Raw genomic sequence first — 53,992 nt, forward strand, 5'->3', positions numbered from 1 at the left:
GACTTCCTCCACACCTACAACCACCACCGCTGCCACACCGCACTCGACGGCAAGCCGCCCATCAGCCGCGTTAACAACCCTGCGGGCCAATACACCTAGACCCCGGGGTCCGGCGCCCCCGGGACCGGAGCCCCTTGGAGGGGCTTGCGCAGGACCGCGCAGTCGCGGCCCCGTTCGAGGTCCTTGGCGTGGCGCAGGACGGTGTACCCCTGGGCCTGCCAGAACGCGAGGGCGCCCGGGTTGTTGTCCAGTACGGCGATCCGTACGCCGGTACGGCCCGCGGTGCGGAAGCGCTCCTCCAGGAGGGCGGCGAGGGTGCGCCCGTGTCCGCGGCGGTGGGCGGTGGCGTCGACGAGCAGCAGGCCGATCCACGGGTCCGGGTCTCCGGAGGCGGGGTCGGGGTGGTGGGCGAGGGTGGCGGCGAGTCCGACCAGCCGGCCGGCGGAGCGGGCCAGGAGCACTTCGGCGCCGTCGTGGGCGAGTTCGTCGGCGAGGGCGGCCGCGACCTGTTCGACGGTGATGCGGGCGGGGTCGGGGAAGTCGCCGCTGAGCTCGAAGAACGCGCGGTTGGTGGCGTAGAGGGCGGCGATCTCGGTGAGGACGGGGCCCGGCAGGGCGCCGTCGACCGGGGCGAGCGGCTGGAGGATCACCTGGCGCACGCTAGCGGACCGCGAGGCCGTGTACGGCCCCGCCGGCGGCCGGGACGCGGGCCGGCCCCGGCCCCGGCCCCGGCGCGGACCGACCCCGGCCCCGGCGCGCCCCGCCCCGGCGCGGGTCCTGACGGGGGCGAAGCCCCCTGGAATTCGCCACGGCCGGGAGGGGGCTTCGTGGGTGCCGGGCGGGACTCAGACGTTGACGCCGAAGTCCTGGGCGATGCCGGTGAGGCCGGAGGCGTAACCCTGGCCGACCGCGCGGAACTTCCACTCCGCGCCGTTGCGGTAGAGCTCGCCGAAGACCATGGCGGTCTCGGTGGCCGCGTCCTCGGAGAGGTCGTAGCGGGCGATCTCGGCGCCGCCGGCCTGGTTCACGACGCGGATGTACGCGTTGCGGACCTGGCCGAAGTTCTGGCTGCGGGAGTCGGCGTCGTAGATGGAGACCGGGAAGACGATCTTGTCGACGTCGGCGGGCAGGCCCGCGAGGTTGACCTTGATGGCCTCGTCGTCGCCGGCGCCCTCACCGGTGCGGTTGTCACCGGTGTGGACGATGGTCTGGTCCGGGGTGGACTTGTTGTTGAAGAAGACGAAGTGCCCGTCGGAGACGACCTTGCCCATGGCGTTGACCGCGATGGCGGAGGCGTCGAGGTCGAAGTCGACACCGGTCGTCGTCCGGACGTCCCAGCCGAGGCCGACCGTGACGGCACTGAGGCCGGGGGCCTCCTTCGTGAGCGAGACGTTGCCGCCCTTGGACAGGCTTACTGCCATTTTGACTGGTGTCCCTTCGTCGTCGCAGTCGTCGCATGGCCGCGAGGTGGGGCCAAGTTACCGCTGCTCTTCATAACGCCACGAGGGGGCCCGCAGGTTCCGCGGCGGGGAAATGCGCGTGACGGGCGGCGCGCGGGGCGGGATCATGGGGGCATGCCTGGTCCCCATGTCATCCGCGGTTCGGTCGTGCTCCCCGAGGCGGAGCTCGCCTGGCGGTTCTCGCGTTCCTCCGGACCGGGCGGCCAGCACGTGAACACCTCGGACTCCCGGGTGGAGCTGCTGTTCGACCTGGCCGCGACGAAGGCGCTGCCGCAGGTGTGGAAGGAGCGCGCGCTGGAGCGGCTCGCCGCGCGGCTGGTGGACGGGGTGGTCACCGTACGGGCGTCCGAGCACCGCTCGCAGTGGCGCAACCGGGAGATGGCGCTGGTCCGGCTGGCTTCGCTGCTCGCCGAGGCCACGGCCCCGCCGCCCAAGCCGCGGCGCGCCACGAAGATCCCGCGCGGGATCAACGAGCGGCGCCTGCGTGAGAAGAAGGCCCGCTCCGAGACGAAGCGCGGCCGCACCGGCCGCGACTGGTAACCGGCCCGGGCGGCGCGGCCTCCAGGCCCCGCCCCCGCCGCCGGAAGAGGCGGAAGAGGCGGAAGAGGCGGCCTAACCGGCCAGGTGGCGGTAGCGGCCGCGGAAGTAGGTCAGCGGTGCGCCGTCCGGGGACGGCAGGGCCGAGGTCAGGACGCGGCCGATCACCAGGGTGTGGTCGCCCGCCGCGACCCGGTCCTCCGTACGGCACTCCAGCGTGGCCAGCGCGCCCGACAGCAGCGGGGCGCCCGAGGCCTCGCCCCGTACGAAGGGCAGGTCCGCGAAGAGCAGGCGGTCGCTGATCCGGCCCTTCATCGCGAAGCGCCCCGCCACCTGCAGCTGGTGGTCGGCCAGCAGGGAGACCGCCCACAGGGGCTGCTCCGCCAGCAGGTCGTCCATCCGGGAGCCCTCGCGCAGGCTCACGAGGACCAGCGGCGGTTCCAGGGACACCGACATGAAGGCCGTCGCGGTCATGCCGACGTCCTCGCCGCGCGGGCCGTCCGCCGTCAGGGGCGCCTCGTGCGCGGTGACCAGGCACACGCCTGCCGCCAGTCGGGACATCGCGGCCCGGAACTCGTCGTTGCTCACCCCCTCAGGATGAAGGGTCGGAACGGGAGCCAGGGGAACAGGAGTCGTATTCGGCACGTCGGGAACGCTAGTCTCGCCCTCCCGCCGCGCACATCGGGCCCTGGTCCGAGCCGCGTCCCCGCCCCTCGGCCTAGGCCCGGGCGTATCGTTTGCGTGCGGGAAGGCAGGGGAGCGCTCCCAGTCCGCACCACCCCCAGAGGGCACCTTTATTCATCTCGTGTGACTTGAGTCACAGAGGGCAAGATTTGTTGACCCTGTGTACCTGCGGCACAGCTCACTGTGATTCAGTGGACGGGACACCGCAACGAAACGCCGATGACAAACCTGGAGTTGCTGTCGAGGTCTCGGGGAGAGCGAGCAATGGAGACCGAGTCGGAGCCGTACGTCCGTCTTGCGACCCTGCGGCAGCTTCACCAGGTGGTGGCCGAGCTCAACACGGCCAGGAGCCTGGCGGACACCCTGCAGACCGTCGTGGACGGCATCGTCGTGGGCCTCGGCTACGAACTCGCCTGTGTCAACCTCGTACGCCCTGACGGGGATCTCGTCGTCGCCGCCTTCGCCGGCGACCCCGCCGCCGAGGCGCTCATCACCGGTCGCGTCGGCTCCCGTTCGTCATGGGAGCGCCGCCTGACGATGGGTGAGAACTGGGACGGCCTGCGCTTCATCCCGCACACCGAGGGTTGGGTCCTCCTGGAGGACGACGTGCCCCAGTGGCACACCGAGGGCCCCGATCCCCGCTTCGAGGACGAGTGGCACCCCGAGGACCGGCTCTACGCCCCCATGTATGCGTCTGGCGGGGAACTTCTGGGTGTCATTTCGGTGGACAGACCGCGCAACGGGCGCCGCCCCGGCGCATGGGGGCGCGAGGCGCTCCAGATGTACGCCTTCCAAGCAGCGATTGCGATCAGCAACGCCAGGCTCCGCGCGAACATGCAGCGGGCCCTCGTCCGCCTCGAACGCGAGCAGCAGGCGCTGCGGGCGAGCGAGGAGTCCTTCCGGCAGGCCTTCGAGTACGCGCCGAGCGGGATGGCCATCGCCGAGATGGGCGGGGACCAGCACGGACGGCTGCTGCGGACCAACGACGCCCTGTGCCGGCTGCTGGGGCGGCCCGCCTCCGTCCTGCGCCGGTACTCCTTCTCCGACCTGGTCCATCCCGAGGACATCGGGACCCTGCTGCGGACCTCCGCCGAGGGCGGGCGCGCCGAGCTGCGCCTCGGGCGGCGCGACGGCACCTACGTGTGGGTGTCGCTGCGCAATTCGGTGGTCGCGGACGCCGCCGACGGGCCGCGGTTCCTGCTCACGCACGTCGAGGACATCGAGGAGCGCAAGCGCCACGAGCTCCAGCTCGCCCACCGGGCCAGCCACGATTCGCTGACCGGCCTGCCCAACAGCGCCGAGCTGCGCTCCCGGCTGGGGGCGCGGCTGTGCCGCAGGCCGCAGTCGGTGCGGGCGACGGCCGTCGAGGCGCTGGACGCGGCTTACGAGCGGGGCGGCGCGGCCGCGGTCGGCGCCGGGGAGCACGGGTTCCGGTCCGACGGGTTCCCCGGCCCCTACGAGTACGCCGGCGGGCCCGGCGGTGCGGGCGCGGGCCCGGGCCCGGGCGATCCGGGGTCCTGCCCGGGAGCCGCTCCCGCCGCGGGCGCCGGCCCGTACGACCACCACGTGCACACGGTGGCGCCCGCGGGCGACATCGACGACGGGACGAAGGGGCTCGCGGTGCTCTTCTGCGATCTCGACGGCTTCAAGTCGATCAACGACCGGTTCGGGCACCACACCGGTGACGCGGTGCTCATCGAGGTGGCGCGGCGCCTGACGACCGGCGTCAGGGACGGTGACACCGTCGCCCGGCTGGGTGGTGACGAATTCGTCGTTCTGGCCGACGGGCTCGGTGCGGCAGACGCCGCCGACCTGGCCGTCCGGCTGCGCAACGCGATCATCCCGCCGATCCGGGTCGACGGCCGCGCGGTGCGGGTCGGAGCCAGTTTCGGCATCGGCTGGGCCAGCTGCGGCATGTCGGCGGACGAGGTGCTGCGCTCGGCCGACCAGAGGATGTACATCGAGAAAAGGTCCCGTTCCAAGGCGCACCGGCGGGCGGGCTGAGGCGATCGGCCGCCCGTGGGTGCACGTGTTCGGGGTAGGCTCCCGTGGGTCGAAAGGAGTGACCTGCGATGACGACGCCCGCGAACAACGGCCCGAACAGCGGGGCGAACAAGCCCGAGGACGACGATCCGTTCGGCTACCTCTACGCGGACGGCCAGGCCGCCGGAGCCACCCCGCCCAGCTCGGGCGGTGGATACGGCTTCCCAGGCCCGACGGGCGGTGGTCAGCCCGGTGCCCAGCCCGGTGTCCCCCGTACCTCGTACAACCAGGTGCGTACGGTCGGCGAGCGCACGTACGGCGGCCAGCGCGGGCAGGTCCCGCAGCAGCAGCCGCCGGCCTACCAGGCCCAGTACCAGGCCCCCGAGGCGCTCCAGGCGGGCGGCTACGGCGTCCCGCCGCAGCAGCAGCACGCCACCGCGCAGGTCCCCGTGCCGGGTCACGGCGGCGGCCACGGCGGCGGCTCCAGCCGCAAGGGCCTGCTGATCGCTGCGGTCGCGGTGGTGGCGGCGGTCGTGATCGGCATCGGCGCGGCCCTGGCCTTCGGCGGCGACGGCAAGGACAAGGACGGCAAGGCGGACCTGGCCGGGCAGAACCAGTCGGCGCCCCCGCAGAACTCCGGTTCCCCCCAGCCGAGCGGCTCCCCGTCGGCCTCGGAGGCGCCGCTGCCGAAGGGCGAGGCGGCCGGCTCGGGCATGGCCCTCACCGGCAACGCCACCCTCCAGAACGCCGTACCGGGCGCGAAGAGCACCGGCGGCCAGTACGTCGGGAACTTCAACCAGCCCGGCGCGGCCCTCACCTGGACGCTGGACCTCCCCAAGGAGGGCACCTACCGGCTCTACGTCCGGTTCGGCATTCCCGGCGAGGACGCGAACGCCACGCTCGCCGTGAACGGGAAGCCGAACAGCAGCCCGCTGAACATGCGGAACTTCGCCAACTCCCCCAAGGGGGACTGGGAGAAGGGCTGGCAGACCACCTGGGGCCAGGTCACCCTCAACAAGGGCACGAACACGATCAAGCTGTCGTGTGAGGCCGGCAACAAGTGCAACGTCAACATCGACCAGCTGTGGCTCGAAAAGGGCTGACCGCCCCGCCGCCGGCCCTACGCGGCCGTGACCTTCACCGACCCCCGTACCTCCTCGTAGGTGCGGGGGTCGAAGTCTCCCGCCGTCGGCGCGTGCACCGTGGCCGCCGACAGGGCGACCGCGCGGGTCAGGCGGCCCGGCCAGTCCAGGCCCTCGGTGAGGGCGGAGAGCAGGCCCGCGACGGCGGAGTCGCCGGCTCCGGTCGGGTTGCCCGCCAGGGCGCGGGGCGGGGCCGCCTGCCAGGTGCCTTCGGCCGTGGCCGCCAGCAGGCCGTCCGGTCCGAGCGAGGTGACCACGGCGTGGGCGCCCCGGCGGCGGGCGTCGCGGGTGGCCCGGAGGGGTTCGCGGGATCCGGTCAGCTCGGCGAGTTCGGCCGCGTTCGGCTTGATCATCTCGGGGCGGGCGGCGACCCCGCGGCGCAGTGCCTCTCCGCTGGTGTCCAACAGCACCGGCGCCCCGGCGGCCCGGGCGGCCCGTACGAGGGTGGCGTACGCGCCGACGGGCACGCCCGGCGGCAGGCTGCCGCACAGGGCCACCGCGTCGGCGCCGGCCACCAGCTCCTCGTAGTGCTCCAGGAACCGGGACCATTCCGCGGAACCGATGAGCGGGCCCGGCTCGTTGAACTGCGTGGTGTCGCCCGAGGACGCGTCGACCACGGCCAGGGTGCGGCGGGTGGTGCCCGCGCAGGGCAGCAGGGCGTCCGTCACCCCGCCCGCCTCGGCGAGCAGTTCGCGTACGGTCTCGCCCGTGCGGCCGCCCGCGAAGCCGGTCGCGGTGACCTCGTGGCCGAGCGCCGCCAGCACCCGGGCGACGTTGAGGCCCTTGCCGCCGGGGCGTTCGGTCACGGTCGTGACCCGGTGCGAGGCGTGCGGGAGCAACTGCGGTACGCGGTGGGTGACGTCGAGTGCGGTGTTGAGCGTCACGGTCAGGATCATGGCAAGCCCCGGTCTCGGTGTGTGCCGGGATCATGCCAAAAAGATGCGCGGGCGGCCCAGTCCCCCCGGCCGCCCGCTTCACCGGATACCCGCTCAGACCAGCGGCGCGCCGGGCGGGCTGACGATCCATTCGCCGCGCCGCATGACGCCCTTGACGTCGAATGCGGCGTCGAGGACCACGAGGTCGGCGTACTTGCCGGGCTCCAGGGAGCCCACCTGGTCGTAGAGGCCGAGCAGTTTGGCGGGGTTGGCGGAGATCGCCTGGACCACGGACTCCACCGGCAGCCGGTCCAGGGTGACCGACCGCTTGAAGGCCGTGTCCAGGGTGAGGGTGGAGCCGGCGATCGAACCGCCCTCGACGAGGCGGGCCACGCCCTGCTTGACCTCCACCTCCAGCGCGCCCAGGTGGTAGGTCCCGTCGCCGAAGCCGGCCGCGTCCATCGCGTCGGTGATCAGCGCGACCCGGTGGGCGCCCGCGTGGTGGAAGGCCAGTTCCAGCATCGCCGGGTGCAGGTGGGTGCCGTCGTTGATCAGCTCGACGGTGACCCGTTCGTCCTCCAGCAGCGCGGCGATCGGCCCGGGGGCGCGGTGCTCCATGCCCGGCATCGCGTTGTAGAGGTGGGTGGCCACGGTCGCGCCCGCGTCGATGGCCTGGCGCGTCTGGTCGTACGTGGAGTCGGTGTGGCCGATCGCGGCGATGATCCCGTGCTCGGTCAGCAGCCGCACGGAGTCCAGGCCGCCCGGGAGTTCGGTGGCGAGGGTGACCATGCGGGCGGCGCCGTGCGCGGCGTCGACCAGCTTGCGGACCTCGGCCGGGTCGGGGTCGCGGAGCAGCTCCTCCTTGTGGGCGCCCTTGCGGCAGGGGTTGATGAAGGGGCCCTCGAAGTGGATGCCCGCGATCTCGCCCTGCTGCGTCAGCTCGGCGAGCAGGGCGGCGCGGCGGGCCAGCTCGTCCAGGTCGCCGGTGACGGTGGAGGCGACGAGGGTGGTGGTGCCGTGCTCGCGGTGGGTGCGTACGCCCCGGAGCACCTCCTCGGCGGTGCCGGAGGTGAAGGAGGCGCCGCCGCCGCCGTGGTTGTGCATGTCCACGAAGCCGGGGACGATCCAGTGCCCGGACAGGTCGAGGAGCCGCGCGCCCTCCTCGGCGCTGCCTGCGATGCGCTCGCCGGAGACGATGACGCGGCCGCCCGCCACGGTTCCGGTGGGCAGGACCACTCTGGCGCCGGAGAGAACGGTGCTCTGTGCGCTTCCGGACATCAGGCAGGTACCTCCGTGGCGAGTAGGTCCCAGGCGAGCAGCCCTGCGCCCAGGCATCCGGCGGTGTCCCCGAGGGCCGCCGGCACGATGTGGGGCAGGCGCTGGAACGTCACGCGCTCCTCGACGGCCGCCCGTAGGGGTGTGAACAAGGTTTCCCCCGCCTCGGCCAGCCCGCCACCGATGATCAGCGTGCGCGGGTCCAGCAGGGTGATCGCGGTGACCAGGCCGTCGGCGAGGGCGCCGACGGCGGTCTGCCACACCTCACGGGCCGCGGGATCGCCGGACCCGACGGCCTTGGCGCAGTCCGCGGCGTCCGCCTCCGGATTGCCGCAGGCCGCCGCCCAGGCGCGGCTGACGGCGGAGGCGGAGGCGAGGGTCTCCAGGCAGCCGTACTGCCCGCAGCCGCAGGAGGGGCCGCCGGGGCGGACCACGATGTGGCCGATCTCCCCGGCGTAGCCGTGGGCGCCCGCCTCGATGCGGCCCGCGATGCCGATGGCGCCGGCGATGCCGGTGCCGAGGGGGACGAACAGGAAGCGGTCGGCGCCGCGCCCGGCGCCGATGCGGCCCTCGGCGAGTCCGCCCGTGCGCACGTCGTGGCCCAGTGCCACCGGGAGCGAGCCGAGCCGCCTGCCGAGCAGCTCGCGCATCGGTACGTCGCGCCAGCCGAGGTTCGCCGCGTAGACGGCGATCCCGTTCTCGGCGTCGACGATGCCGGGGACGGCGACTCCGGCCGCCGAGGCGGGGCGGCCGAAGCGTTCGCGGCCGAGCGCGCCCAGCTCGGCGGCGAAGTCCAGGATCGTCTCGACGACGGCGTCGGGGCCCCGCTCGCGGCCGGTGGCGCGGCGCGCCTCGTGGAGCAGGGTGCCGTCCTCGCCGACGAGGGCGGCCTTCATCCCGGTGCCGCCCACATCGAGGGCGATGACGTGTTTCACGGGTTTCACAGGTGACAGTCTCGCGTGCTCGGCGGGGAAAGGTCTAGTCCATTGAGGGGGATTGTTGAGCTGCCATACAAATTCGGGGCCCTCCCCTGACCCGGATGTGGAAGAGCCGCCAAAGTGGTGTAGACCTTACGTTGATCGTACGGACAACAAGGGGTGGATCGAGAACCGTGAAGGGCCGTTACCTGAGCCTGGCCGCGGCAGGCGCCGCGCTGTGCCTGACCGCCGTGACGCTGACCGGCTGCGGCAGCCTGGAGAGCATCACCGGGGACAACGAGGTGACCCTGCGGGTCGTGGCGGCCGACTACGGGGACAATCCGCAGAACTCCTCGTCCGCGTACTGGAAGGACCTCGCCGCGGACTTCGAGAAGGACCACCCCGGCATCAAGGTCGAGGTCAGCGTCTACTCCTGGTCCGAGGTCGACGCCAAGGTCGCCGAGATGGTCAAGGCCGGGAAGGCGCCCGACATCGCGCAGATCGGCGCCTACGCCGACTACGCGGCCGCCGGCAAGCTCTACACCGCCGACGAACTGCTCGCCGTGAAGACCGAGGCCGACTTCCTCGCCCCGCTCGCGGACGCGGGGAAGGTCAAGCGCGTCCAGTACGGCATGCCCTTCGTCTCCAGCACCCGGCTCCTCTTCTACAACGAGAAGCTGCTGACCGACGCGGGCGTGCTCGCGAAGGACGCCAGGGGCGGCTGGCAGCCCAAGAGCTGGGCGGACCTGGAGGCGGCCGCGAAGAAGCTCAAGGCCGCCGGCGTGCCCACACCCTTCGCGCTGCCGCTGGGCCGCGAGGAGGCGCAGGCAGAGACGATGATGTGGATGCTCGCGGGCGGTGGCGGCTACACCGACAACGAGGAGGCCTACGCCATCGACTCCCCGGAGAACATCAAGACCTTCGAGTTCCTCCGGGACAAGATGGTCGGCCAGGGGCTGACCGGCGCGGCCGAGCCGGGCAAGACCGACCGGCAGGCCGCCTTCGACGCCTTCTCCCGGGGCGAGGTCGGCATGCTCAACGGCCACCCGACGCTGCTGAAGCAGGCGGCCGCGAAAGGCGTGAAGTTCGGCATGGTGGCCATGCCGACGGCCGACGGGACCGAGCACCCGACCATGGGCGTCGCGGACTGGGTGATGGCCTTCAAGAATGGGCACCGGGTGGAGTCGGGCAAGTTCCTGGACTACCTGTACACGCCCCAGAACGTGACCGCCTTCACCGCCAAGTACGACCTGCTGCCCGCGACGACGAGCGGCTACCGGGCGATGGAGGCCGGTACGGGCGCCTCGGCGCAGCAGCTGAAGGTCTTCCTCCAGGCCCTGCAGAACGCCCGGCTCTACCCGGTGGGCAAGAAGTCCTGGGCCGGGGTCAGCGAGGACGTCAAGCAGAAGATCGGCGCGAGCGTGCAGCCGGGCGGGCAGCCGGCGAAGGTGCTGGAGGAGATCGCGCTGGCCGCGCGGTCGGCCGATACGCACTGACCGGTCCCGGAGCGGGGACGGCCCCCGGGGCCTCGCCCCCGGAGCCCCGGGGGCGTGTCGGTGGGCGGCGTTAATCTGGCCGTATGACGGACGACGGGCAGCTCACGGCGACCGAGGCCGCGGTGCTCGCGTACGAGGGGCGCACCTGGCCCGGTCCCGGGGCCAAGGAGCGGGCGATACGGGAGGGCCTCGGGCTCACCCCGGTCCGGTACTACCAGCTGCTCAATGCGCTCATGGACGATCCGCGGGCGCTGGCCCACGCACCGGGCACCGTGAACCGGCTGCGCCGGCTCCGCGAGGCGCAGCGGGCCCGGCGCTGAGCGCGCCGCAGGCGCCGTAGCCGGGAGGGAGCGGGCCGGTTAGGGTCGTCCTTATGGCGAGCCATCCGCACAGCAACCTGCCGATGCCCGACACAGCCGCCGGACGCGAGGGGCTGGAAGCCCTGCTCCGGGTACCCCGCCGTTCCGTGGTCGCACTCGACTTCGACGGCACCCTCGCCGAGATCGTCCCCGACCCGGACCAGGCGCGCGCCCACCCCGGCGCCGTACCGGCCGTGGCCGCGCTCGCCCCCGAGGTCGCCTCGGTCGCCGTGATCACCGGCCGGCCGGCAGGGGTCGCCGTACGGTACGGGGGCTTCGCCGGGGTTGCCGGACTCGAACACCTGGTGGTCCTCGGCCACTACGGAGCCGAGCGGTGGGACGCCGTCACCGGCATCGTCCACGCCCCGGCCGAACACCCCGGCGTCGCGGCGGTACGGGCGGAGCTGCCCGGCTTCCTGGACGCGATCGGCGCGTGGCGCGGGACCTGGATCGAGGAGAAGGGCCGGGCGCTGGCCGTCCACACCCGGCGCGCCTCGGACCCGGCGGCCGCCTTCGCCGCGCTGCGGGAGCCCCTGGCCGAGCTGGCCGCGCGGCACGGGCTGATGGTGGAGCCGGGCCGGGCCGTCCTGGAGCTGCGCCCGCCGGGCATGGACAAGGGCGTGGCCCTCACGGAATTCCTGGAGGAGCAGGGCGCCGAGGCGGTGCTGTACGCCGGTGACGACCTGGGCGACCTCGCGGCGTACTCCGTGGTCGAGAAGCGGCGCGCCGAGGGCCTGCCGGGGCTGCTGGTGTGCAGCGGCTCCGCCGAGGTCCCGGAGCTGGCGGCCCGCGCCGACCTGGTCCTCCCCGGACCGGCGCAGGTCACGGCCTTCCTGGCCGCCCTGGCCGAAGCCATCCGCTCCCGCGGGGCCTGACCCGGGAGCATCGGAGCCCCCGCAGGCCCGGGCGAAGCCGTCCGGGCCGCCGGGGCGGCGGGAGCTGCGCCTGGACCTGCGCCTCAATCGCCGGCGGGGCCGGTGGGGGCGCGGAGGTCGGTCAGCTGGTTCGCGAACCACCGGGACGGGGGGAGGGCCGTGGCTGCCGCAGCAAGGCGCTTCGTGCGTTCCGCGCGTTCCGCGGCCGGCATCGACAGGGCCGTGTGCAGGGCCTCCGCGGTCGCCGTCACGTCGTACGGGTTCACCGTCAGCGCGTCCGCGCGGAGCTCCGCGTACGCCCCCGCCCCCGTCGACAGCACCAGCGCGCACCCCTGCTCCGACACCACCGGGATCTCCTTCGCCACCAGGTTCATCCCGTCCCGCACCGGGTTCACCAGCGCCACGTCCGCCATCCGGTACGCCGCGAGCGAGCGCGCGAAGTCGTCCTGCACCGAGACCAGGACCGGCTGCCAGCCGCCCTCCTCGCCGAACTCCGCGTTGATCTCGTCGGCGAGCTCTCGCACCGACGCCGTGTACCTGCGGTAGACCTCCAGGTCCTGCCGTGAGGGGTACGCCGAGGCCAGGTGCACCACCCGGCCGCGCCACTCGGGGTGCGCGGCCAGCAGTTCCCGGTAGGCGAGCAGACCGCGCAGGACGTTCTTCGACAGCTCGGTGCGGTCCACCCGGACGATCGTCTTCAGATCGCCCACCTCCGCCCGCAACGCCGCCAGCTTGTCGTCCACCTCGGGCCGGTGCGCCAGCGCCCGCAGCTCGTCCGCGTCGACTCCGAGGGGGTACGCGGCCACCTCGGTGAACCGGCGCTCCAGCAGCCCGCTCCCGTCCGGGGCCGCCTTGCGGTGCCACACCCCGGGTGCGCCCCCGCTCGGCCAGACCCCCTCCGCGGTCCCGCTCGCGTCGTCGATGCCCGCGCCCCGTACGAAGTCGGCGGCCCACGCCCGCGTGTGGAAGCCCAGCCGGTCCGCCCCGAGCATCCCCCACAGCAGCTGCGCGCGGATGTCGTCCGGCAGCATCCGCAGGAACTCCGGCGAGGCCCACGGCGTGTGCGTGAAGTGCGCAATCCGCAGGTCCGGCCGCAGCTCCCGGAGCAGGCCCGGCACGAGCGCCAGCTGGTAGTCCTGCACCAGGACGCATGCGCCCTCCGCCGCCTCCTGCGCGAGGGCCTGCGCGAAGGCCCGGTTGTACTCCGTGTACGCGCCCCACCGCCGCCGGAACTCCGCGTCGAAGACCGGCTCGCGCGGGATGTCGTACAGGTGGTGGTGGGTGAACCAGAGCACCGAGTTGGCGATGCCGTTGTACGCGCCGTCGTACACCTCGGGATCGATGTCCAGCATCCGGACGCCGGGCTCGGCGACGCCCCGGCGGACCGCCTCCCGGTCCCCCTCCGAGAGGGCCGCGCAGATCCAGAGCGTGTCCGGCTGCTGCGCCAGGGCCGCGGAGAGTCCGGAGACGAGTCCGCCGCCGCCGCGCCGGGCGGACAGGGCGCCCTCGGCGTCGAGGGCGTACGAGAGCGGGCCGCGGTTCGCTGCAACGAGTACCTGGGAAGCCATGCCGCCAACCTAGCCGGGGGCCGCCCCGCTCAAACCCGGATGTTCCTCACGCCACGCGGCGGCCCGCGTACTCCTTGATCTCCCTCATCGGCGGCCGCTCCTCGGTGTCCACGGGGTGGGTGCGCGGCACGAACCCGTCCGGCCCCCGCTCGAACTGGGTGAGCTCCGGCCGGACCAGGTGGGCCCGCGAGAGCCGCAGCTGCGCCGTGCGGTAGATCGCCGCGGCCATCCGGCCCAGGGCCTGCCCGTCCTGGTGGCGGTGCAGCCGTACGCCCACGTCCACCTGGGCCAGCGCGTCCAGCCCGACCGTGTGCAGCGCGTCCACCAGCAGGCCCAGCTCGACGCCGTAGCCCACGGGGAACGGCAGGCGTTCCAGCAGGGAGCGGCGTACGGCGTACTCGCCGCCCAGCGGCTGCACGAAGCCCGCCAGCTGCGGCCAGTGCAGGTTCAGCAGCGGCCGGGCCACCAGCTCCGTGACCCGGCCGCCCTGGCCGGGGGTCTTGCCGGAGGCGAGCCCCTGGAGCTCCGGGCCGAGCGGGCGCTCGTACATCGCCTTCACGAACTGCACGTCCGGTTCGGTCAGCAGCGGGCCGACGATCCCGGAGACGAAGGCGGAGGAGAAGTCCCGCAGGTCCGCGTCCACGAAGCAGACGATGTCCCCGCCGGTCACCAGCAGCGAGCGCCACAGCACCTCGCCCTTGCCGGGCAGGGCAGGTATCCGCGGCAGGATCTCGTCGCGGTGCACGACGCGGGCGCCGGCCTCGGCCGCCACCTCGGCCGTCCGGTCCGTGGAACCGGAGTCGACGACCAGCAGCTCGTCGACGAGCGGGAGCGGCAGTCCGTCGATGAGATCGCGCCGGATCACCTCGACGATGGCGCCGACCGTCTCCTCCTCGTCCAGGGCGGGCAGGACCACGCTGACCGTGGTGCCCGCCGCACGTTTGGCGGCGAGCAGCTGGTCGAGCGGTCGGTCGGCAGCGGACCAGGAGCGGTCCGTCAGCCAGCGCTCCACCTCATCCAGCACGATCGGCACTCCTGATTCCTCGGTGGGGTCCGGCCCTTTCGGCCGAAAAGTGATCCATCTCGCGGTTCGGACGGCTGTCTCACCCGCCCGGGCACTTCGGTTACAGTCTTGAACAACGCGAAGGACCACGGCATGCCGGGGGTCCTCGTGCACAAACGCCCGGGTGCGCCACAGAGCGCGCGGCCCGGTGCCATACCGCTCATCCAGAGGGGCAGAGGGACACGGCCCGTTGAAGCCCCGGCAACCCTCCAGTCGGTTCTCGCGCTGCGCTACGCACGCTGCGGGGTCCCCGGCTAGGGAAGGTGCCAATTCCGTCTCATGGCGAAGTGCGCCATGGGGAAGATGAGGAGAAAGGGCCTCGCCATCATGGCTGCACAGACTGTTGCCACCTCTGTCGATCTCGGACCTGCCACCGGCCTTTCGTGTCGTGAGTGCGGTACCCGCTTCGAGCTGGGCCCCATCTTCGCGTGCGTCGAGTGCTTCGGGCCGCTGGAGGTCGCCTACGAGCTCCCCACCGGTACCGGTTCATCCGAAGACGTCGAGGCCCTGCGCGCCGCGATCGAGGCCGGCCCGAACAACATCTGGCGCTACGCCCCCCTGCTGCCCGTCCCCGCCGACGTGGCCTCCAAGCCCAGCCTGAACCCGGGCTTCACCAAGCTCGTCGACGCGGAGAACCTGGCCAAGGAGCTGGGCGTCACCGGCAAGCTCTACGTCAAGGACGACTCCGGCAACCCGACGCACTCCTTCAAGGACCGCGTCGTGGCCATCGCCGTCGAGGCGGCCCGCGCCTTCGGCTTCACCACCCTGTCCTGCTCCTCCACCGGCAACCTGGCCGGCGCCGTCGGCGCCGCGGCCGCCCGGGCCGGCTTCCGCTCGTGCGTGTTCATCCCGCACGACCTGGAGCAGGGCAAGGTCGTCATGGCCGGCGTCTACGGCGGCGACCTGGTCGGCATCGAGGGCAACTACGACGACGTCAACCGCTTCTGCTCCGAGCTCATCGGCGACCCGCTGGGCGAGGGCTGGGGCTTCGTCAACGTCAACCTGCGCCCGTACTACGGCGAGGGCTCCAAGACGCTCGCGTACGAGATCTGCGAGCAGCTCGGCTGGCAGCTGCCCGACCAGCTCGTCATCCCGATCGCGTCCGGCTCGCAGCTGACGAAGATCGACAAGGGCCTCCAGGAGCTGATCAGGCTCGGCCTCGTCGAGGACAAGCCGTACAAGATCTTCGGCGCCCAGGCCGAGGGCTGCTCGCCCGTGTCGACCGCCTTCAAGGCCGGTCACGACGTGGTCCGCCCGCAGAAGCCGAACACCATCGCCAAGTCGCTCGCCATCGGCAACCCGGCCGACGGCCCGTACGTCCTGGACATCGCGCGCCGCACCGGCGGTTACGTGGAGGACGTCAACGACGAGCAGGTCGTCGAGGCCATCAAGATCCTCGCGCAGACCGAGGGCATCTTCGCCGAGACCGCGGGCGGCGTGACCGTCGGCGTGACGAAGAAGCTCATCGAGAACGGGCTGCTCGACCCGGCCCTGACCACCGTGGTCCTGAACACCGGTGACGGCCTCAAGACCCTGGAGGCGGTGGCCGCGGACAGCGGGCAGACCGCCACCATCCGCCCCAGCCTGGACGCGTTCCGCGCCGCCGGCCTGGCCTGACCATCCCCCGCCGTTCCCGGAAAGGCAGTAGCGCCATGAGCGTCAACGTCCGCATCCCCACCATCCTGCGCACCTACACCGCCGGCCAGGCCGAGGTCCCCGCCGAGGGCGCCACCCTGGCCGAGGTCATCGAGTCGCTGGAGAAGAACCACCCGGGCATCGGGGCGCGCATCCTGGACGACCAGGGCAAGCTGCGCCGCTTCGTGAACGTGTATGTCAACGACGACGACGTGCGCTTCGAGGGTGGTCTGCAGGCCGTCACGCCGGACGGTGCCGGGGTCTCGATCATCCCCGCCGTGGCCGGCGGCTGCTGACACGCGCAACCGTAATTACCCCCTCCGTTAATAAGCGGAGGGGGTAATTCTGCTTGATTGGGCGCGGTAGAGTTGGGGAAGTCCCCTCCGCTGTTCTTGCCCGCCGCATATGAGCGGGTCGCGTGAGGGTTGACATTGAGTCAATATGCATGCGCGGTATGGGGCTTTGGCGAGATTTGTCGGGCCCGAGTTGCCCCGGTAGATGCCAAATTTTCACTCTATTTCAATGTATCCGCGTGACCAGATTTCTCGTCGGATTGACCTGTTGCTCACAGCACCGGTGCAGATACATTCAGCCGCGGTCGAGGCGTTCCGGCGCAAGTTCTGACCCGGGACCGCGAAGTGCGGTCCTGCGCAAGGGCCAGTAATAGGGGAGTTAGGCATGGCTCAGGGCACCGTCAAGTGGTTCAACGCGGAGAAGGGCTACGGCTTCATCGCGGTCGACGGTGGTGCGGATGTGTTCGTCCACTACAGCGCCATCCAGATGGACGGGTACCGCACCCTTGAAGAGGGTCAGCGGGTCGAGTTCGAGATCTCGCAGGGCCAGAAGGGTCCGCAGGCGGACATGGTCAAGCTCGCCGTCTAGTCCCGGCGCGATCGACCACCGACGCATACGCAGGAGGGCCCGCATCCCCCGACCGGGATGCGGGCCCTTCTGCGTGCCCGCGTGCGGGTCCGCGTTGGCGTGAGCCGCTTGCACTCTCGGGGGTCGAGTGCTAATCATTGGCGTTAGCACTCTCGTGCTGAGAGTGCTACCACACAGGACCGGGTCGGTGAGGCCCGCAGGGTCCGGCGGGAAGGAACCGCCGGGCACGCAGGCCGTCCGTCGCGGGCGCGGGCGCGGTCCGGAGCAATCCAACCCTCCCCTCGCGTCTCGTGGCGCAGGGGGAACCCCAGTCCTGGAGGACCACTTCAGATGGCCAAGATCATTGCGTTCGACGAGGAGGCCCGGCGCGGTCTCGAGCGCGGGATGAACCAGCTCGCCGACGCCGTCAAGGTCACCCTTGGCCCCAAGGGTCGCAACGTCGTCCTTGAGAAGAAGTGGGGCGCCCCCACGATCACCAACGATGGTGTCTCCATCGCCAAGGAGATCGAGCTCGAGGACCCGTACGAGAAGATCGGCGCCGAGCTGGTCAAGGAAGTCGCCAAGAAGACGGACGACGTCGCCGGCGACGGTACGACCACCGCGACCGTGCTGGCCCAGGCGCTCGTCCGCGAGGGCCTGCGCAACGTCGCCGCCGGCGCCAACCCGATGGCCCTCAAGCGTGGCATCGAGAAGGCCGTCGAGGCCGTCTCCGGCGCCCTGCTGGAGCAGGCGAAGGATGTCGAGACCAAGGAGCAGATCGCTTCCACGGCCTCCATCTCCGCCGCTGACACCCAGATCGGCGAGCTCATCGCCGAGGCCATGGACAAGGTCGGCAAGGAAGGCGTCATCACCGTCGAGGAGTCCCAGACCTTCGGTCTGGAGCTGGAGCTCACCGAGGGTATGCGCTTCGACAAGGGCTACATCTCGGCGTACTTCGCCACCGACATGGAGCGTATGGAGGCGTCGCTCGACGACCCGTACATCCTGATCGTCAACTCCAAGGTCGGCAACGTGAAGGACCTCCTTCCGCTGCTGGAGAAGGTCATGCAGTCCGGCAAGCCGCTGCTGATCATCGCCGAGGACGTCGAGGGCGAGGCCCTGTCGACCCTGGTCGTCAACAAGATCCGCGGCACCTTCAAGTCCGTCGCCGTCAAGGCCCCGGGCTTCGGCGACCGCCGCAAGGCCATGCTCGGCGACATCGCCATCCTCACCGGCGGCACGGTCATCTCCGAGGAGGTCGGCCTCAAGCTGGAGAACGCGGGCCTCGACCTGCTCGGCCGCGCCCGCAAGGTCGTCATCACCAAGGACGAGACCACGATCGTCGACGGTGCCGGTGACAGCGACCAGGTCCAGGGTCGCGTCAACCAGATCCGCGCCGAGATCGAGAACTCCGACTCGGACTACGACCGCGAGAAGCTCCAGGAGCGCCTCGCGAAGCTGGCCGGCGGCGTGGCCGTCATCAAGGCCGGTGCCGCGACCGAGGTCGAGCTCAAGGAGCGCAAGCACCGCATCGAGGACGCCGTGCGCAACGCGAAGGCGGCCGTCGAGGAGGGCATCGTCGCCGGTGGTGGCGTGGCCCTGCTCCAGGCCTCCGCGGTCTTCGAGAAGCTGGAGCTGGAGGGTGACGAGGCGACCGGTGCCAACGCCGTGAAGCTCGCCCTGGAGGCCCCGCTCAAGCAGATCGCCGTCAACGGCGGTCTTGAGGGCGGCGTCGTCGTCGAGAAGGTGCGCAACCTGCCCGTCGGCCACGGCCTGAACGCCGCGACCGGCGAGTACGTCGACATGATCGCCGAGGGCATCATCGACCCGGCGAAGGTCACGCGCTCCGCGCTGCAGAACGCCGCGTCGATCGCCGCGCTGTTCCTGACCACCGAGGCCGTCATCGCCGACAAGCCGGAGAAGGCCACCGCCGCTCCGGGCGGCATGCCGGGCGGTGACATGGACTTCTGATCGGCCCCTGGCTGATCGGCTGTTCTCGACCGAGGGCGGTACTCCCCGTACAGGGGGGTGCCGCCCTCGGGCGTTTCACCGCCGCCGCGCCGGTCCGCCACGGCTTACGCCCCCAACCCGCCCGCGTCAGAAACCGGTGGTGTCGAGCACGCAGTCGAAGGGCTTCGGCAGGTGCAGGTCCTCGCCGAAGGAAACCGTCGTGCGGGAGCGGTACCCGTGCGGGGAGGGGTCCCAGAAGCACGTGATCTCGGATGCCGACATGTCGATCACCAGGTAGACCGGCACGAGTCGGCCGTACACGTCGAGCTTCTCGTTCCAGTCGGCGTCCTGCGTCGAGAGGGAGGTGAACTCGCCGACCAGTGACAGGGCGGCGCCGTCCGCGTGCCGCCCTTCCTCGTCGAAGGCGGACTCGTCCGCGACGTACAGGTCCGGTCCGTAGCCGCGCTCTGCCGCCGAGAACCGGAAAAGGAACGGGGACGTGTCCGCGAAGTGCCCCGCGGGGGCGGACGCCCGGAGCTGCTCGCGCAGTTTGCGCATGGGGCGGGAATAGCGCAGCTTGGACCACGGCGACACGATGATCTTCCCCCGGATGAGCTCGGCTTTGAAGCCGTCTGGCGTGTCCATCTCCTCGACGGTGCGCAGGAGGGTCTCGAAGGTCGGCGGTGCCGCGTGCTCTATCGGTGTGGCCCGTTCGATCATGGTCGTCACCGTCGTTCCTCCGCTGTGGCGTATTGCGCACTGGGTAGCCCGTCCCAGGCTAGCGGCGCTCGGGGGGCCGCGCCCGGGTGCCGAGACGGATCACCATCGGACGGGGGAATTTGCTTGACTGGGGGCATGAGCGAGCTCTTCGTGAAGATCTGCGGGCTGAAGACCGCGCGGGACCTCGACACCGCCGTCGAGGCGGGGGCCGACGCCGTCGGGTTCGTGTTCGCGCCCGGGAGCCCCCGGACGATCGGGGCCGACGCCGCGCGGGAGCTGGCCGCGCGGGTCCCCGCCGGGGTGCTCACCGTGGGGGTGTTCCGCGGGCAGTCCGTGGACGAGGTCCGGCGGCTGACCGAGGAGAGCGGCGTCCGCGGCGTACAGCTGCACGGCGACGAGGGCCCCGAGTACTACGAGGCGCTGCGCGCCGAGGCCCGCACCCTGCTGCGGGCCACCGCCCTGCACGTCGCCCGCTGCGGGGAGTTCGGCGAGGACCTGCTCCTGATCGACGCCCCCGACCCCGGCTCCGGCAAGCCCTGGAACTGGGCCTCGCAGGAGTTCACCGCCCCCGCGGGCCACTGGCTGCTGGCCGGCGGGCTGAACCCCGGCAACGTCCGGGAGGCCGTGCGGACCACCGGCGCCTGGGGCGTGGACGTCTCCAGCGGCGTCGAGAGCTCCCGCGGCGTGAAGTCCCCGGACCTGATCCGCGCCTTCGTCGAGGCCGCCCGCGGCTGAGCCGGCCTAGAACGTCCAGCCCTGGGAGGCGGTGCCGTCCTCCTCGATGGACTCCACGCCCGGCAGCACCTCCAGCGCCGCGACCTGGGCGGGGGAGAGCCGGGCGGCGAAGCCGTGCAGCGAGGAGCGGAACACGTGCACCGGCGTGACCCCGACCAGCCCCGCCACCTCGGCCGGGTCCAGGTCCTTCCGTACGGTGACGATGTACGTGGGGTGGTCGACGGGGAAGGCGTACGGCACGGGCCCGCGCTCGGAGGCGCTCGCCGCGGACACGGGCAGGACGGCGACGGCGGCCAGGACGGCGAGGGCCACGGGCAGGACTCGGCTCAGGGGCAGGCGCATGGGTCGAGGCCACCACGCGGCGGCGCTGCCGGTCAACGACGTCCGCAGGTGTGGCGGGGGCACGGGGAGCGCACCGGCCGTGCGCTCGCCGGTCTGGGGGCGGACCGTACGGGTGATCTTGCGGAGGCGCCCCGGGCCCTGCCGGCCAGGGGTGACGGGCCCGCGCGGCCTTGACCCGCAAGGGGCCGCCCCCTTGCGCGGCGTGTGCGACAGCGCGACGGGGGGTGGCGCGGACCGCGGACGATCGGCCGGGCGGGCGGCGGCGGGTCAAGCCGCGCCGGGGCGACACCCGATGGAAGGAAAGGCCGCACCAGGACGGACGGACACGCGCCGTCGTGGAGGCGGCTCCACCCATGCCGAGCCCCCACCTCCTTCAGGGAGTCACCTCCATGCGCCTGCTCGCACGTCTGGCCACGGCCGTCCTCCTCACCGCGGCCCCCCTCGCGGCCGGTACGGCCTCCGCCGCCGGCCCGGAGCCGACCCCGGCGCCGCTGTACACCTCGCCGAACGCCGTGCCCGGCCAGTACATCGTGACCCTGGAGAAGGGGGTGGACGGTGCGGTGGCCGCGCAGCAGCTGGGGCTGAAGCCGTCGTTCGTCTACACCTCGGCGATGAACGGCTTCGCGGTCCCGATGACGGCGGCCCAGCTGGCGACCGTCCGCAGCACTCCGGGGGTGAAGTCGGTCGAGGAGGACGCGTCGGTCCAGTCCGTGCCGGTGCCGACCAAGGCGCCCGGTGTGCGGGCTTCGGCCGCCTCGTGGGGCCTGGACCGCATCGACCAGAGCGCACTGCCGCTCGACAACAGCTTCACCCCGCTGGGCAACGGCGCCGGGGTGACCGCGTACATCCTCGACACCGGCATCGACTACACGCACACCGAGTTCGGCGGGCGTGCCGAGCCGGGCTTCGACGCGGTCGGGGACGGCCGCGACGGGCTGGACTGCCAGGGCCACGGCACGCACGTCGCGGGTACGGTCGCCGGTGCGACGTACGGGGTGGCGCGCAACGCGAAGCTGGTCAGCGTCCGTGTCCTCGGGTGCGACGGCAGCGGCACCTGGTCCAGTGTCATCGCGGGCATGGACTGGGTGGCCGAGAACGCCGTCCAGCCCGCCGTCCTGAACGGCTCCCTGGGCGGAACCAAGTCGGACGCGGTCAACACCGCCGCCACCGCCCTGTCCGACGCGGGCGTCCTGCCGGTCTTCGCGGCGGGCAACTCCGCGCAGGACGCCTGCGGCGTGTCGCCCGCCTCTGCCGAGCGCGTGGTGGCGGTCGGAGCGACCGACGAGTACGACCAGGAGACGGGCTTCTCCAACTACGGCTCGTGCCTCAGCCTCTACGCCCCCGGGCAGGACATCGTCTCCGCCAAGCTCGGCGGCGGCAGCGTGGCCCTCGACGGCACGTCGATGGCCGCGCCGCACGTCACCGGTGTGGCCGCCCTCTACAAGGCGACCCACCCGAACGCGGACCCGGCGGAGGTCGGCGACTTCCTGGAGCGTGAGTCCACGAAGGACGTCGTGAGCAGCATCAGCCTGGGCAGCCCGAACCGGCTGCTGTTCACCGGCGGCCTGTGACCTGGCCGGTCAGAGGGACGCGACGAACTCGGCCCAGGCCCGTGCGTGGAACACCACGTGCGGGCCTTCGGGCTGCTTGGAGTCCCGGACGGGGACCACCCCGGGCCGGCCGTCGGCCACCTCGACGCAGTCGCCGCCGGTGCCGTCGCTGTGGGTGGACTTCCGCCAGGTGGCCATCTCCAGACACTCGCCCCCGTCCCCGCCGCTGTAGCTCGACTTGTGCCAGGTGGCTTCAGACAGGTCGTACTCAGGCATGCTCGTAATCCTTTGCTGCGGACTCGATCAAGGCCAGTGATTCACGGGGTGGTAGGGCGCTGGCCGTGAGGAGATCGTAGTTCAGGGCATGACGGGCGACCGTGGCCGGATCGTCGAACAACCGGCCTGTTCCGTTGCCTTCCGTGTAGGACAACGGTGGAGCGTCGTCGAATGACATCAGTTTGAGGAGTCCCATCATGCCCGCATGCGCGCCTGCGCTGAAGGGGATCACCTGGACGATGATCCGGTGGGATCGGATCAAGGATGCGACGTGACGTAGTGCATCGGCCATCACTTCCGGACTGCCCACCTCACGGCGGAGGACGGCTTCATCAAATACACACCACAACAGTGGGGTTGTTGGGTCAGTTAGGAGAGCCGAGCGAGCGAGTCGGTTCTCCACCAGTTCGTCGATCACCCCCTCCGTTGCCGTCGGCTGGTAGGCACGGAAGATCGCCCGGGCGTAGGACTCCGTCTGGAGCAGCCCCGGGATGATCTGCGGGGCGTAGTCACGGATGACCTTGGCCAGAGCCTCGGCCTCGGCGGCCTCTGTGAAGTGGTCCGGGTACTTGGACTTGGCCGCCGCCCCGCAGTTGCGGACGAAGAAGCCGTCCGTCCCCAGGATGTCGTCTATCTGCCGCGCGAAGTCGAGGTGCATCCGGCGCGTGCCCGCTTCGAGCTGGCCGATGAACGAGCCGCTGACGAAGAGCGGTTCGCCCAACTCGGCCTGGGTGAGGCCCGCGCGTTCGCGAGCCACGCGGAGTTCCGCGCCGAGGAGGGCGCGTGGAGAGGAGGAGGGATCGAGGTGCTTACCTGCCATGGCAACTCCCTGGCCAACAGGTCCCGTTGTTTCGGGTCCGTCCTTGAAAGGCTATCCAGCCCGTCACCACTCTGTGTAGAGAAGGCGAACACTCAGAGTGGAAAGGTGACATGTCATGGTGCTCACTCCGAAGGAGCGGCTGAGGGCGGCCGAGGAGGCCGTCGGGCAGTTGCGGGACGCGCTCGGCGGGGTGGGGGTGGTGCTCCCGTCGCTCGGGGTGGACGTGGTGTCCGCGGCGGGGACGTACGGGTTGCCGCTGGTCGAGCTCGGCCGCTGCAACCTCGACACCGCGCTGCGGCTGGCCGCCGTGCTCCACGAGCGGGCGCACCCGTGAGCGGGGACGAGCGGGCCCGGTGCGAGGCCGCCCTGGAGGGGTTCTTCGAGGTGGCGCGGGGGTGGGAGTTCGAGCTGGCCTGGAAGCTGTGCTGGCTGGAGAAGGGCCTGGTCGGGGAAGGGTGGCGGCGTCCGGGCACGGGCCTCTCGGTGCGGGTGGGGCGGGACGGGCGCAGCGGTCTGTGGACCGCCGTCGGCGATGACGGGGAGCGGCGGGTGCGGGAGACGGCCGGTACGGCGGACGAGGCGACGGCCCTGGTGCAGGAGGCGCTCGGGCTGACGGCGTGGCGGCCGCAGCCGCCCCCGCCGCCGGGGTGGCACCGGTTCACGCTCATCCACTGCCCGGTGGACGGTTCGTCCGAGGAGGACGAGCCGCGCTACGAGGCGATCCGGGTGCGGCCGCCGAGGGGGTGCGTGGTCGAGGACGTCGGCGGGTGCTTCGGGCTGCGGTGCGAGCGGCCGGGGGCGCGGTTGCTGGACGCGGTGGCGGAGCTGTGCGGGGAGATCCGGGCGGGATACGGGCTGGTGATGGCCGACCTGGGAATCGAGAAGCTGTGGGAGTGGTCGCAGGACGGCACGGACGGGTGGGGCGCCGAGATCGTCGGGCAGTTGCTGCTGATGGCGGCGGAGCGGGCGCCGAAGCTCGGCTACAGCACCGACGACCTGGTGACCTTCCTGCGCACCGCGTCCGGGGCGGCCTGAGCCGGCGGTACCGGGTCCGTGCGGAGGCGGGCGTGGAGGTGCTCGTCGTGCCAGCCGTCCGCGTGGAGGAGGGCGCCGCGCATGGTGCCCTCCAAGGGGAAGCCGGCCTTGGCCGCGATCCGGCACGAGGCCGGGTTCGCCACGGAGTGGGTGATCCGCAGGCGGTGCAGGCCGAGCTCCTCGAAGGCCCAGCGGCTGATCCGGTCCACGGCCGGGACCATCGCGCCGCTGCCACGGCCGGCCGGGAGCAGCCAGTAGAGGAACTCCGCGCTGCCGCCCGGCAGATCGAAGTCGGCGAGCCCGATCAGCCCGACGGGCAGGCCCCCTCCGGCCGGCGCCACGGCCCACATAACGGCCCGCTCGGCCAGGCGGCGGTCCTCCCACGCGGCGATGCGCTCCCGCGCCTGCTCCGGGGAGAGCAGCCCGGGGCGGTTCCAGTGCCGGACGTCCGGGTCCAGGCAGGCCTGCACCAGCGCCGGGGCGTCCTGCGCGGCCCAGGGCCGCAGGGCCAGTGCGCCCGGGAGGGCGAAGGACGGCTGGGTGAGGGCGGCCAGGCGGCCCGGCGGAACCACGGGGGGTATGTCGGTCATGCGCCCATCATGCGGCGTCGTGGAAGTGGGACAGCAGCGCGTCCGGGTCTGCGCCGAGGGTCAGTTCGGGCGGGACGGCGGGACCCCAGAGCCAGGTGCGGTCGCAGCTGAAGCAGAAGACCATCTCGAACAGGAGCTCCTCCATGGCGTCGTAGACGCGCAGGCCGAAGCCGGGGGCCGGGCAGGCGCGGCGCTCGCCCGGCTCCATGGAGGAGAGCAGTGCGAGCGCCTCGGAGGCATCCTTGCCGGTCCAGGAGGCGAGCGGGCTGCCGGTGACGGGGTCGCCGAACCGTTGCGGGCGCTCGGAGAGGCGTACGACCTCGATCAGGGCGGTGGCGGCAACGGCGTCGGCGGGGAACTCCATCCGGAAAGTCTCGCTTTCCCCTTAGATTTTGGCCATAGCAGGCCCCTGTGCCGGTTGAACAGTGGCCGGATTCGTGTTTTCGGCATCGGTGTTCAGGTCGGTCAGCATCTGCCGGGTGAAGCCGAAGAAGTACGTGGCGATGAAGCCGGCGAGGTAGCCGACGGCCAGGCCGCCCGCGTAGATCGCGAGGCTCAGGCCGAGGCCCGCGGTGCCGTCGAGCAGGGGGAACAGCGCCCATCCGGACGGGCCGATGGCGGTGGAGCCGAAGGTGACGCCGAGCTGGTTGAACAGGCCGACGAACGCTCCGCCCGCCGCGCCGCCGACGCATGCGGTGACGAAGGGGCGGCCCAGCGGGAGGGAGACCCCGTAGATCAGCGGTTCACCGACGCCCAGGAAGCCCGCGGGCAGGGCCGACTTGATGGTCGTCCGCAGGGAGCGGTTCCGCGGCAGCCGGCAGTAGACGGCGAGGGCGGCCCCCACCTGGCCCGCGCCCGCCATGGCCAGGATCGGCAGCAGGACCGTGTAGCCGGACTGCTCGATCAGGGTGGTGTGGATCGGGATCAGCGCCTGGTGCAGGCCCAGCATGACCAGGGGGAGGAACAGCCCTCCCAGGACCAGGCCCGCGAGGGCGCCGCCGCGGGCGAGGAGCCAGTGGGCGGACGTACCGATGGCGGTGGAGACCTCACCGGCCAGGAACATCAGGCCGAACAGGGTGACCAGGCCCGCGACCAGGACCGTGAGGGTGGGGGTGACCAGGACGTCGACCGCCTCCGGAACCCACCTGCGGCACCACTTCTCCACGCGGACGGCCAGCAGCGCGGCCGCCAGGGCGCCGAGGACACCGCCCTGCCCGGGGGAGAGATGTTGGCCAAAAGCATCCACCTTGGCGACGCCCGGGAAGACGATGATCGCGGCGACCGCGCCGCCGAGGACGGGCGTACCGCCGAACTCCTTCGCGGTGTTGAGGCCGACGAAGACCACGATCAGCGACATGAAGCCGGAGGCGAGGGCGGCGAGCGCCGGGGCCACGGCGGGCAGCCGGCCGGTGTTCACCAGCACGCCGTTCAGCCCGGCGATGATGCCGCAGCCGATGAGCGCCGGGATCAGCGGGACGAAGATGTTCGCCACGCGACGCAGGAACAGCTTGAAGGGGGTGCTGTTGCGGGCTTTCTGCGCCGCCTTCAGCGCGGCGCCCCGCTCGGCGAGTTCCGCGGCGGTGACCGGCAGCGGCGGGGCCCCGGCCCGGCCCTCCTCGACCAGGGCCTCGAACTCCGGGGTCACGCGGGCCACGGTGCCGGGGCCCAGCACGATCTGGTAGGTGTCGGCGTCCTCCACCACGCCCAGCACGGCGGGCAGCGCCCGCAGCGCGGTCTCGTCGACCAGCGAGCGGTCGTGCAGGGCCAGGCGCAGACGGGTCATGCAGTGGGCGATGGAGCCGATGTTGCGGGGGCCGCCGACCAGGGTGAGGAGCGCGGCGGCGGTGGCGCGGTTCTTGTCAGTGCTCATGTGGGGGTCGCCTTGCCGTGAGGGAACCGGGGTTCGGGAACCGTGGGGGTCGGGAGGCGTGCGGGGTGCTGCCGGGCGGCGGGGTCAGGGGGCGTGCGGGGTGCGGGCCAGGGCCGCGCGGAGATGGCCGTCGGCGGCGGTGAGGAGTGCGGCGGCGGTCGGCCCGTCGACGCCGCCGAGGAGGACGAGGGCGGCCTGCTTGACCTCGCCGCCGGTGGCGGTGAGCGCGGCCTCGATCTCCTCGTCCGAGGCGCCGGTGGCGAGCACCAGGATGTGGCGGGAGCGGGCGCGGAGCTTCTCGTTGGTGGCGCGGAGGTCGACCATCAGGTTCCCGTACGTCTTCCCGAGCCGGATCATGGTGAGGGTCGAGACGAGGTTCAGTACGAGCTTCTGCGCGGTGCCGGCCTTCAGGCGGGTGGAGCCGGTGAGCAGCTCCGGGCCGACGACGACCTCGATGCCGTGCAGGGCGGCCTCGGCGAGCGGGGAGCCGGCGTTGCAGGCCAGGCCGATGGTGAGCGCGCCGCGCCTCCGGGCGTAGGTGACGGCGCCGACCGCGTACGGGGTGCGGCCGGAGGCCGAGATGCCGACGACGGTGTCGTCGGCGGTCAGGTCCAGGGCGGCGAGGTCGGCTTCGGCGAGCTCGGCGGAGTCCTCGGCGCCTTCGACGGCCCGGAGCATCGCGGAGGGGCCGCCCGCGATCAGGCCGACGACCTGGGCCGGGTCGGTGTTGAAGGTGGGCGGGCATTCGCTGGCGTCCAGCACGCCGATGCGGCCGGCGGTGCCGGCGCCCGCGTAGACGAGCCGCCCGCCGCGGGCCATCCGGGGCGCGATGGCGTCGATCGCGGCGGCGATCCGCGGCAGTTGGCCGGCCACCGCGGCCGGGACGGTGGCGTCCTCGGCGTTCATGAGGCGGGCGAGTTCGAGGGTGGGGAGGCGGTCGATCTCGGCCAGTTCGGGGCGGAAGGCCTCGGTGGTCAGGGCCGCGAGCTGGGCGCGGAGATCGGCGTACGCGGTCATGGGCATTGCTCCTGGCGGCTGGTGGGGCGGTGGCGGGGGGCGAGTGCCTCGTAGGAGGCGGCGAGGGCGGGTGCGGCGGTCTCGTAGGTCTGCTGCGCGACGGCGACGAACAGGCAGTCCACGACGAGGAGCTGGCTGGTGCGGCTGGACATGGCGGCCGGGCGCAGCCGGCTCTCGCGGGCGGCGGAGGTGGTCAGCACGTGATCGGCGTGCCGGGTGACCGGTGAGTGCGGGCGGCCGGTCAGCGCGATGGTGGTGGCGCCGCGCTCGAAGGCCGTACGGAGGGGGTCGATCACGTCGCCGGTGGAGCCGGAGTGGGTGATCGCGACGGCGGCGTCGCCCGGACGGAGCTGGACGGCGTTGGTGACGGCCAGGTGCGGGTCGGCGTGGGCGAGGGCGACGAGCCCGATGCGCTGGAGCTTCTGCGCCAGGTCCTGGGCGACGAGCGCCGAGGCGCCGACGCCGTAGATGTCGATCCGGCGGGCCGTCGCGAGCGCGGTGACGGCGGCGGCCAGCGCGGTGAGGTCGAGCCCTGCCGCCGTGTCGGCGAGGGTCTGGGCCTCCTCGCGGGCCAGCTTGGCGACGACGTCGGGGAGGGGGTCGTCGACGGTTATGTCGACGGTGACGGAGGGGGCGGCGCCGGATTCCTGCTGCGCGGCGAGGGCGGCGAGGGCCAGGCGCAGGTCGCGGTAGCCCGGATAGCCGAGGAGGCGGGCGGTGCGGACGACGGTGGCCTCGCTGGTTCCGGTGTGCTCGGCGAGGGCGGTGACGGTGAGCCGGGCGCAGCCGGCCGGGTCGGCCGCGACGGCCTCGGCGACGGCCAGCACGGAGGGGGTCATGGAGGGGGCGAGCGCGCGGACGCGGGCGCGCAGCGGGGTGCGGGCGGTGAACGCCTCGGTGAAACTTTCCTTCATGACCTCACTCATGTGTGAAATCTATTTTCACAAGCCGCGGAGGAGCAAGCCGCCGGGCTGTGACCGAGGGACCTTCGCCACCTGGCCGGTGCGGGTTCACAATGGCCCCATGGACCACGCGACCCCCCTGGAACAGGCGCTGCACGCCGCCCGTGCCCTGGTACTCGCCGATCTCGTCGCGGGCGAGGTCGCCGAGGCCGATGTCGTCTCCCTCGTCGAGGACTCGGTCACGCACCGCCGGTGGTGGGTGGAGCAGTGGCCGGAGGGGGTCGACTACCTCGCCGGACTCGTCGCCCAGGACGTACAGGACGCACTGCTGGAGAAGTACGGGCGCTGGCCGCTGTGCCCGGTCTGCTCGCACGGCGATCCGCACGCGCTGGACGTCGAACCTGAACTCGGACCCGATCCGCACTGGGTGTGCGGGAAGGCGGGCGTGAAGGTCGCCGCGGTGGGCGGCCTCGGCCCCGTCCTCGGCCGGTGAGCCGCCGGTGACGATCTACATCGACCCGCCCACGTGGCCGGGCCACGGCCGCATGTGGTCGCACATGGTCAGCGACCTCTCGGTGGAGGAGCTGCACGCCTTCGCGGCGAAGATCGGCTGCCCGCCGCGGGCCTTCGACGGGGACCACTACGACGTCCCCGAGCACCGCTACGCGGACGCGGTGGACGCCGGCGCCGTGGAGGTCGGCAGCAAGGAACTGGTCCGCCGCCTCACGGCAGCGGGCCTGCGCCGCCCGAAGGGCCGCCCGGCGTAGCCGCCGGGAGGCGGCCGGAGCGGTCATCTCCTCCCGCACCCGGGGCCATTCGGGTCTGGGACCGCCGGATCAGGCCGTCGGCGGGCACCGTCAGTGGTTCACATACCGGTACGGACGGTGTCCGCCGGCGCCGGGCGGGCCGGTGACGAGGCGACGATCCGGGTCGGGTCCGGCGGCGTACGACGGTCCAGGCGCAGGGCGAGCGCTCCCAGGCCGACCGCGGTGACCGTCATGGCGGCCCCCGCCCAGGCGGTGGCCGCGAAGCCGTGGCCGGCGTCGATGACCGTACCGCCGAGCCACGGGCCGCCGGTGTTGCCCAGGTTGAACGCGGCCGTCGTGGTGGCTCCGGCCAGGGTCGGGGCGGCGCCCGCCACGTTGAACATGCGGGCGTTGAGCGCGGGCGCGGTGAAGAAGGTCGAGAACCCGATCAGGAACGACAGCCCGACGGCAGCCCCCGCCGACGACGCCAGCAGGGCCAGCGCCACGAGGAAGACCGTGGAGGCGGTGATGCCCCACAGCATCACCCCGAACAGGTGCGCGTCCGCGACCCGGCCGCCCACCGTCGTACCGGCCAGCGCGCCCACCCCGAACAGCGCCAGCACCCACGGCACCCAGCCGGAGTCCAGCCCTGCGACGTCCGTGAGCAGCGGCGAAAGGTAGCTGAAGGCGCAGAACACGCCGCCCGCCGCCAGGGCCGTGACGCCGATGGAGAGCCACACCTGCCGGTCTCGGTAGATGCGCAGCTCCCGTACCGGCGACGGCCTCTCGGCGGGCAGCGGGATCCTCGGGATCAGCGCGACGATGCCGGCGAGCGCGACCGCCGAGGCGGCGCCGACCGACCAGAACGCGGAACGCCACCCCAGGTGCTCGCCGAGGAAGGCGCCCGCGGGGACGCCGAGGACGTTGGCGATGGACAGGCCGCCGATCATGACGGCCATGGCCCGGGCGCGCTGGTTCTGCTCGACCATGGCGATGGCGACGGCCGCGCCGACCGCCCAGAAGCCGGCGCAGGCGAGCGCCGAGACGATGCGGGAGGCGAAGAGGAGCGCGTACGAGGGGGCCAGCGCGCCCGCGACCTGCCCGAGGCCGAAGAGGCTGATGAGGCAGATGAGTGTGGTGCGGCGCGGGAGGCGCAGGGTGGCCACGGCGAGCAGGGGTGCGCCGACGACCATGCCGATCGCGAAGGCGGATATCAGCAGGCCTGCCTGCGGGATCGTGACGTTCATGTCCTCGGCGATGGGGGGCAGCAACCCCGAGAGCATGAACTCACTGGTGCCGAGGGCGAAGACGGACAGACCGAGTACGTAGACGGCGACGGGCATGCGGGAGCGGGCGGCGGCGGGGGGCATGTCTCTCCCGAACCGCCGCGAAAGGGATCTCATTCCCCGGGGCCGGTGAGGAGCGCGAGCTCCGCGGCCAGGTTGTGGCGGGCCGCGGCCTCCCAGTGGGCGGTGCCGTGGGGCGTGCGGAAGAGCCGGGGCAGGTCGAGGAGCTGGCGCAGGACGGCGGCGCGGCCGGCGCGGAAGGCGTCGTCGGGGACGAAGCCGTACTCGGCGCGGACGGCGGCGGTGTACGCGGCGTACGCGTCCGGGCCGCCCGCGAGGACGGCCAGGTCCGCGTCGCACAGCACCTCGCCGTTGGTGTCGCCGGGCGCGGGGTCGTGGGTGACGGTGAGCCGTACGAGGCGGGCCACCTCGGCCGTGCGGGCCCCGTCGACGCCGAGCTCGGGCAGGGCCCGCTCGGCGAGGGCGGCGCTGCGTTCCTCGTTCTCGGAGCGGTCGGGGCGGTAGACGGCGTCGTGGAACCAGGCGGCGAGTTCGACGGCTGCGGGGTCGGCGGCGTGCGGTGCGAGGACGTCGATCCGGGCGAGGACGTCCGCCAGGTGGGCGGTGGTGTGGTACCGGCGTTGGGGCTCCGCCCAGGCGGTGAGGAGCCGGTCGGCGTAGGGGGCGGGGTCCCGGCCGGGGTCGGCGCCGGCGGCGGCGGTGGTGGCGGCCCAGCGGGCGCGGAGTTCTGAGGTCGCGGTGTCCATGGGCACATTCTGCGGGCGGGTGTGGGGGGTAGGCGGGTGGCGTGATTGTGCTGGTGGTGGGTGGGTGCGGGCCCGTACCCTGGATATTGGACTAGACCTATTTTGCATACCAGCAGCTTTTCCGGAGGAGTGGGGCCCATGAGCAACCGTGCAGTCCTGGAGGTGATCGCCCTCGACGTGGAGGACGCGGTCGCGGCCCAGGCGGGTGGGGCGGACCGACTTGAACTGGTCACCGACATGGCCGCCGACGGGCTCACCCCGTCGCGCGAGACCTTCGCGGCGGTCAGGGCGGCGGTCGACATCCCGCTGCGCGTGATGCTCCGTAGGACGGACGGGTTCGCCGCCGGTCCCGTCGACCTCCTCGTCGAGCAGGCGCGGGAGCTGCGGGCGGAGGGGGCGCAGGAGTTCGTCCTCGGGTTCCTGAAGCCGGACGGCACGGCCGACCTGGCGGCGATCGAGGCGGTGGTGGGGGAGCTGGGGGGTTGCCGGTGGACGTTCCACCGGGCGATCGACCGGGCGGCGGACCGGGACCAGCTGCGGAAGTCCCTCGCGGAGCTGCCCGGGCTGGACACCTACCTGACGGCCGGATCGGCGGAGGGGGTCGAGGCGGGGCTGCCGGTGCTGGTGGCCGAGGCCGGGCGGCGGGGGGAGCCGGGGTACGGAGCGCAGCTCCTGGTGGGCGGGGGGCTGGCGCTGGCGCACCTGCCCGTGCTGCTGGGTGCGGGGGTGGACGGCTTCCACATCGGCGGCGCGGCCAGGCCCTCCGGGTGGTCCGCCCCGGTCTCCGCGCCGGCGGTGGCGAGGTGGCGCGAGGCCTTGTCCTGACGGCACCGCCGCGCGGTGGGCTCCGCCGGCTGGATGTCGTTGCGCGGGCCTCGGGTGCCGGGGCGGGCTTCGCGGACTGTGGTGTCGCTGCGGGGAGCCTCGGGTGCTGCGGCGGGCTTCGCGGGCTGTGGTGTCGTTGCGGGGGGCCTCGGGTGCCGGGGCGGGCTTTGCCGGGTGTGGTGTCGTTGCTCGGGAGCGTGTGGTGGTGGGGCGGTGCCACTCCGGAAGTTCGTCTCGGCTCGCGGATCCTGGCGGGATCGAGAACGGACTCGGCGGTGACCGCTCATCCTCGACTCACCACCGCAGTGTCCCCACCCCACCCGCCGATGCCCGACCACATCCCGCCTCCGGCCGGCCGAAATCAGCCCCGCCCCACCCTTGAGGCACCGGCCCGCAATATTCAGCCTCGCCGGCGTTTGAGGCGCGGGGGCACCGGTCGGTGTCAGGCCAGGAGGGCAGCCGGGAGAGGGGTGGTGTGGAGGGCCGTCAGGCCGGAGACGGCTCGGGTGAGGCAGACGTACAGGCGGCGCAGGCCGGTGCGTTCGTCCGGTTCGCCCGAGACGATCGCCGCCGGCTCGTCCAGCACCACGTAGTCGTACTCCAGGCCCTTCGCCAGCGACGCCGGCACCAGCGTCAACCGCGCCCGCGCCGTCGTCTCCTCGCCCGGCGCGAGGTACGGCAGCCCCGCCCCCCGCAGGGCCTCCGCCAGCTCCGGGATCCTGGCGTCGGCCGCGATCAGGCCGATCGAGCCCTCCTGGGTCAGGGACGCCCGGCAGGCCTCGATCACCGCGGGCGTCAGGTCCGACACCGGGGTGACGACCAGGGAGCCCGGCGTCTCGCGGACCGAGGAGACCGGCGCCAGGCCCGGGGAGATCGACGGCAGCAGCCGCGACGCGTACGCGATCACCTCGCGCGGCACGCGGAAGCCCGCCGTCAGCTCCTCCACCACCGCCTCCGGCTTGCCGAGGTGGGTCAGGGCCTCCGCCCAACTGCGGGTCGCCCACGGCGTGGTGCCCTGCGCCAGGTCGCCCAGGACCGTCGCCGAGCCCGTCGTGCAGCGCCGGCCCACCGCCCGGTACTGCATCGGCGAGAGGTCCTGCGCCTCGTCGAGGACGACATGGCCGAGCGAGTGCGTACGCTCCACCAGGTCCGCCGCCTCGTCGATCAGGACCAGGTCCGCCGCGGACCACTTCGCCGACTTCACGCTGCGGTACGGCTTCGGCCAGAGCAGCAGCTTCTGCTCCTCGTCCGAGAGGATCCCGTCCGCGTGGGCGGCGAGGAACTCCGCGTCCGACAGCAGCCGCAGCACCAGCTTTGCCGGTTCCACCACCGGCCAGACCGCCTTGACGACCGCCTTCACGGCAGGGTTGCGGGCCACCGTGTCCTGGACGCGGTCGTCGGGGGCCTCGCCCGCCTGTTCCATGCGGACGAGCACCGCGTGGGCGATCCGCTGCGGCAGCGCGTCACGGGCGGCGCCGTAGCGGATGTCGCGGTTCAGGAGCTCGGTGACGATCTCCTCCAGTTCGTACGCCGGCACCCGCCAGCGGCGCGATCCGCGGACCACCATCAGGGGCTCGGCGGGCAGGGTGACGTGCGAGCGGACCGCCCGGCGCAGCACCTCGGCCATCCGGGCGTCGCCCTTGACCACCGCGGTCGGGGCGAGGTCGGCGGCCCGGACCTCCAGGCCGTCGCGGGCGACCAGGTCGTCGACGGTGGCCTGCTTGACCTCCAGCTCGCCCAGGGCCGGCAGGACCTGCTCGATGTAGTGCAGGAAGGAACGGTTCGGCCCGATGACGAGCGTGCCCGTACGGGCGAGCCGCTCGCGGTGGGCGTAGAGGAGGTACGCGACGCGGTGCAGGCCCACCGCGGTCTTCCCGGTGCCGGGGCCGCCCTGGACGCAGACGGAGCCGGACAGGCCGGAGCGGACGATCTCGTCCTGCTCGGGCTGGATCGTCGCGACGATGTCGCGCATGGGGCCGACGCGCGGGCGCTCGATCTCCTGCTGGAGCAGTTTGCTGACCGCGGCCGCCTCGGCGGGGTCGCTGAGGTGCTCGTCCTCGTACGCCGTGAGCTCGCCGCCCGTGTAGCCGAAGCGGCGGCGCAGGGCGACGTCCTGGGGGTCGGCCTTCGAGGCACGGTAGAAGGGCTGGGAGACCGGCGCGCGCCAGTCGATCACCATGGGGTCGCCGTCGGCGTCGTGGACGTGGCGGCGGCCGATGTAGAACTGTTCCCCCTCGGCGCCCTCGGCGAGGTCCGCGCCGGGCGCGTGGAGGTAGTCGAGGCGGCCGAAGAAGAGCGGGGTGTGCGCGAGGTCGGCGAGGGCCTTGATCCGGTCGTCGATCTGGGCCTGGAGGACGATCGCGTTGACCCAGTTCGCGGTGACGTCGCGGATGTCGAGGGCCTCGACGTCCGCGCGCATCGCGCGGAGTGCGGCCCGCGATGCGGTGAGGTGCGCCTGTTCGCGGGCCAGGGGGTGGGAGGGGGCGAGGTCGGTGGCGTGCGCGGGCACGGGAATGCCTCCAGCTGCTGGTACGGAACGAAGCCCGCCGGTTTCCTCCCCCAGCTACCGCTGGGAGGTACCCCCAGGCGGGCGGCACTCCCCGGTACGGCGGCGGGAGGCGGCAAGAGCGGAGATTGTAGTCAGGGGCGGGGCGCCGCGCGAGCGGATTCACGCGGCGCAGGCGGGGGCCCCGTCCGGGGGTCATACCCGGGAGTGTCAGACCTCGGGTAGGGGTCCTCGGGGGCGGCATGGGACGGGAGGAGGAGGCCGGAGGGCAGGCGGCTCAACCCGCAGGGCGATGTGCCGGGGCCGGTCGCGGCGCACCATGGACTCATGAGCACCGCAACCTTCACCCCGGTCCAGGGTGGCCGCCCGCGCGGGGCCACCGCCGCCACCGACTCACCGCCCCGGCACCGCCTGGGCGACCTGCTGCGCGCCGCGAAGGTGTTCGCGGCGACCGCCGTGAGCGTCGTCGTCCTCGGCGAGTACTCCGAGGACGCCGGCGTCATACGTCGCTGACCGCGCCCCGGCAGGATCAGTCGTTCGCCAGGAGCTCGTCCGCGTCCATGATCCGGTAGGCGTAGCCCTGCTCGGCCAGGAAGCGCTGGCGGTGCGCGGCGAAGTCCTGGTCGATCGTGTCGCGCGCGACGACCGAGTAGAAGCGCGCCTCGTGCCCGTCCGCCTTCGGACGCAGCACGCGGCCCAGCCGCTGGGCCTCCTCCTGGCGGGAGCCGAAGGTGCCGGACACCTGGATGGCGACGGTGGCCTCCGGCAGGTCGATGGAGAAGTTGGCGACCTTCGACACCACCAGCACGTTGATTTCGCCCGCCCGGAAGGCGTCGAAGAGCTTCTCGCGCTGCGCGTTCGAGGTCTCGCCCTTGATGACGGGCGCGTCCAGGTGCTCGCCGAGCTCGTCGAGCTGGTCGATGTACTGCCCGATGACCAGGGTCTGGTCCCCGCGGTGCTTGCGGACCAGTGCCTCGGTCACCTTCCGCTTCGTGGCGGTGGTCGCGCAGAAGCGGTACTTCTCCTCCGTCTCGGCGGTCGCGTACGCGAGCCGTTCCGACTCGGTGAGGTTCACCCGGACCTCGACACAGTCGGCCGGTGCGATGTAGCCCTGCGCCTCGATCTCCTTCCACGGCGCGTCGAAGCGCTTCGGACCGATGAGGGAGAAGACGTCGGACTCGCGCCCGTCCTCGCGGACCAGGGTCGCGGTCAGGCCGAGCCGGCGGCGGGCCTGGAGGTCCGCGGTGAACTTGAAGACCGGCGCCGGCAGCAGGTGCACCTCGTCGTAGAGGATCAGCCCCCAGTCGCGGGAGTCGAACAGCTCCAGGTGCGGGTATACGCCCTTCCGCTTCGTGGTCAGCACCTGGTACGTGGCGATGGTGACGGGCCGGATCTCCTTGCGCGTGCCGGAGTACTCGCCGATCTCGTCCTCCGTCAGCGAGGTCCGCCGCACCAGCTCGTGCTTCCACTGGCGGGCCGAGACGGTGTTCGTGACCAGGATCAGCGTGGTCGCCTTCGCCTTCGCCATGGCACCGGCGCCGACCAGCGTCTTCCCGGCGCCGCAGGGCAGCACCACGACGCCCGAGCCGCCGTGCCAGAAACCCTCGACGGCCTGCTGCTGGTACGGCCGCAGCGCCCAGCCGTCCTCGACCAGGTCGATGGCGTGCGCCTCGCCGTCGACGTACCCGGCCAGGTCCTCGGCGGGCCAGCCCAGCTTGAGCAGGGTCTGCTTGATCTGCCCGCGCTCGGAGGGGTGCACGGCCACCGTGTCGGGGTCGAGCCGCGCCCCGACCAGGGGGGCGATCCGCTTGGACCGCAGGATCTCCTCCAGCACCGGCCGGTCGGTGCTGGTCAGCACCAGGCCGTGGACGGGGTGCTTGGACAAGGTGAGGCGCCCGTAGCGGGCCATGGTCTCGGCGACGTCGACGAGCAGGGCGTGCGGGACGGGGTAGCGGGAGTACTCGACGAGCGCGTCGACGACCTGCTCGGCGTCGTGCCCGGCGGCGCGGGCGTTCCACAGGCCGAGCGGGGTGATCCGGTACGTGTGGATGTGCTCGGGGGCCCGCTCCAGCTCGGCGAAGGGGGCGATGGCACGGCGTGCTGCGCCGGCGAGCTCGTGGTCGACTTCGAGGAGGAGTGTCTTGTCGCTCTGGACGATGAGAGGCCCGTTCACGAACGTCCCTTTCGGCGTGGCGGTGGCTGCCCGGACGCGGGCGGCCAAACCTCCAGTCTGCCGTATCCCGGGCCGCCCAGGCCGCCCGGCGGGGGCGGATATCGGGGTGACGGGCGGTGGACCGGTTCGTAGGGTCGGGGCATGAGTGATCGACTTTTGTTCGTGCCGGAGGACTTCGAGGTGCCGCTCGGGTGCGAAGGAGAGGGCTTCCGGCTGGAGCCGCTGGGCGAGGCGCACAACGAGCGGGACCTCGCCGCGTGGAGCGGGAGCATCGCGCACGTGCGGGCCACGCCCGGCTTCCAGGGCCGGGGCTGGCCGCCGCCGGAGGGGATGTCGGCGCAGGACAACCTGGCCGACCTGGCCCGGCACGCGCGGGACTTCGCCGAGCGCCGGGGGTTCACGTACACCGTCCTGGACGGCGGTGACGACGTCATCGGGTGCCTCTACATCTACCCGTCGAAGGACGCCCCCGGGCGGGTCCAGGTCAGTTCCTGGGTCCGGGCCGACCGGGCCGCGCTCGACGAGGTCCTGTACGAGCGGGTGCGGCGCTGGCTCGCCGACGTGTGGCCGTTCGAGGAGGAGCTGATCGACTACGCGGCGAGGTGAGGACCCGGCACGCCGAAGGGGCCCGGCACCTGTGCCGGGCCCCTTCGGGTGCGGAGGATCAGACGCGGGTGGCGCGGCGGCGGCGGGCGCCGAGCCACATGGCCGCCCCGCCGAGGGCGACGAGGACCGCGGCCAGGCCCGAGTACAGGCCGGTGTGGGAGTCGGCGCCGGTGTGGGCCAGGGAGCCACCCGTGGTGGTGGTGTTCGAGTTGCCGGTCACGGCAGCGGTGGTGGAGGCCGAAGCCGAGGGCGAGGGGCTCGTCGACGGCTGCGGCGTCGCGGACTTCGACGGCGAGGGGCTCGGGGTGGCCGTGGCGGCCGGGGCGATCTGGAACTTCGCCTCGTCGGCCAGGAAGGGGTGGGTGTTGCCCTCGGCCAGGCCGACCTGCGCGGTCAGCGTGGCCGTCGTCGCCTTCGGCAGCTTGGACTTCGGGCCGAGCTTGGCGCGCAGGTGCACCTTGCGCTCGCCGGACGCCTTGCCGAAGCCCTTCGCGATGTCGGGCAGGCGGCGGTTGCCGTTGGTGCCGGAGATGTCCTGCCACTTGCCGTCGACCTGGACCTGGAGCTGGAGGTCGGCCTGCTCGTCGGAGATGCCGTCGGCGATGTTCACGTCCAGGTAGGTGGCCAGCGCGGTGTTGAACGCGCCCTCGCCGTTGGCGCGGTAGCGCAGGTCCATCTCCCGGCACTGACGCTCGTCGATCTTCTCCTGGCAGGGGCTGATCTGGTCGCACCAGAGGTCGACGGTGCCGGTCTTGACCGACGGGTCCGTCTTGAAGGTCAGGGACGGGGAGCCGCCCTCCGCCACCTCGGCCTGGTAGCTGGTGGCCCGCAGCGTGAAGTCGCCGTCGTTGGTCGGGTAGCCGGCGCCGAGGCCGACCGTGACCTTCCAGGTGAGCTTGCCGCCGGCCGGGACCTCGAAGCCCTGGTTCGGCTCCTTGCCGGTCGGGTGGAACATGCCCTGCCACTCGCCGTCCTGCTGCCCGATGAAGGCGGTGGTCGCCGGGGCGTCCACCGCCTCGACCTTGAAGAGCACGTCGCTCTTCTGGAGCGGGCTCGGGCCCTCCGGGTCGCCCAGGATCCACGGGTGGAAGGAGTGGGCCTTGTCCGAGGGGTTCGTCACCGTCAGCTCGAAGGTCTCCGTCGCCCCGCCGCGGGTCAGCGGGCCGCTCGGCGCCGGGGCGCCCATCGTGATCTTCAGCGCGTGCTGGTTGGTGCCGCCCTCGGCCGGCGCGGCGTAGGCCGACAGGGGCATCAGGACGGTACCGGCGACGGCGGCGACGACAGCGGTGGCGGCCGCGGAGCGGAGGGTGCGGCGGGTGGCGGTGCGAGCGGACATGGTGGACTCCCCCCAAGGAATCACGAGGGCCGGGCGGCCGCAGGGCGGCAGCCGGCGCAGAGGCACAGGCGAGGGTGGTGAAACGATTCGGCCGGGGCAGAGCGCCTGGCCGGATGGTCTGGTCGTACGGGGTGTCGCTCTCGGGCCGGTGTTTCTTCCCCTCGGCCGCTCTTGCGATGGACTGATCTTCACATACGGTGGATCACGAATCCACCGGTCCAGTGTCACCGCTGTGCAACAGGCCGCGGTGGTCCCACGACCCCTCTGAGCTGCGATAACGGGACCCGTGCATTCCGCTCCCGGGTGCCGGTCGCGGCCTACGCGCCGAGGTGCGCCAACGAACCCGCCGGATAGGGGGTTTCCACCGGCAGCAGAGCCCGCGCCGCGGCCTCGTCGCCGGACCGCACCAGGGCGTGGATCTGCCGGGCCAGCGGGGTCACGTCCCGGATCGATACCGTCCACGCGTCGGCGTACGCCCGCGAGGCCGGCCCGGACAGGCCCAGTTGGAGCGAGCGGTGCGGCAGCGGGTTCAGGTGGAGATCGCGTTCCGGATCCCACTGCACGCGCGCCGGTGCCGCCCGCAGCGCCTGCTGCCAGGCCTCCCGGTCGGTGTGCGTACCCGACTCGAAGTGGGACAGGCAGGCGTGGCGCAGCGCGTGGTCGAAGCCCTCACGGGTGATCTCGACGGCGAGCACCGTCTCCTGGTCGGCCTTCGTCGCCCAGCCGCAGCGGTACATCATCCACAGGAACGACGGCTTGATCCACGTCATCCGCTCCCGCTTCCAGGCGGCGGGGAAGCGGCCGTCGCGCGCCGCGGGGAGCCCGAGCCGGGGCGCGTACGCCTGGTAGACCGTGACCGTGGTGGCGGTGTGGGCGGCGCGGATCTGCCGCAGCGGGGGCCCGGACCGGTTCTGCTCGTCGTGCATGGGGCCAGACTGCGGGGTGAACGGGCGCCGCCGCCAGCGGATTTGTTCCCGCCGACGGTGGCCGCCGCCATGTCACACCTGGTCCTCCGCCAGTTCCGCGACCCCCGTGATGCGGTGCAGCGGGTACGTCCGCACCTCGTCCGCCGTGTGGTCGTACCCGGTGACGAAACCGCCCTCCACCCGCACCGGGGCGATGACCCGCTGGCTCGCCGCCCCGTCCGCGTTCACGTAGCCGATCCACACCGCGGACCCCGTCAGCGCGGCCGCCTGCACCGTCGCCAGGGTCTCCGCCGCGCTGGTGCGCGGGAGTTCGCCCGGCGCCGCGGACGGCACCGTCGCGGTCTCCTTGCGCACCGCCGTCGCCGCCAGGTCGCCGGCGCGGATGGCCCGAACGGCCGCCCCCAGCAGCGTGTCGTCCGGCACCGGCGGGCCGTCCGGCACCGGCACGGGCGCCGAGCGCGCCGGAGTGCGGTGCGCGTCCGCGCGCGCCACCACCACGTCGCCGGTACGGGACTCCGCGGCCGGCGCGTAGCCCATCGCCCGCAACCCGTCGAGCAGCGCGGTCGGTTCGGCCTGCGCCGCCAGCACCGTCGGGGCGAGCCGGCGCAGACCCAGCCCGGCCGACCGCTTGTCGGCCAGGATTTCGTTCAGCATGCCGTCGTCGTCGCAGCGCACGTACGAGGACGCCGCGCCGACCCGCAGGTGCCCGTGCCGCCGGGCCACGTCGTCGATCAGGTACGCCAGCGGCTGCGGGACCGGGGTGCGGCTGTGCTCGGCCAGGAAGGCGTGCAGGTCGACGGCGGTGTGGCCGGCGTCCAGGGCGCGGCGTACGGAGCCGGGCGTAAAGCGGTAGACGGTCGCCCCGCCCTTGGACTCCACGTCCGCCAGCACCGCCAGCACGTCGGCGAGCGGCCGGCGCAGCGGCCCCGGAGCCACCGCCGTCAGGTCCGCCTGGAGCAGCACGTGGTCCACCGGTTCGGGAAGCAGCGCCGCCAGCAGCGGCACCGGATCCCGGTGCTCCAGCAGGGCGCGGCCGTGCGCGGCGAGCGCGCCCCGGCCGGTGACCCCGAGGGTCTCCGCCTCGGCCAGCGTCCAGTGCGCGAGGCGGGCCCGCAGATCGCTCGTCCCGCGTACGGGGCGCTCCCAGCCGAGCCGGTTCAGCAGCGCGTCCGGGTCGGGCGAGCCGCCCTCGGGCAGCCCCGCGAGGAGTTCGAGGACGCGCCGGCGGACCTCGGGCGCGGCGGAGCGGTCCAGGTCGGCGCCCAGCGCGGAGAGGGTGCGGCCCTTCGCGTCCTGCTCGCCGACCAGACCGGCCGTACGGGTCGCGGCCAGCCAGGCCGCGGCGAGTGCCGACCACCGCTCGGCGGGCGGCAGTTCGAGCCAGTCGTCGAAGGCGGGGGTGGGCGCGTACCGCTCGTCGGCCTCTCCGTCGCCGGCCAGCAGACCGGCCGCGTAGGCCAGTTCGATCCAGAACGCGGCCATCGGCTCGGTGGTGTCCAAAGTGGCCGCCGCGCGCTTCAGGTCACGTACGGAGAGCCCGCCGGCGCGCAGCACCGGCGGACCGGCGTGCTCCCAGGACTTCACCAGCTCCTCGACCGTGGACAGCGCGGCCAGCGCCTGCCCGGCGGCGTTCGCGTCCACAAGCTGTGGACGGTGCTCGCGGTGTGCGGTCACCGGCGGGGCGAGGGGTTCCGGGGTGCGGTGCGCGAGGCCGCCGCGCAGGTGCAGGGCCACCTCGCGGGGCAGCACCACCGTCCGGGCCGAGGTGGGCAGCAGCAGCCCCCGGTCACGCAGCCAGCGCACCGGCGGGGCCGGGTTCGCGGTGACCTCCCCGTACGGAGGGCCCCACACGAGCCGGCCCAGCACCTGGTGGGCCTCCGCCGGGGCCTCGTCCAGTAGCGCCGACATCCGCTTCTGGTCGGTGAACAGGGCGGTCAGCGCCGTCACTGCGGACACCGGGTCGTGGGTGGCGGGCAGCCCGACGGCGGCCACGATCTCCTGGACCCGGGTCGGCGACATCCCGGCGGTGGCCTCCGCGACGGTCGGGCCGAGGCCGGTGGGCGAGGGGCGGCCGGCGGAGGGGGACAGCAGCTCGCGGGCGGTCCGGACGAGGCGGAGCCGGTCGTCGTCGCCCCAGACGAGGGCCTGGTCGCGGAGGGTGGCCAGGGCGCGGGGCAGTTCGGCGCGGGTTTGCGGGGCGAGGGGCGTGTCGCTGTCGCTGTCGCTCGGGGTGGCGGTGGGTGCGCCGGTGCCGCTGTCGCTCGGGGTGGCCCTGGGGGTGTCGGTCGTCCCGGCCATGAGGCTTTCCAGGACGGGGTACGGGCACGGGTCCGGGGCCACCGCCAAGGCCTCCGCGGTCTGCAGGGCGAAGCGGTCCAGGCGGTCCAGGGCGCGTACCACGGAGGCGCGGGTCCCGGCGCGGGTGGCCAGCTGGGTCATGTCACCGGGCACCGGGCTGAGCAGGTCCGGGCGCGCGTGCAGCAGGGCGGCGAGCGCCGCGTCGTCGCGGGCGCGCAGCGCCTCGGCGAGGGAGCGCGGGGCGGTGCCCGCGGCCCCCGCGGTGGCGCGGGCCGCGGTGTCCGCGGTGCCCGCGGCGCTGCTCGTCGGCTCAGGCACGGTCGCCTCCATGGTCGCGTCGGCCGGTCCCCATCCGGCCAACGGTATCCGCTGCGCCCTCGGCCGCTCCACGGGCGCACGCGCTACCTTTCCCGGCAGGCGGTACGGGAGGAGCCGGGCATGGGGATCGAGAGCGACCATCTGGTCTACGAATATCTGAGCCGCGTCGGCGACTTGGCGCAGCAGCGGCAGCTGGCCTCCGGTGACCGGATGCGGCTGGTGGCCGGTCTGCGGGACGAGATCGACCGTCGGCGTGCCAAGTACGAGCCGGAGACGCCCGCTGCCGTGCGCCGGATCCTGGAGCGGATCGGCACGCCGGAGGAGGTCGTGGACGCGCTGGGTGCGGCGGGGCGGGGAGGGGCGGGGGCGCCGCCCGGGATGCCGTCGGTGCCGGTGCAGCGGGGGCCGGGCCGGCTGCGCAAGCCGGCTGCGCCGCCCGCGCCGCCCGCCCCGTCGGCCCCGCCGCAGACGGCGCCCGCGCCGCCGCATCTGGCCGGGTTGGACGAGCTCGGCTCCTCGGACGGCGGTGTCGAGCCGGACTGGTGGCGGGTCGTGCCCGGGTCGCAGGTCGAGGGCTTCGCGGGCGGGGTGGAGATCCCGGAGCTGTTCGAGGCGCCGAAGCAGCCGGAGCCGGAGCCGGAGCCGGAGGTCGGGCCGGGGTTCGGGTCTGCCCCCGGGGGCGGGCTCGTACGGTTCCTGCGGGAGCGGCGGCGGGCGAAGCGAGCGGGTGCGGGTGCGGGTGCGGGTGCCGCGGAGCCGGCTGCGGCGGGGCCGGCCGCCGCGGGGGCTGCGCGCCCGAGGCCGCATGCCTTTCTGCTGCTGGCCGCCGTGATGCTCGTGGCGGGGGCGGTGACCGGGTCCTGGCTGCTGCTGGTCGGGGGTTGGCTGCTGGCCTACGCCTCGCGGGTGCTGGGGCCGGCCGAGCGGAAGTGGGTCGTCTTCGGGCTGCCGGGGGTGGTGTTCGCGGGGGCGGTGGTGTGGCTGTGGGGGCGGCTGGACGGGCGGTGGGGTGCGCCGCTGACCGACGAGGGGCTGGGCGGGGTGTTCCAGGGGATGTGGCCGTGGCTGGCGAGGGCGGCGGCGGTGGCGTCGGCGTTGTACCTGGCGTGGCGGGCCCGCCGTCGCTGACCCCTGCGGGGCGGTGGCTGCGGAGGGGCCGGGGCCGGTGTTCGGCGGCCCGGAGGCCGCTTGTTCCGTTCCCGGCCGGCCGCCTCCGGCCGGTGGGCCGGGGGCAACCGGGTGTTTGCGCGGGCTCGGCACAATGGGCGCATGACGATCCCCGCGCAGTTGACCGTCGGCTTCGACCTCGACATGACCCTGATCGACTCCCGGCCCGGGATCAAGGCCGCCTACCAGGCGCTTTCGGCGGAGACGGGCACGTTCATCGATGCCGACCAGGCGGTCACGCGGCTCGGGCCGCCGCTGGCCGAGGAGCTGGCCTACTGGTTCCCCGAGGCGGAGATCGAGGCCATGGCCGACCGCTACCGGGAGATCTACCCCACCTACGCCATCGAGCCGACCCCCGCCATGCCCGGCGCCCGTGAGGCGATCGCGGCCGTCCAGGCGCTCGGGGGCCGGGCGATCGTCGTCACCGCCAAGCACGAGCCCAACGCCCGCCTCCACCTGAGCCACCTCGGGATCGAGCCGGACGCGGTCATCGGCTGGCTGTGGGCCGAGGCCAAGGCTGGTGCCCTGCGCGAGTACGGGGCGCAGGTGTACGTCGGCGACCACGTGGGTGACGTACGCGGGGCCCGTACGGCGGGTGCGCTGTCGGTGGCGGTGCCCACGGGCCCGTGCCCCGAGGGCCAGCTGCGGGAGGCCGGCGCGGACGTGGTGCTGCGGGACCTGACCGCGCTGCCCGAGTGGCTGGAGGAGTACGTGCGGTCCGGGTCCTAGGACTGCGAGGCGCGGGCGGCCTTGCGCTGGGCGGCGGCCGAGCGCAGGACGCCCGCCGCCGAGATGGCGAAGCCGACGCCCATCAGCATGCACACCGCCCACGCGTACGAGGGGAACGGGTCGGTGTGCAGGAACAGCGGGGCCATCGTCACCAGGGTGGCCACGGCGCCGGCGATGAACACGATGCCGCCGGTGCGCACCAGGGCGTCGCCGGGCCGTGCTTCGTCGGGGTCAGGAGTAACAGTCACCCGACCAGGGTAGTTCCCTGGCCGAAGCAGCCGACGGCGATCAGCCGGTGAAGGACCGGGGAACGTCTTGTCACCTGCCCAACGCCCACTAGCCTGGACTCGGCGGGTCACCCATGGCCCGCTGCGCTGTTATCCGGAGCCGCTGCGCGGCGTACCGGACCCCGACGAGCACAAGGACAGAGGACGGACGTGCCTACCGGCAAGGTCAAGTGGTTCAACAGTGAGAAGGGCTTCGGCTTTCTCTCCCGCGACGACGGCGGCGACGTCTTCGTCCACTCGTCGGTACTCCCGGCCGGCGTCGACGCGCTCAAGCCCGGCCAGCGCGTCGAGTTCGGCGTCGTCGCGGGGCAGCGCGGTGACCAGGCGCTTTCGGTGACGGTGTTGGACCCGGCGCCGTCGGTCGCCGCGGCGCAGCGCCGCAAGCCGGACGAGCTCGCCTCGATCGTGCAGGACCTCACGACGCTGCTGGAGAACATCACGCCGATGCTGGAGCGCGGCCGGTACCCCGACAAGGTGCACGGCACGAAGATCGCCGGCCTGCTGCGGGCGGTGGCCGACCAGCTCGACGTCTGAGCCGCCGACGTGCGGCGGTGCCCCGCCTCCTCCTCCTCCGGAGGGGCGGGGCACCGTTGTTCAGGCGTGCGGGAAGGCCAGGGCGTCCGGTTTGATGGCCGGGACCAGGCCCTCCGCCGCGGCCCGCGTCAACAGGCCGCGCACCGCCGCATACCCGTCGTCGCCGAGGTCGGCGGTGAACTCGTTGACGTAGAGCCCGATGTGCTGGTCGGCGACGGCCGGGTCCAGTTCCTGCGCGTGGGCGCGTACGTACGGGCGGGAGGCCTCCGGGTCGTCCCAGGCCATCCGGACCGAGGTGCGGGCGGCGGCGGCCAGCTCGCGGAGGGTCTCGGCGCCCAGCGAGCGCTTGGCGATGATCGCGCCGAGCGGGATCGGCAGGCCCGTGGTGGTCTCCCAGTGCTCGCCCATGTCGGCGAGGCAGTGCAGCCCGTAGTCCTGATAGGTGAACCGGGCCTCGTGGATGACCAGTCCGGCGTCCACCCGCCCGTCGCGCACCGCAGGCATGATCTCGTGGAACGGCAGCACGACGACCTTGCCGACCGGCTCGGGGAGCACGTCCGCCGCCCACAGCCGGAAGAGGAGGTAGGCGGTGGAGCGTTCGCTGGGGACCGCGACCGTCTTCCCGGTGAGGTCCGCGGACGGCTCGCGGGTGAGGACGAGCGGGCCGCAGCCGCGGCCCAGTGCGCCGCCGCAGGGCAGCAGCGCGTACTCGTCCAGGACCCAGGGCAGGACTGCGTACGACACCTTCAGCACGTCCAGCTCGCCGCGCTCGGCCATGCCGTTGGTGAGGTCGATGTCGGCGAAGGTGACGTCGAGGGCGGGCGCACCGGGGACGCGCCCGTGGGCCCAGGCGTCGAAGACGAAGGTGTCGTTCGGGCAGGGCGAGTAGGCGATCTTGAGTGTTTCACTCATGGCGTGCTCCCCAGGTGACGAGTACGGGCCCCAGCGCGCGGAAGCCCGCGGTGAGGGCCGCGAGCGCGTCCCCGATCCGCCAGGCGTCGCGGTCGCGGGGGCCGACGGCGTTGGACACGGCGCGGATCTCCAGGACCGGCAGCCCGTGCGCGGCGGCCGCCTCGGCGACGCCGAAGCCCTCCATGGCCTCCGCCCCGGCGAGCGGGTGGCGGGCGGCGAGCTCGGCGGTACTGGCGGCGGTGCCGGTGACGGTGGAGACGGTCAGTACGGGCGCGAGCAGCGCCCCGGTGGCCTCGGCGGCGCGGGCGGCGAGCTCGACGGGCGGCAGGTGCACGCTGTGCCCGAAGCCGAGTGCCTGGACGTCGAGGAAGCCGTCGGGGGTCTCGGCCCCGAGGTCGGCGGCGACGATCGCGTCGGCGACGACGAGGGAGCCGGGCGGGGCGGCGGGCTGGAAGCCGCCGCCGATGCCGGCCGAGACGACGAGGGAGTACTCGGCCAGGGCGAGTGCGGTGGCCGTGCCCGCGGCGGCGGCGGCCGGTCCGACGCCGGCGACGAGCACGTCGGCGGCGAGTCCGGGCAGATCGCGCCGGTGGACGGGATATCCGCCGGGCAGGGTGCGCGGCTCCGGCGTGGCCGGGTCCGGATGAGGGGTGAGACCTGCGGCGACGGAGTCTGCCTCCGCCGCCACCGCGGTCACGATGAGCGCGCGCACCGGCTGCGTGACTACTTGAGCTTGATGTTGAAGGCCCAGACGGCGAGGGGCTTGCCGTCTTCGGCGACCTGGACGATGTTCAGCTTCTTGGAGGCCGGGGCCTCGCCCTGGCCGCCGGTGGCGAAGAGGTCGGCGCCGGGGAAGCTGCGGTAGGTGTTGGAGGAGGGCTCGGTGATCGGCTGGCCGTCCAGGACCGCCTGCCAGCGCTTGCCGTCCTCGACGACGTCGGGCTCGACGCCGAGGCGCAGGGTGTCCCCGCGCCCGTACTTGAGCGTCTTGGCGTCCTTCAGATCGGTGAGGCACTCCTGGACCTTGTCCATGGAGAGCTCCTTGTTGTCGTGGCAGGCGGCCTCGCTGGAAACCGACGTGCTGCCGACCGTCACGGTCGCCAGCGGCGTCGGCTTGTCGCAGGCGGAGAGAAGGAGGAGGCCGGCGGACACGGCTCCGAGGGCCGCGACGCTGCGGCGGCCCTTACCCGAGAAAAGGCGTGCGGTCATGAGCCGAAGGCTATCGGGCCGCTTGCCTGCGCCGCAGCACGGGGTCCCGCCGACCTGCGGCGCGCCGCAGGGACGGGCTACGCCACCCGGGGGCGGGGGGAGCCCGGGTGGTGGCGTGGGGAGGCGAGCAGGCCCCGCAGCGCCATGGTCGTGCCCGCCGCGACCACGGCCGCGGCGACGGCCATGCCCAGGGCCCCGTTCAGCGGCAGCGCGATGCCGATCGCACCGCCCAGCACCCACGCCACCTGGAGCAGCGTTTCGGAGCGGGCGAACGCCGAGGTCCGCACCGCCTCCGGCACGTCCCGCTGGATCATCGCGTCCAGGGAGAGCTTCGCCAGCGCCTGGCAGAAGCCCGCGGTGGCGCCCAGTACGGCCATGAACAGCCCGCTGAAGAAGACCGCCGCCAGGATCGCCACGCCGAGGGTCAGGGCGAGGACGGACGCGATGATGCCCTCGGGGGCCCTGGCCCGCAGCCACGCCCCCACCGCCGTCCCGCCCGCGTTGCCCACGCCCGCCGCGACGCCGACGATGCCGAGCGACACCGCCGCGCTCTGCCCGGCCAGCGGGTGCTCGCGCAGCAGGAACGCCAGGAAGAAGATCAGGAAGCCGGACAGGACGCGCATCGACGCGTTGGCCAGCAGACCGCAGAGCACCGACCGGCTCACCGTGCGCAGCCCCGGCTTGCGCGAGCGCGCCTCGTGCGTGGACAGCCGGGCCCGCCGCTCGCCCTTCGCCTCGTCCACCTTGTGCGGGAGCGTGGCCGCCGCCACCGTGCCCCACAGGAAGATCGCGCATGCCCCGTACAGCGGCCACGGCGGCCCGATGGTGTGCAGGCCCGCCGCGACGGGCGCCGCCGCGCCCGTGGCCAGCAGGCCCGCCAGCGTGACCCGGGAGTTCGCCTTGACGAGTGAGAACCGCGGGGGGAGGAGGCGGGGGACCACCGCGCTGCGGACCACCCCGTACGCCTTGGACGCGACCAGCACCCCCAGCGCCGCCGGGTACAGCTCCAGTCCGCCCGTGGCCACCGCGCCCGACATCATCACCGCGAGCAGGGCCCGCGTCAGCATCGCGCCCGCCATCGCGGCCCGCCGCCCGTGCGGCAGCCGGTCCAGCAGCGGGCCGATCACCGGGGCCAGCAGGGTGAAGGGGGCCATGGTGATGGCCAGGTACAGGGCGACGCGGCCGCGTGCCTCGTCCGTGGGTACCGAGAAGAACACCGTCGACGCCAGCGCCACCGTGATCATCACATCGCCGGCGCCGTTGATGGCGTGCAGCTCGATCAGCTTGCCGAGGCCCGATTCACCGGCCCCGTGCGCATGGGTGGCCCGCCTGATCCCGCGCGCCGTCCCGGTGATCGGGAAGTGCAGGGCACGCCCCAGGGCCCGGACGGCCCGCCTGGCCGGTCCCGAGCCGTCACGGGACGACCGTACGGGTGCCACACTCGACATAGTGCCCCACGGACACGTCCGGGTCCCGTCCCCGTCCCATCCCGGGCGCGTTCCGTCCCGGTCCCGTCCCGGCGCGTCCCGCCCCGGTCGGGTCGCCGCCGGGGCGCGGGGTTGTCCGCGAATCGGACCTTGCATGTGGGCCCAGGGCGTCGAAGGAGGTAGCGTGCGTAGCGCGCCACCGGCGGTTGCTCTTGGCCGCGCGCCTCTTCGCCATCCCGCAGAATGGATAGCAGGTAGGTGCGCCCGAGGCCGATCGGGTGCGGACGTCGACGCGGCCCTCTGGTCCGCTCCGCCCGCGCCACGTACGGACAGGACCGACGGGTCGTTCAGGACGACAGTACGGACGGCGCACTCGTGAGACGGCGTAGGAGAGAACGAGACCTGTGAGTGCTGCGACGACGCGAAGCCGTACCCCCGACCGCCTGTGCGCCGAGGCGGTAGACCTCGCCCGTGCGGCGGCAGAGGAAGCCGCCGCGCCCGGTGTAGTGGGCGAGCACGTCTCCGCCGTCGCCGAGGGCGACCGGGTCGTCACGCACTTCTTCGAGTGCAAGGACCCCGCCTACCGGGGATGGCGCTGGGCCGTCACCGTGGCGCGCGCCTCCCGCGCCAAGAACGTCACCCTCGACGAAACGGTGCTCCTTCCCGGCTCCGACGCGCTCCTCGCCCCCGAGTGGGTGCCGTGGAGCGAACGGCTGCGCCCCGGGGACCTCGGCCCCGGCGACCTGCTGCCCACCGACGCCGACGATCTGCGCCTGGAGCCGGGCTGGACGGGTGAGGACGCGCCGCCGCCGAACTCGGTCGTCTCCACCGAGATGGCCGAACTGGTGGAGGCGGAGGACGCCGACGTCACCGACCGCACCGTCGTGCCCGCCCGCGGCACCATCGCCTCCGTCGCCGAGGAGCTCGGCATGCGGCGCGCCCGGGTCCTGTCCCGGTACGGGCTGCACACCGCCGCCGACCGCTGGGACGAGTCCTTCGGCGCCAAGACCCCGATGGCCCAGGCCGCGCCCGCTTCCTGCGTGAGCTGCGGCTTCCTGGTGGCGATCGGCGGCTCCCTGGGCCAGGCCTTCGGTGTCTGCGCGAACGAGTTCAGCCCGGCCGACGGCCGGCTCGTCTCCCTGTCGTACGGCTGCGGCGGCCACTCGGAGGCCGCGGTCATGCCGAAGCCGCTGCGGCCCGCGCCGCCGGTCCTCGACTCGATGGCCACGGACGAGTTCTCGCTGCGCCCGACGCCCGACACGGGCTCGGTCCCCTCGGCCGACCTCCCGTCCGCGGACCTCGGCCACTCCTGATCCCGCACGGTCGATCCCGCACGGCCGGTCCCTCCCCCGGCGCGGCGGCGTACGCTCGCCGCATGGGGGAGAGCGGCATGGTGGGGCTGGACGGCCGGGTGACCGGGACGGTGGGGCCGGGGCTCGTCGGCGAGGTGATCGTACGCATCCGGGGCGGCGCGGAGCACTTCCTCGCGTATCCGGCGCCGGGGACGGGCCGGCTGCCGGTCGGGACGGTGGTGACGGTGGTCGAACACCTGCCGCCGCGCACGGTGTACGTGATGGCGGCGTACGACGACTGAGCCGGGCCCCGCACGGCCCTGCGACGTGTACGTATCAAGATGGCGACAAGAATTCCCTGACGTCTTCTTCACGCGCCCGGGCAGGCGCAAAATCGCCCCGTCGGTGTCGAACGGCACCGCGATAAGGGGGCGTTGCCGATGTCTGTCGGCGTCGTGGCGGGAATCGTTCTCGCCGCAGTTCTTGCCTTGATCGGCCTGTTCAAGCTCATGTGGCGGGTGGCCGAACCGAACGAGGCACTGGTCATCTCCGGTTCCACGCACAAGACCGAAGGCCTCGGCGAGGGCATGGGGTTCCGGATCGTCACCGGGCGCGGGACCCTCGTACTGCCCGGGGTGCAGGCGGTGCGGAAGCTGTCGCTGGACCTCAACGAGACCCAGCTGAACGTGGATTGCGTCACCCACCAGGGCATCCCGCTGAGGGTGAAGGGCGTGGTCATCTTCAAGATCGGCGACGACCTGGTGTCGATCGCCAATGCCGCACGCCGCTTCCTGGACCAGCAGAAGATGATGCCGGAGCGGGTGCACATCGTCTTCGCCGGCCATCTGCGGTCCATCGTGGGCGGGTTGACGGTCGAGGACATGATCCGCGACCGGGAGAAGCTGACCGGGCAGACCCGGGCGGCCTGCGGTACGGAGATGGAGAAGCTCGGCCTGATCGTCGACTCGTTGCAGATCCACGAGATCGAGGACCCGACCGGCTACATCAAGAACCTGGCGATGCCGCACGCCGCGGCCGTCCAGCGGGACGCGCGCATCGCGCAGGCCGAGGCGAACCGATTGGCCACCGAGGCCGAGCAGACCGCCTTCGCCCGGATGGCGGAGGCCACCCGGGACAGCGAGATCCTCCAGGCCGGCTACCAGGCCGAACGGGACAAGGCCGCGGCGACCGCCCGGCAGGCCGGACCGCTGTCCGAGGCGGCGGCGCGGCAGGAGGTCGTCGTCCAGGAGACGCGGGTCGCGGAACTGGAGGCGCACCGGCGCGAGCAGCAGCTCCAGGCGGACGTACGCAAGCCCGCCGACGCGGCGGCGTACGAGACCCGGACCCGGGCCGAGGCCGAACGCGACGCCCGGATCTCCGCGGCGCAGGCCAAGGCGAAGGAGACGGAGCTCGCGGCGGCGGCCGAGGCGACCCGGGTGACGACGGCGGCGACCGCGGACGCCGCGGCGACGGAGGCCCGCGGGCTCGCCGCCGCGAAGGCGACCCGGGCCACCGGCGAGGCCGAGGCGGCGGCGACGCAGGCCAAGGGGCTCGCGATGGCGGCCTCCGCGAAGGCGAAGGGCCTGGCCGAGGCCGAGGCGATCAAGGCGCGGGCCGCGGCCCTGGCGGAGAACCAGGAAGCGGTGGTCGCGCAGCAGCTCGCCGAGAACTGGCCGGCGATCGTGGAGGCGGGCGCGGGCGCCTTCGGAAACGTGGAGCACATGGTGCTGCTGAACGGCGCCGAGGGCATGTCGGAGATGTTCGCGAAGGCGCTGACGATGGGCGGCACGGGCCTCGGCCTGGCCCGCCAACTGCTGGCGTCGATGTCCCGGCCCGACGCCGCGCCGCCCCGGCCCGCAGCTGCGCCCGGCGCTTCCGTGAACGGCACGAAGCCGTCCCCGCCGCCGCAGCAGATCCCGATCGCGGAGGCGTGACCGCCGGGCCCCGGCTCCCGGGGACGGCTAGGCTCCGCGGCATGAGGCTGTTTGCCGCGGTGCTGCCGCCCCCGGAGGCGCTGGACGAGCTGCGCAGGGCCGTGGAGGCCGTGCGGGGCCGGGCCGGCCGGGACGACCGGATCCGCTGGACCGCTGAAGCGGGCCGGCACTTCACGCTCGCCTTCATGGGCGAGGTGGGCGACCCGGTCCTGCCGGACCTCCGGGCCCGGCTCGCCCGGGCCGCCGAGCGGACCGACCCGTTCCCGCTGCGCCTGCACGGCTGCGGACACTTCGGCGACCGGGCCCTGTGGATCGGCGCCGCCGGCGGCATCGACACGATGCGGATGCTCGCCGAGCGGGCCGACGCCGCCGCCCGCCGGGCCGGGGTGCCGATGGAGCAGCACCGCCGGTACACCGCCCACCTCACCCTGGGCCGCAGCCACGGCGGCGCCGACCTGCGCCCGTACCTGGACGCCCTGAAGGGCTTCGAGGGCAGTCCCTGGCAGGTCGGCGAACTGAGCCTGGTCCGCAGCAACCTGCCGACCAGCGGGATCCCCGGCGAGCAGCCCCGCTACGAGGTCGTCGCCGCCTGGCCGCTCGGCCGCTGACCGCGAGCCGCCGGCCACAGGTTAGGCTCGACGGGTGGATCCCAAGACCCGAAACCGTGTGATGGCCGGTGTGCTCGTGCTGATGTTCGTCGTGGTGGCCGTGGCGGCCGCCGTCGGCCAGTAGCCGACCCGCCGCAGCCGCCGTACTGGCGACAGCCGCCGTAGCCGCCGTCCCAGCCCGCGGCCCGGCCACCGGCTACCAGGCGAACGCCTCCGGCGCCGGCCCCGGCCCCGGGAATACCCCGTCGAGGCCCGTCAGCACCTCCTGCGAGAGCTCCAGCTCGACCGCCCGCAGTGCGGAGGCGAGCTGCTCCGCCGTACGCGGCCCCACGATCGGCCCGGTGACCCCCGGCCGGCTCAGCAGCCAGGCCAGCGCCGTCTCGCCCGGGTCCAGGCCGTGCTTGTCGAGCAGGTCCTCGTAGGCCTGCACCTGCGCCCGTACCTCGCTGTTGGCCAGCGCGTCCGCCGAGCGGCCGGAGGCCCGGCGCCCGCCCTCGACCTCCTTCTTGATGACGCCGCCGAGCAGCCCGCCGTGCAGCGGGGACCACGGGATGACGCCGAGCCCGTACTCCTGGGCGGCCGGGATGACCTCCATCTCGGCGCGCCGCTCGGCCAGGTTGTAGAGGCACTGCTCGCTGACCAGCCCGAGGGAGCCGCGCCGGGCGGCCGTCTCGTTGGCCTGGGCGATCTTGTACCCGGGGAAGTTCGACGATCCGGCGTACAGCACCTTCCCCTGCTGGACCAGCACGTCGACGGCCTGCCAGACCTCCTCGAAGGGGGTGTTCCGGTCCACGTGGTGGAACTGGTACAGGTCGATGTAGTCGGTGTTCAGGCGCTTGAGGCTGGCTTCGACGGCCCGCCGGATGTTCAGCGCCGACAGGCGGTCGTAGTTGGGCCAGGACTCCCCTTCGGGGGCCATGCCGCCGTAGACCTTGGTGGCGAGGACCGTCTTGTCCCGGCGGCGGCCGCCCTGGGCGAACCAGGTGCCGATGATCTCCTCGGTCCGGCCCTTGTTCTCACCCCAGCCGTAGACATTGGCGGTGTCGAAGAAGTTGATGCCGGCGTCCAGGGCCGCGTCCATGATGGCGTGGCCCTCGGGCTCTCCCGTGAGGGGCCCGAAGTTCATGGTGCCGAGTACGAGTCGGCTGACCTTGAGACCGGTGCGTCCGAGCTGTGTGTACTTCATGGGGCACTAGCCAACTGCCTGGAGTGCACTCCAGGCAAGGCCCCCCGGTGAAGGCGGTGTTACGTGTCTACGGCGCCGGGCGGTAGGGGGCGCCGATGCCCCAGGCCTGGTGCAGGACCGCCGCGAACTCGCCCGCCAGCCGGTGCTCGCCGGAGGCGTTGGGGTGGGTGCCGTCGTAGGTGTCGTGGTGGATCTCGTACGACTGCGGCCGCGCGCCCAGCAGGATCGGGGAGGCGGGCGTGGACAGGTCGGCGACCGCCTTCGCGAGGAGCTCGTTGAACCGCGCGACCTCGGCGGCGAACGGCGCGTCGGACTCGGCCCGGACGTTGGGTATGACCGGGAGCAGCACCATCCGGATGCCCGGACGGGCAGCGCGGGCCTCC

The 53,992-nt window shown here is 73.1% G+C and carries 57 protein-coding genes, 1 pseudogene and 1 riboswitch (1 of these 59 cut by a window edge); of the genes and pseudogenes, 27 read left to right on the forward strand and 31 right to left on the reverse strand.

The annotated features are described in order from the left end of the window. Positions 1-99, forward strand: a pseudogene (locus tag AB0B01_RS08145) (IS481 family transposase); the annotation flags it as partial. On the opposite strand, the gene AB0B01_RS08150 reads toward AB0B01_RS08145, so the two are convergent. After that, complete coding sequence (locus tag AB0B01_RS08150) at positions 96-650, reverse strand: GNAT family N-acetyltransferase (protein WP_361714139.1); 555 nt, start codon at positions 648-650, stop codon at positions 96-98. The pseudogene AB0B01_RS08145 and the gene AB0B01_RS08150 sit on opposite strands and share 4 nt — an antisense overlap. A gap of 195 nt (positions 651-845) precedes the next feature. After that, positions 846-1,421, reverse strand: a complete 576-nt coding sequence (locus AB0B01_RS08155; protein ID WP_361714142.1) for a TerD family protein — start codon at positions 1,419-1,421, stop codon at positions 846-848. Positions 1,422-1,574: 153 nt separating this feature from the next. On the opposite strand from AB0B01_RS08155, the gene arfB reads away from it, so the two are divergent. Beyond that, positions 1,575-2,000, forward strand: a complete 426-nt coding sequence (arfB, locus tag AB0B01_RS08160) for an alternative ribosome rescue aminoacyl-tRNA hydrolase ArfB (protein ID WP_361714145.1) — start codon at positions 1,575-1,577, stop codon at positions 1,998-2,000. A 72-nt stretch (positions 2,001-2,072) separates the two neighbouring features. On the opposite strand, the gene AB0B01_RS08165 is transcribed toward arfB, so the two are convergent. Next, the gene (locus tag AB0B01_RS08165) at positions 2,073-2,642 is read right to left on the reverse strand and encodes a flavin reductase family protein (protein ID WP_361714148.1); all 570 of its coding nucleotides are present in this window, start codon (positions 2,640-2,642) and stop codon (positions 2,073-2,075) included. A gap of 303 nt (positions 2,643-2,945) precedes the next feature. Here AB0B01_RS08165 and cdgB point away from each other — a divergent pair, with 303 nt between their 5' ends. Both cdgB and AB0B01_RS08175 read left to right on the forward strand, forming a co-directional pair. Further along, positions 2,946-4,685, forward strand: a complete 1,740-nt coding sequence (gene cdgB / locus AB0B01_RS08170) for a diguanylate cyclase CdgB (protein ID WP_361714151.1) — start codon at positions 2,946-2,948, stop codon at positions 4,683-4,685. A 68-nt stretch (positions 4,686-4,753) separates the two neighbouring features. Continuing rightward, entirely contained in the window at positions 4,754-5,767 is a 1,014-nt protein-coding gene (locus AB0B01_RS08175) for a CBM35 domain-containing protein (RefSeq protein WP_361714154.1), read from the forward strand. 17 nt (positions 5,768-5,784) lie between these two features. Here AB0B01_RS08175 and AB0B01_RS08180 read toward each other — a convergent pair whose 3' ends face one another. The 3 genes from AB0B01_RS08180 to AB0B01_RS08190 all read right to left on the reverse strand — a co-directional run bounded on the left by AB0B01_RS08180 (position 5,785) and on the right by AB0B01_RS08190 (position 8,891). Further along, positions 5,785-6,702: a 1-phosphofructokinase family hexose kinase gene (locus AB0B01_RS08180; RefSeq protein WP_361714157.1), complete on the reverse strand. Its 918-nt coding sequence runs from the start codon at positions 6,700-6,702 to the stop codon at positions 5,785-5,787. A 93-nt stretch (positions 6,703-6,795) separates the two neighbouring features. After that, the gene (gene nagA / locus AB0B01_RS08185; protein WP_361714160.1) at positions 6,796-7,959 is read right to left on the reverse strand and encodes an N-acetylglucosamine-6-phosphate deacetylase; all 1,164 of its coding nucleotides are present in this window, start codon (positions 7,957-7,959) and stop codon (positions 6,796-6,798) included. Continuing rightward, on the reverse strand, positions 7,959-8,891 hold the full coding sequence (locus AB0B01_RS08190; protein ID WP_361714455.1) for an ROK family protein: 933 nt from the start codon (positions 8,889-8,891) through the stop codon (positions 7,959-7,961). The genes nagA and AB0B01_RS08190 overlap by 1 nt, the downstream gene beginning before the upstream one ends. Positions 8,892-9,067: 176 nt before the next feature. Between AB0B01_RS08190 and AB0B01_RS08195 the strand changes: the two genes are divergently transcribed. The 3 genes from AB0B01_RS08195 (at position 9,068) to otsB (ending at position 11,603) form a co-directional block, all read left to right on the forward strand. Continuing rightward, the gene (locus tag AB0B01_RS08195; RefSeq protein WP_361714163.1) at positions 9,068-10,369 is read left to right on the forward strand and encodes an extracellular solute-binding protein; all 1,302 of its coding nucleotides are present in this window, start codon (positions 9,068-9,070) and stop codon (positions 10,367-10,369) included. 83 nt (positions 10,370-10,452) lie between these two features. Then, entirely contained in the window at positions 10,453-10,689 is a 237-nt protein-coding gene (locus AB0B01_RS08200) for a DUF3263 domain-containing protein (protein WP_361714166.1), read from the forward strand. Between the two features lie 53 nt (positions 10,690-10,742). After that, positions 10,743-11,603, forward strand: coding sequence for a trehalose-phosphatase (otsB, locus tag AB0B01_RS08205; RefSeq protein ID WP_361714169.1), 861 nt, complete (start codon positions 10,743-10,745; stop codon positions 11,601-11,603). An 83-nt stretch (positions 11,604-11,686) separates the two neighbouring features. Here otsB and AB0B01_RS08210 read toward each other — a convergent pair whose 3' ends face one another. Together AB0B01_RS08210 and AB0B01_RS08215 are read right to left on the reverse strand one after the other, a co-directional pair. After that, complete coding sequence (locus AB0B01_RS08210; protein WP_361714172.1) at positions 11,687-13,171, reverse strand: trehalose-6-phosphate synthase; 1,485 nt, start codon at positions 13,169-13,171, stop codon at positions 11,687-11,689. A gap of 46 nt (positions 13,172-13,217) precedes the next feature. Next, positions 13,218-14,195, reverse strand: coding sequence for a glucosyl-3-phosphoglycerate synthase (locus AB0B01_RS08215; protein WP_361714175.1), 978 nt, complete (start codon positions 14,193-14,195; stop codon positions 13,218-13,220). Positions 14,196-14,391: 196 nt separating this feature from the next. Then, positions 14,392-14,544: riboswitch (SAM riboswitch) on the forward strand. Positions 14,545-14,561: 17 nt separating this feature from the next. Between AB0B01_RS08215 and thrC the strand changes: the two genes are divergently transcribed. From thrC to groL, 4 genes are all read left to right on the forward strand, one after another. After that, positions 14,562-15,851 (forward strand): threonine synthase, encoded by a 1,290-nt coding sequence (thrC, locus tag AB0B01_RS08220; RefSeq protein ID WP_361714178.1) that lies wholly within the window; start codon positions 14,562-14,564, stop codon positions 15,849-15,851. A 35-nt stretch (positions 15,852-15,886) separates the two neighbouring features. Continuing rightward, a complete protein-coding gene (locus AB0B01_RS08225) occupies positions 15,887-16,165 on the forward strand; it encodes a MoaD/ThiS family protein (RefSeq protein ID WP_361714181.1) in 279 nt (92 codons plus the stop codon). 382 nt (positions 16,166-16,547) lie between these two features. Further along, positions 16,548-16,751 (forward strand): cold-shock protein, encoded by a 204-nt coding sequence (locus AB0B01_RS08230; protein ID WP_005315736.1) that lies wholly within the window; start codon positions 16,548-16,550, stop codon positions 16,749-16,751. Between the two features lie 330 nt (positions 16,752-17,081). Beyond that, entirely contained in the window at positions 17,082-18,701 is a 1,620-nt protein-coding gene (gene groL / locus AB0B01_RS08235; protein ID WP_361714184.1) for a chaperonin GroEL, read from the forward strand. A 126-nt stretch (positions 18,702-18,827) separates the two neighbouring features. Here groL and AB0B01_RS08240 read toward each other — a convergent pair whose 3' ends face one another. Then, on the reverse strand, positions 18,828-19,400 hold the full coding sequence (locus AB0B01_RS08240; protein WP_361714458.1) for a Uma2 family endonuclease: 573 nt from the start codon (positions 19,398-19,400) through the stop codon (positions 18,828-18,830). Positions 19,401-19,535: 135 nt separating this feature from the next. Between AB0B01_RS08240 and AB0B01_RS08245 the strand changes: the two genes are divergently transcribed. Continuing rightward, entirely contained in the window at positions 19,536-20,135 is a 600-nt protein-coding gene (locus tag AB0B01_RS08245) for a phosphoribosylanthranilate isomerase (RefSeq protein ID WP_361714187.1), read from the forward strand. A 6-nt stretch (positions 20,136-20,141) separates the two neighbouring features. Here AB0B01_RS08245 and AB0B01_RS08250 read toward each other — a convergent pair whose 3' ends face one another. Continuing rightward, on the reverse strand, positions 20,142-20,477 hold the full coding sequence (locus tag AB0B01_RS08250; RefSeq protein WP_361714190.1) for a protease inhibitor I9 family protein: 336 nt from the start codon (positions 20,475-20,477) through the stop codon (positions 20,142-20,144). 389 nt (positions 20,478-20,866) lie between these two features. On the opposite strand from AB0B01_RS08250, the gene AB0B01_RS08255 reads away from it, so the two are divergent. Beyond that, on the forward strand, positions 20,867-22,048 hold the full coding sequence (locus AB0B01_RS08255; protein WP_361714193.1) for a S8 family peptidase: 1,182 nt from the start codon (positions 20,867-20,869) through the stop codon (positions 22,046-22,048). A 9-nt stretch (positions 22,049-22,057) separates the two neighbouring features. Here the strand turns inward: AB0B01_RS08255 and AB0B01_RS08260 are convergent, their stop codons facing one another. Both AB0B01_RS08260 and AB0B01_RS08265 read right to left on the reverse strand, forming a co-directional pair. Beyond that, positions 22,058-22,303 (reverse strand): DUF397 domain-containing protein, encoded by a 246-nt coding sequence (locus AB0B01_RS08260; protein ID WP_361714196.1) that lies wholly within the window; start codon positions 22,301-22,303, stop codon positions 22,058-22,060. Further along, entirely contained in the window at positions 22,296-23,123 is an 828-nt protein-coding gene (locus tag AB0B01_RS08265) for a helix-turn-helix transcriptional regulator (protein WP_361714199.1), read from the reverse strand. The genes AB0B01_RS08260 and AB0B01_RS08265 overlap by 8 nt, the downstream gene beginning before the upstream one ends. Before the next feature lie 115 nt (positions 23,124-23,238). Here AB0B01_RS08265 and AB0B01_RS08270 point away from each other — a divergent pair, with 115 nt between their 5' ends. Then, positions 23,239-23,457 (forward strand): hypothetical protein, encoded by a 219-nt coding sequence (locus AB0B01_RS08270; RefSeq protein WP_361714202.1) that lies wholly within the window; start codon positions 23,239-23,241, stop codon positions 23,455-23,457. After that, positions 23,454-24,158: a hypothetical protein gene (locus AB0B01_RS08275; RefSeq protein ID WP_361714205.1), complete on the forward strand. Its 705-nt coding sequence runs from the start codon at positions 23,454-23,456 to the stop codon at positions 24,156-24,158. The genes AB0B01_RS08270 and AB0B01_RS08275 overlap by 4 nt, the downstream gene beginning before the upstream one ends. Here AB0B01_RS08275 and AB0B01_RS08280 read toward each other — a convergent pair. The 5 genes from AB0B01_RS08280 to AB0B01_RS08300 all read right to left on the reverse strand — a co-directional run bounded on the left by AB0B01_RS08280 (position 24,104) and on the right by AB0B01_RS08300 (position 28,561). After that, a complete protein-coding gene (locus AB0B01_RS08280; protein WP_361714208.1) occupies positions 24,104-24,748 on the reverse strand; it encodes a GNAT family N-acetyltransferase in 645 nt (214 codons plus the stop codon). The genes AB0B01_RS08275 and AB0B01_RS08280 overlap by 55 nt on opposite strands. A 7-nt stretch (positions 24,749-24,755) precedes the next feature. Further along, complete coding sequence (locus AB0B01_RS08285; RefSeq protein WP_361714211.1) at positions 24,756-25,112, reverse strand: hypothetical protein; 357 nt, start codon at positions 25,110-25,112, stop codon at positions 24,756-24,758. Positions 25,113-25,133: 21 nt separating this feature from the next. After that, complete coding sequence (locus AB0B01_RS08290) at positions 25,134-26,618, reverse strand: PTS transporter subunit EIIC (protein WP_361714215.1); 1,485 nt, start codon at positions 26,616-26,618, stop codon at positions 25,134-25,136. Between the two features lie 84 nt (positions 26,619-26,702). Then, positions 26,703-27,635, reverse strand: coding sequence for an N-acetylmuramic acid 6-phosphate etherase (murQ, locus tag AB0B01_RS08295; RefSeq protein ID WP_361714218.1), 933 nt, complete (start codon positions 27,633-27,635; stop codon positions 26,703-26,705). Next, entirely contained in the window at positions 27,632-28,561 is a 930-nt protein-coding gene (locus AB0B01_RS08300) for a MurR/RpiR family transcriptional regulator (protein WP_361714221.1), read from the reverse strand. Before AB0B01_RS08300 ends, murQ begins: the two co-directional genes overlap by 4 nt. Before the next feature lie 97 nt (positions 28,562-28,658). Here AB0B01_RS08300 and AB0B01_RS08305 point away from each other — a divergent pair, with 97 nt between their 5' ends. Beyond that, a complete protein-coding gene (locus AB0B01_RS08305; protein ID WP_361714224.1) occupies positions 28,659-29,030 on the forward strand; it encodes a hypothetical protein in 372 nt (123 codons plus the stop codon). Positions 29,031-29,037: 7 nt separating this feature from the next. Next, a complete protein-coding gene (locus tag AB0B01_RS08310; RefSeq protein WP_361714227.1) occupies positions 29,038-29,304 on the forward strand; it encodes a DUF4031 domain-containing protein in 267 nt (88 codons plus the stop codon). Positions 29,305-29,402: 98 nt separating this feature from the next. On the opposite strand, the gene AB0B01_RS08315 is transcribed toward AB0B01_RS08310, so the two are convergent. After that, positions 29,403-30,626 carry a Cmx/CmrA family chloramphenicol efflux MFS transporter gene (locus AB0B01_RS08315; RefSeq protein WP_361714461.1) on the reverse strand — a complete coding sequence of 408 codons (1,224 nt, stop codon included), beginning with the start codon at positions 30,624-30,626 and terminating at the stop codon, positions 29,403-29,405. Between the two features lie 56 nt (positions 30,627-30,682). After that, positions 30,683-31,336: a hypothetical protein gene (locus AB0B01_RS08320; RefSeq protein WP_361714230.1), complete on the reverse strand. Its 654-nt coding sequence runs from the start codon at positions 31,334-31,336 to the stop codon at positions 30,683-30,685. 138 nt (positions 31,337-31,474) lie between these two features. Here AB0B01_RS08320 and AB0B01_RS08325 point away from each other — a divergent pair, with 138 nt between their 5' ends. Next, the gene (locus AB0B01_RS08325) at positions 31,475-32,161 is read left to right on the forward strand and encodes a copper homeostasis protein CutC (protein WP_361714233.1); all 687 of its coding nucleotides are present in this window, start codon (positions 31,475-31,477) and stop codon (positions 32,159-32,161) included. 442 nt (positions 32,162-32,603) lie between these two features. On the opposite strand, the gene AB0B01_RS08330 is transcribed toward AB0B01_RS08325, so the two are convergent. Next, positions 32,604-34,580 (reverse strand): AAA family ATPase, encoded by a 1,977-nt coding sequence (locus tag AB0B01_RS08330; protein ID WP_361714464.1) that lies wholly within the window; start codon positions 34,578-34,580, stop codon positions 32,604-32,606. A 414-nt stretch (positions 34,581-34,994) separates the two neighbouring features. Between AB0B01_RS08330 and AB0B01_RS08335 the strand changes: the two genes are divergently transcribed. Then, positions 34,995-35,180 carry a hypothetical protein gene (locus AB0B01_RS08335; RefSeq protein WP_356853809.1) on the forward strand — a complete coding sequence of 62 codons (186 nt, stop codon included), beginning with the start codon at positions 34,995-34,997 and terminating at the stop codon, positions 35,178-35,180. A 16-nt stretch (positions 35,181-35,196) separates the two neighbouring features. Here AB0B01_RS08335 and AB0B01_RS08340 read toward each other — a convergent pair whose 3' ends face one another. Next, positions 35,197-36,840 (reverse strand): DNA repair helicase XPB, encoded by a 1,644-nt coding sequence (locus AB0B01_RS08340; RefSeq protein WP_361714237.1) that lies wholly within the window; start codon positions 36,838-36,840, stop codon positions 35,197-35,199. A gap of 141 nt (positions 36,841-36,981) precedes the next feature. Between AB0B01_RS08340 and AB0B01_RS08345 the strand changes: the two genes are divergently transcribed. Next, positions 36,982-37,446: an N-acetyltransferase gene (locus tag AB0B01_RS08345; RefSeq protein WP_361714240.1), complete on the forward strand. Its 465-nt coding sequence runs from the start codon at positions 36,982-36,984 to the stop codon at positions 37,444-37,446. 58 nt (positions 37,447-37,504) lie between these two features. Here AB0B01_RS08345 and AB0B01_RS08350 read toward each other — a convergent pair whose 3' ends face one another. From AB0B01_RS08350 to AB0B01_RS08360, 3 genes are all read right to left on the reverse strand, one after another. Further along, complete coding sequence (locus AB0B01_RS08350) at positions 37,505-38,782, reverse strand: hypothetical protein (protein ID WP_361714243.1); 1,278 nt, start codon at positions 38,780-38,782, stop codon at positions 37,505-37,507. A gap of 317 nt (positions 38,783-39,099) precedes the next feature. Then, complete coding sequence (locus tag AB0B01_RS08355; RefSeq protein ID WP_361714246.1) at positions 39,100-39,708, reverse strand: DUF4291 domain-containing protein; 609 nt, start codon at positions 39,706-39,708, stop codon at positions 39,100-39,102. A 72-nt stretch (positions 39,709-39,780) separates the two neighbouring features. Then, positions 39,781-42,225: a helicase C-terminal domain-containing protein gene (locus AB0B01_RS08360; RefSeq protein ID WP_361714467.1), complete on the reverse strand. Its 2,445-nt coding sequence runs from the start codon at positions 42,223-42,225 to the stop codon at positions 39,781-39,783. Positions 42,226-42,444: 219 nt separating this feature from the next. Between AB0B01_RS08360 and AB0B01_RS08365 the strand changes: the two genes are divergently transcribed. After that, positions 42,445-43,452, forward strand: coding sequence for a hypothetical protein (locus tag AB0B01_RS08365; RefSeq protein WP_361714249.1), 1,008 nt, complete (start codon positions 42,445-42,447; stop codon positions 43,450-43,452). 141 nt (positions 43,453-43,593) lie between these two features. Then, complete coding sequence (locus tag AB0B01_RS08370) at positions 43,594-44,220, forward strand: HAD family hydrolase (RefSeq protein WP_361714252.1); 627 nt, start codon at positions 43,594-43,596, stop codon at positions 44,218-44,220. On the opposite strand, the gene AB0B01_RS08375 is transcribed toward AB0B01_RS08370, so the two are convergent. Further along, the gene (locus AB0B01_RS08375; protein WP_361714255.1) at positions 44,217-44,468 is read right to left on the reverse strand and encodes a hypothetical protein; all 252 of its coding nucleotides are present in this window, start codon (positions 44,466-44,468) and stop codon (positions 44,217-44,219) included. The genes AB0B01_RS08370 and AB0B01_RS08375 overlap by 4 nt on opposite strands. A gap of 189 nt (positions 44,469-44,657) precedes the next feature. Here AB0B01_RS08375 and AB0B01_RS08380 point away from each other — a divergent pair, with 189 nt between their 5' ends. Next, the gene (locus tag AB0B01_RS08380; protein WP_030012939.1) at positions 44,658-45,041 is read left to right on the forward strand and encodes a cold-shock protein; all 384 of its coding nucleotides are present in this window, start codon (positions 44,658-44,660) and stop codon (positions 45,039-45,041) included. A gap of 60 nt (positions 45,042-45,101) precedes the next feature. On the opposite strand, the gene AB0B01_RS08385 is transcribed toward AB0B01_RS08380, so the two are convergent. From AB0B01_RS08385 to AB0B01_RS08400, 4 genes are all read right to left on the reverse strand, one after another. Further along, positions 45,102-45,953: a 1,4-dihydroxy-6-naphthoate synthase gene (locus AB0B01_RS08385; RefSeq protein WP_361714259.1), complete on the reverse strand. Its 852-nt coding sequence runs from the start codon at positions 45,951-45,953 to the stop codon at positions 45,102-45,104. Further along, entirely contained in the window at positions 45,946-46,665 is a 720-nt protein-coding gene (locus AB0B01_RS08390; protein ID WP_361714262.1) for a futalosine hydrolase, read from the reverse strand. Before AB0B01_RS08390 ends, AB0B01_RS08385 begins: the two co-directional genes overlap by 8 nt. An 11-nt stretch (positions 46,666-46,676) precedes the next feature. Beyond that, on the reverse strand, positions 46,677-47,162 hold the full coding sequence (locus tag AB0B01_RS08395) for a DUF2771 domain-containing protein (RefSeq protein ID WP_361714265.1): 486 nt from the start codon (positions 47,160-47,162) through the stop codon (positions 46,677-46,679). Positions 47,163-47,239: 77 nt separating this feature from the next. Continuing rightward, on the reverse strand, positions 47,240-48,610 hold the full coding sequence (locus AB0B01_RS08400; RefSeq protein ID WP_361714268.1) for an MFS transporter: 1,371 nt from the start codon (positions 48,608-48,610) through the stop codon (positions 47,240-47,242). 383 nt (positions 48,611-48,993) lie between these two features. Here AB0B01_RS08400 and AB0B01_RS08405 point away from each other — a divergent pair, with 383 nt between their 5' ends. The 4 genes from AB0B01_RS08405 (at position 48,994) to thpR (ending at position 52,423) form a co-directional block, all read left to right on the forward strand. Then, positions 48,994-49,902 (forward strand): DUF3027 domain-containing protein, encoded by a 909-nt coding sequence (locus tag AB0B01_RS08405; RefSeq protein ID WP_361714271.1) that lies wholly within the window; start codon positions 48,994-48,996, stop codon positions 49,900-49,902. 62 nt (positions 49,903-49,964) lie between these two features. Beyond that, complete coding sequence (locus AB0B01_RS08410) at positions 49,965-50,183, forward strand: hypothetical protein (protein WP_361714274.1); 219 nt, start codon at positions 49,965-49,967, stop codon at positions 50,181-50,183. A 132-nt stretch (positions 50,184-50,315) separates the two neighbouring features. Then, complete coding sequence (locus AB0B01_RS08415; RefSeq protein WP_361714277.1) at positions 50,316-51,815, forward strand: SPFH domain-containing protein; 1,500 nt, start codon at positions 50,316-50,318, stop codon at positions 51,813-51,815. 41 nt (positions 51,816-51,856) lie between these two features. After that, a complete protein-coding gene (gene thpR / locus AB0B01_RS08420; protein ID WP_361714280.1) occupies positions 51,857-52,423 on the forward strand; it encodes an RNA 2',3'-cyclic phosphodiesterase in 567 nt (188 codons plus the stop codon). A gap of 196 nt (positions 52,424-52,619) precedes the next feature. Here thpR and AB0B01_RS08425 read toward each other — a convergent pair whose 3' ends face one another. Beyond that, positions 52,620-53,609, reverse strand: coding sequence for an aldo/keto reductase (locus AB0B01_RS08425; protein WP_361714283.1), 990 nt, complete (start codon positions 53,607-53,609; stop codon positions 52,620-52,622). Between the two features lie 67 nt (positions 53,610-53,676). Continuing rightward, positions 53,677-53,992: the 3' portion of a GDSL-type esterase/lipase family protein gene (locus tag AB0B01_RS08430; RefSeq protein ID WP_361714286.1), read on the reverse strand. It continues 371 nt past the right edge of the window; 316 of the gene's 687 nt are visible here — the last part of the coding sequence; its start codon lies beyond the right edge, outside the window — the gene reads right to left on this strand; its stop codon occupies positions 53,677-53,679.

It is taken from the genome of Streptomyces sp. NPDC044571 (genome assembly GCF_040647115.1).
In the GTDB taxonomy this organism is placed as follows: Bacteria; Actinomycetota; Actinomycetes; order Streptomycetales; family Streptomycetaceae; genus Streptomyces.

Excerpts from the sequence above, each read along its gene's own strand:
- AB0B01_RS08155 (WP_361714142.1), bottom strand. The coding sequence starts at position 1,421 with ATGGCAGTAAGCCTGTCCAAGGGCGGCAACGTCTCGCTCACGAAGGAG.
- arfB (WP_361714145.1), top strand. The coding sequence starts at position 1,575 with ATGCCTGGTCCCCATGTCATCCGCGGTTCGGTCGTGCTCCCCGAGGCG.
- cdgB (WP_361714151.1), top strand. The coding sequence starts at position 2,946 with ATGGAGACCGAGTCGGAGCCGTACGTCCGTCTTGCGACCCTGCGGCAG.
- AB0B01_RS08175 (WP_361714154.1), top strand. The coding sequence starts at position 4,754 with ATGACGACGCCCGCGAACAACGGCCCGAACAGCGGGGCGAACAAGCCC.
- AB0B01_RS08180 (WP_361714157.1), bottom strand. The coding sequence starts at position 6,702 with ATGATCCTGACCGTGACGCTCAACACCGCACTCGACGTCACCCACCGC.
- nagA (WP_361714160.1), bottom strand. The coding sequence starts at position 7,959 with ATGTCCGGAAGCGCACAGAGCACCGTTCTCTCCGGCGCCAGAGTGGTC.
- AB0B01_RS08200 (WP_361714166.1), top strand. The coding sequence starts at position 10,453 with ATGACGGACGACGGGCAGCTCACGGCGACCGAGGCCGCGGTGCTCGCG.
- otsB (WP_361714169.1), top strand. The coding sequence starts at position 10,743 with ATGGCGAGCCATCCGCACAGCAACCTGCCGATGCCCGACACAGCCGCC.
- AB0B01_RS08210 (WP_361714172.1), bottom strand. The coding sequence starts at position 13,171 with ATGGCTTCCCAGGTACTCGTTGCAGCGAACCGCGGCCCGCTCTCGTAC.
- thrC (WP_361714178.1), top strand. The coding sequence starts at position 14,562 with ATGGCTGCACAGACTGTTGCCACCTCTGTCGATCTCGGACCTGCCACC.
- AB0B01_RS08225 (WP_361714181.1), top strand. The coding sequence starts at position 15,887 with ATGAGCGTCAACGTCCGCATCCCCACCATCCTGCGCACCTACACCGCC.
- AB0B01_RS08230 (WP_005315736.1), top strand. The coding sequence starts at position 16,548 with ATGGCTCAGGGCACCGTCAAGTGGTTCAACGCGGAGAAGGGCTACGGC.
- groL (WP_361714184.1), top strand. The coding sequence starts at position 17,082 with ATGGCCAAGATCATTGCGTTCGACGAGGAGGCCCGGCGCGGTCTCGAG.
- AB0B01_RS08240 (WP_361714458.1), bottom strand. The coding sequence starts at position 19,400 with ATGATCGAACGGGCCACACCGATAGAGCACGCGGCACCGCCGACCTTC.
- AB0B01_RS08245 (WP_361714187.1), top strand. The coding sequence starts at position 19,536 with ATGAGCGAGCTCTTCGTGAAGATCTGCGGGCTGAAGACCGCGCGGGAC.
- AB0B01_RS08250 (WP_361714190.1), bottom strand. The coding sequence starts at position 20,477 with ATGCGCCTGCCCCTGAGCCGAGTCCTGCCCGTGGCCCTCGCCGTCCTG.
- AB0B01_RS08255 (WP_361714193.1), top strand. The coding sequence starts at position 20,867 with ATGCGCCTGCTCGCACGTCTGGCCACGGCCGTCCTCCTCACCGCGGCC.
- AB0B01_RS08260 (WP_361714196.1), bottom strand. The coding sequence starts at position 22,303 with ATGCCTGAGTACGACCTGTCTGAAGCCACCTGGCACAAGTCGAGCTAC.
- AB0B01_RS08265 (WP_361714199.1), bottom strand. The coding sequence starts at position 23,123 with ATGGCAGGTAAGCACCTCGATCCCTCCTCCTCTCCACGCGCCCTCCTC.
- AB0B01_RS08270 (WP_361714202.1), top strand. The coding sequence starts at position 23,239 with ATGGTGCTCACTCCGAAGGAGCGGCTGAGGGCGGCCGAGGAGGCCGTC.
- AB0B01_RS08280 (WP_361714208.1), bottom strand. The coding sequence starts at position 24,748 with ATGACCGACATACCCCCCGTGGTTCCGCCGGGCCGCCTGGCCGCCCTC.
- AB0B01_RS08285 (WP_361714211.1), bottom strand. The coding sequence starts at position 25,112 with ATGGAGTTCCCCGCCGACGCCGTTGCCGCCACCGCCCTGATCGAGGTC.
- AB0B01_RS08290 (WP_361714215.1), bottom strand. The coding sequence starts at position 26,618 with ATGAGCACTGACAAGAACCGCGCCACCGCCGCCGCGCTCCTCACCCTG.
- murQ (WP_361714218.1), bottom strand. The coding sequence starts at position 27,635 with ATGACCGCGTACGCCGATCTCCGCGCCCAGCTCGCGGCCCTGACCACC.
- AB0B01_RS08300 (WP_361714221.1), bottom strand. The coding sequence starts at position 28,561 with ATGAGTGAGGTCATGAAGGAAAGTTTCACCGAGGCGTTCACCGCCCGC.
- AB0B01_RS08305 (WP_361714224.1), top strand. The coding sequence starts at position 28,659 with ATGGACCACGCGACCCCCCTGGAACAGGCGCTGCACGCCGCCCGTGCC.
- AB0B01_RS08315 (WP_361714461.1), bottom strand. The coding sequence starts at position 30,626 with ATGCCCGTCGCCGTCTACGTACTCGGTCTGTCCGTCTTCGCCCTCGGC.
- AB0B01_RS08320 (WP_361714230.1), bottom strand. The coding sequence starts at position 31,336 with ATGGACACCGCGACCTCAGAACTCCGCGCCCGCTGGGCCGCCACCACC.
- AB0B01_RS08325 (WP_361714233.1), top strand. The coding sequence starts at position 31,475 with ATGAGCAACCGTGCAGTCCTGGAGGTGATCGCCCTCGACGTGGAGGAC.
- AB0B01_RS08330 (WP_361714464.1), bottom strand. The coding sequence starts at position 34,580 with ATGCGCGCGGACGTCGAGGCCCTCGACATCCGCGACGTCACCGCGAAC.
- AB0B01_RS08335 (WP_356853809.1), top strand. The coding sequence starts at position 34,995 with ATGAGCACCGCAACCTTCACCCCGGTCCAGGGTGGCCGCCCGCGCGGG.
- AB0B01_RS08345 (WP_361714240.1), top strand. The coding sequence starts at position 36,982 with ATGAGTGATCGACTTTTGTTCGTGCCGGAGGACTTCGAGGTGCCGCTC.
- AB0B01_RS08350 (WP_361714243.1), bottom strand. The coding sequence starts at position 38,782 with ATGTCCGCTCGCACCGCCACCCGCCGCACCCTCCGCTCCGCGGCCGCC.
- AB0B01_RS08355 (WP_361714246.1), bottom strand. The coding sequence starts at position 39,708 with ATGCACGACGAGCAGAACCGGTCCGGGCCCCCGCTGCGGCAGATCCGC.
- AB0B01_RS08365 (WP_361714249.1), top strand. The coding sequence starts at position 42,445 with ATGGGGATCGAGAGCGACCATCTGGTCTACGAATATCTGAGCCGCGTC.
- AB0B01_RS08370 (WP_361714252.1), top strand. The coding sequence starts at position 43,594 with ATGACGATCCCCGCGCAGTTGACCGTCGGCTTCGACCTCGACATGACC.
- AB0B01_RS08385 (WP_361714259.1), bottom strand. The coding sequence starts at position 45,953 with ATGAGTGAAACACTCAAGATCGCCTACTCGCCCTGCCCGAACGACACC.
- AB0B01_RS08395 (WP_361714265.1), bottom strand. The coding sequence starts at position 47,162 with ATGACCGCACGCCTTTTCTCGGGTAAGGGCCGCCGCAGCGTCGCGGCC.
- AB0B01_RS08400 (WP_361714268.1), bottom strand. The coding sequence starts at position 48,610 with ATGTCGAGTGTGGCACCCGTACGGTCGTCCCGTGACGGCTCGGGACCG.
- AB0B01_RS08410 (WP_361714274.1), top strand. The coding sequence starts at position 49,965 with ATGGGGGAGAGCGGCATGGTGGGGCTGGACGGCCGGGTGACCGGGACG.
- thpR (WP_361714280.1), top strand. The coding sequence starts at position 51,857 with ATGAGGCTGTTTGCCGCGGTGCTGCCGCCCCCGGAGGCGCTGGACGAG.
- AB0B01_RS08425 (WP_361714283.1), bottom strand. The coding sequence starts at position 53,609 with ATGAAGTACACACAGCTCGGACGCACCGGTCTCAAGGTCAGCCGACTC.